This window comes from Pantoea sp. CTOTU46764, from assembly GCF_031974595.1.
Taxonomy (GTDB): domain Bacteria; phylum Pseudomonadota; class Gammaproteobacteria; order Enterobacterales; family Enterobacteriaceae; genus Pantoea; species Pantoea trifolii.
Genome location: NZ_DALYOQ010000005.1, coordinates 66,948 through 112,635 on the forward strand (window position 1 = coordinate 66,948; position 45,688 = coordinate 112,635).

The 45,688-nt window shown below is 54.3% G+C and carries 44 protein-coding genes, 1 other RNA gene and 1 pseudogene (1 of these 46 running past the window's edge); 31 read left to right on the forward strand and 15 right to left on the reverse strand.

The features are described 5' to 3' along the window. The 3 genes from RTM06_RS03480 to smpB all read right to left on the reverse strand — a co-directional run. A protein-coding gene (locus tag RTM06_RS03480) for an integrase (protein WP_312179976.1) crosses the window boundary here: on the reverse strand, positions 1 to 1,065 show its 5' portion. It extends 183 nt beyond the left edge of the window; 1,065 of the gene's 1,248 nt are visible here — the first part of the coding sequence; its start codon is at positions 1,063 to 1,065; its stop codon lies beyond the left edge, outside the window. A 204-nt stretch (positions 1,066 to 1,269) separates the two neighbouring features. Beyond that, positions 1,270 to 1,632, reverse strand: a transfer-messenger RNA (tmRNA) gene (gene ssrA, locus RTM06_RS03485). Positions 1,633 to 1,676: 44 nt separating this feature from the next. Further along, a complete protein-coding gene (smpB, locus tag RTM06_RS03490; protein WP_007886141.1) occupies positions 1,677 to 2,159 on the reverse strand; it encodes an SsrA-binding protein SmpB in 483 nt (160 codons plus the stop codon). Positions 2,160 to 2,318: 159 nt separating this feature from the next. Between smpB and RTM06_RS03495 the strand changes: the two genes are divergently transcribed. After that, positions 2,319 to 2,753: a type II toxin-antitoxin system RatA family toxin gene (locus RTM06_RS03495; protein ID WP_008101549.1), complete on the forward strand. Its 435-nt coding sequence runs from the start codon at positions 2,319 to 2,321 to the stop codon at positions 2,751 to 2,753. Beyond that, positions 2,746 to 3,036, forward strand: a complete 291-nt coding sequence (locus tag RTM06_RS03500; protein WP_061718029.1) for an RnfH family protein — start codon at positions 2,746 to 2,748, stop codon at positions 3,034 to 3,036. The genes RTM06_RS03495 and RTM06_RS03500 overlap by 8 nt, the downstream gene beginning before the upstream one ends. Before the next feature lie 54 nt (positions 3,037 to 3,090). On the opposite strand, the gene bamE is transcribed toward RTM06_RS03500, so the two are convergent. The 3 genes from bamE to nadK all read right to left on the reverse strand — a co-directional run bounded on the left by bamE (position 3,091) and on the right by nadK (position 6,251). Beyond that, entirely contained in the window at positions 3,091 to 3,438 is a 348-nt protein-coding gene (gene bamE, locus RTM06_RS03505; RefSeq protein ID WP_061718027.1) for an outer membrane protein assembly factor BamE, read from the reverse strand. A 187-nt stretch (positions 3,439 to 3,625) separates the two neighbouring features. Next, a complete protein-coding gene (gene recN, locus RTM06_RS03510; RefSeq protein ID WP_312179977.1) occupies positions 3,626 to 5,287 on the reverse strand; it encodes a DNA repair protein RecN in 1,662 nt (553 codons plus the stop codon). An 85-nt stretch (positions 5,288 to 5,372) separates the two neighbouring features. Continuing rightward, on the reverse strand, positions 5,373 to 6,251 hold the full coding sequence (gene nadK / locus RTM06_RS03515) for an NAD(+) kinase (protein ID WP_008101540.1): 879 nt from the start codon (positions 6,249 to 6,251) through the stop codon (positions 5,373 to 5,375). A gap of 122 nt (positions 6,252 to 6,373) precedes the next feature. Between nadK and grpE the strand changes: the two genes are divergently transcribed. Next, a complete protein-coding gene (gene grpE / locus RTM06_RS03520) occupies positions 6,374 to 6,952 on the forward strand; it encodes a nucleotide exchange factor GrpE (protein ID WP_154155627.1) in 579 nt (192 codons plus the stop codon). 46 nt (positions 6,953 to 6,998) lie between these two features. Here the strand turns inward: grpE and ung are convergent, their stop codons facing one another. Next, positions 6,999 to 7,676: a uracil-DNA glycosylase gene (gene ung, locus RTM06_RS03525; protein WP_008101537.1), complete on the reverse strand. Its 678-nt coding sequence runs from the start codon at positions 7,674 to 7,676 to the stop codon at positions 6,999 to 7,001. Positions 7,677 to 7,941: 265 nt separating this feature from the next. On the opposite strand from ung, the gene grcA reads away from it, so the two are divergent. Then, positions 7,942 to 8,325: an autonomous glycyl radical cofactor GrcA gene (gene grcA / locus RTM06_RS03530; RefSeq protein ID WP_256697147.1), complete on the forward strand. Its 384-nt coding sequence runs from the start codon at positions 7,942 to 7,944 to the stop codon at positions 8,323 to 8,325. Positions 8,326 to 8,511: 186 nt separating this feature from the next. On the opposite strand, the gene srmB is transcribed toward grcA, so the two are convergent. Then, on the reverse strand, positions 8,512 to 9,840 hold the full coding sequence (gene srmB / locus RTM06_RS03535) for an ATP-dependent RNA helicase SrmB (RefSeq protein WP_256697146.1): 1,329 nt from the start codon (positions 9,838 to 9,840) through the stop codon (positions 8,512 to 8,514). A gap of 141 nt (positions 9,841 to 9,981) precedes the next feature. On the opposite strand from srmB, the gene trmN reads away from it, so the two are divergent. Beyond that, positions 9,982 to 10,731: a tRNA(1)(Val) (adenine(37)-N(6))-methyltransferase TrmN gene (gene trmN, locus RTM06_RS03540; RefSeq protein WP_312179978.1), complete on the forward strand. Its 750-nt coding sequence runs from the start codon at positions 9,982 to 9,984 to the stop codon at positions 10,729 to 10,731. On the opposite strand, the gene nadB is transcribed toward trmN, so the two are convergent. Beyond that, positions 10,697 to 12,334: an L-aspartate oxidase gene (gene nadB / locus RTM06_RS03545; RefSeq protein WP_312179979.1), complete on the reverse strand. Its 1,638-nt coding sequence runs from the start codon at positions 12,332 to 12,334 to the stop codon at positions 10,697 to 10,699. The two genes, trmN and nadB, sit on opposite strands and share 35 nt — an antisense overlap. Before the next feature lie 441 nt (positions 12,335 to 12,775). On the opposite strand from nadB, the gene rpoE reads away from it, so the two are divergent. The 11 genes from rpoE (at position 12,776) to acpS (ending at position 22,122) form a co-directional block, all read left to right on the forward strand. After that, positions 12,776 to 13,354, forward strand: coding sequence for an RNA polymerase sigma factor RpoE (rpoE, locus tag RTM06_RS03550; RefSeq protein ID WP_007886161.1), 579 nt, complete (start codon positions 12,776 to 12,778; stop codon positions 13,352 to 13,354). A 27-nt stretch (positions 13,355 to 13,381) separates the two neighbouring features. Continuing rightward, positions 13,382 to 14,038, forward strand: coding sequence for an anti-sigma-E factor RseA (rseA, locus tag RTM06_RS03555; protein ID WP_008101525.1), 657 nt, complete (start codon positions 13,382 to 13,384; stop codon positions 14,036 to 14,038). Next, positions 14,038 to 14,994, forward strand: a complete 957-nt coding sequence (gene rseB, locus RTM06_RS03560; RefSeq protein WP_256697143.1) for a sigma-E factor regulatory protein RseB — start codon at positions 14,038 to 14,040, stop codon at positions 14,992 to 14,994. Before rseA ends, rseB begins: the two co-directional genes overlap by 1 nt. Continuing rightward, the gene (gene rseC / locus RTM06_RS03565; RefSeq protein WP_008101521.1) at positions 14,991 to 15,455 is read left to right on the forward strand and encodes a SoxR-reducing system protein RseC; all 465 of its coding nucleotides are present in this window, start codon (positions 14,991 to 14,993) and stop codon (positions 15,453 to 15,455) included. Before rseB ends, rseC begins: the two co-directional genes overlap by 4 nt. 218 nt (positions 15,456 to 15,673) lie before the next feature. Next, positions 15,674 to 17,473 (forward strand): translation elongation factor 4, encoded by a 1,800-nt coding sequence (lepA, locus tag RTM06_RS03570; protein WP_256697141.1) that lies wholly within the window; start codon positions 15,674 to 15,676, stop codon positions 17,471 to 17,473. 9 nt (positions 17,474 to 17,482) lie between these two features. Beyond that, a complete protein-coding gene (lepB, locus tag RTM06_RS03575; protein WP_265300116.1) occupies positions 17,483 to 18,454 on the forward strand; it encodes a signal peptidase I in 972 nt (323 codons plus the stop codon). A gap of 118 nt (positions 18,455 to 18,572) precedes the next feature. Then, positions 18,573 to 19,253 (forward strand): ribonuclease III, encoded by a 681-nt coding sequence (gene rnc / locus RTM06_RS03580; RefSeq protein ID WP_036620136.1) that lies wholly within the window; start codon positions 18,573 to 18,575, stop codon positions 19,251 to 19,253. 49 nt (positions 19,254 to 19,302) lie between these two features. Then, entirely contained in the window at positions 19,303 to 20,208 is a 906-nt protein-coding gene (era, locus tag RTM06_RS03585) for a GTPase Era (protein ID WP_008101512.1), read from the forward strand. 3 nt (positions 20,209 to 20,211) lie between these two features. Beyond that, the gene (recO, locus tag RTM06_RS03590; protein ID WP_008101510.1) at positions 20,212 to 20,940 is read left to right on the forward strand and encodes a DNA repair protein RecO; all 729 of its coding nucleotides are present in this window, start codon (positions 20,212 to 20,214) and stop codon (positions 20,938 to 20,940) included. Positions 20,941 to 21,010: 70 nt separating this feature from the next. Beyond that, positions 21,011 to 21,742: a pyridoxine 5'-phosphate synthase gene (gene pdxJ, locus RTM06_RS03595; RefSeq protein WP_312179981.1), complete on the forward strand. Its 732-nt coding sequence runs from the start codon at positions 21,011 to 21,013 to the stop codon at positions 21,740 to 21,742. Next, positions 21,742 to 22,122 (forward strand): holo-ACP synthase, encoded by a 381-nt coding sequence (gene acpS, locus RTM06_RS03600; RefSeq protein ID WP_061718003.1) that lies wholly within the window; start codon positions 21,742 to 21,744, stop codon positions 22,120 to 22,122. Before pdxJ ends, acpS begins: the two co-directional genes overlap by 1 nt. Here the strand turns inward: acpS and RTM06_RS03605 are convergent. Together RTM06_RS03605 and RTM06_RS03610 are read right to left on the reverse strand one after the other, a co-directional pair. Next, positions 22,119 to 22,367 carry a YfhL family 4Fe-4S dicluster ferredoxin gene (locus RTM06_RS03605; protein ID WP_008101505.1) on the reverse strand — a complete coding sequence of 83 codons (249 nt, stop codon included), beginning with the start codon at positions 22,365 to 22,367 and terminating at the stop codon, positions 22,119 to 22,121. The two genes, acpS and RTM06_RS03605, sit on opposite strands and share 4 nt — an antisense overlap. Before the next feature lie 55 nt (positions 22,368 to 22,422). Beyond that, the gene (locus tag RTM06_RS03610) at positions 22,423 to 23,262 is read right to left on the reverse strand and encodes a MurR/RpiR family transcriptional regulator (protein WP_256697137.1); all 840 of its coding nucleotides are present in this window, start codon (positions 23,260 to 23,262) and stop codon (positions 22,423 to 22,425) included. 167 nt (positions 23,263 to 23,429) lie between these two features. Between RTM06_RS03610 and yfhb the strand changes: the two genes are divergently transcribed. Both yfhb and tadA read left to right on the forward strand, forming a co-directional pair. Next, complete coding sequence (gene yfhb, locus RTM06_RS03615) at positions 23,430 to 24,068, forward strand: phosphatidylglycerophosphatase C (protein WP_312179983.1); 639 nt, start codon at positions 23,430 to 23,432, stop codon at positions 24,066 to 24,068. Positions 24,069 to 24,132: 64 nt separating this feature from the next. Beyond that, a complete protein-coding gene (gene tadA / locus RTM06_RS03620; RefSeq protein WP_008101500.1) occupies positions 24,133 to 24,627 on the forward strand; it encodes a tRNA adenosine(34) deaminase TadA in 495 nt (164 codons plus the stop codon). On the opposite strand, the gene mltF is transcribed toward tadA, so the two are convergent. Next, a complete protein-coding gene (gene mltF / locus RTM06_RS03625) occupies positions 24,624 to 26,081 on the reverse strand; it encodes a membrane-bound lytic murein transglycosylase MltF (RefSeq protein WP_312179986.1) in 1,458 nt (485 codons plus the stop codon). The two genes, tadA and mltF, sit on opposite strands and share 4 nt — an antisense overlap. Before the next feature lie 270 nt (positions 26,082 to 26,351). On the opposite strand from mltF, the gene purL reads away from it, so the two are divergent. The 5 genes from purL to glnB all read left to right on the forward strand — a co-directional run bounded on the left by purL (position 26,352) and on the right by glnB (position 34,707). Further along, positions 26,352 to 30,242, forward strand: a complete 3,891-nt coding sequence (gene purL / locus RTM06_RS03630) for a phosphoribosylformylglycinamidine synthase (protein ID WP_312179988.1) — start codon at positions 26,352 to 26,354, stop codon at positions 30,240 to 30,242. Positions 30,243 to 30,856: 614 nt separating this feature from the next. Continuing rightward, positions 30,857 to 32,284, forward strand: a complete 1,428-nt coding sequence (locus RTM06_RS03635) for a HAMP domain-containing sensor histidine kinase (RefSeq protein WP_312179990.1) — start codon at positions 30,857 to 30,859, stop codon at positions 32,282 to 32,284. A gap of 3 nt (positions 32,285 to 32,287) precedes the next feature. Continuing rightward, positions 32,288 to 32,959 carry a two-component system QseEF-associated lipoprotein QseG gene (qseG, locus tag RTM06_RS03640; RefSeq protein ID WP_312179992.1) on the forward strand — a complete coding sequence of 224 codons (672 nt, stop codon included), beginning with the start codon at positions 32,288 to 32,290 and terminating at the stop codon, positions 32,957 to 32,959. 2 nt (positions 32,960 to 32,961) lie between these two features. Further along, complete coding sequence (glrR, locus tag RTM06_RS03645) at positions 32,962 to 34,293, forward strand: two-component system response regulator GlrR (RefSeq protein WP_312179994.1); 1,332 nt, start codon at positions 32,962 to 32,964, stop codon at positions 34,291 to 34,293. 75 nt (positions 34,294 to 34,368) lie between these two features. After that, positions 34,369 to 34,707 (forward strand): nitrogen regulatory protein P-II, encoded by a 339-nt coding sequence (gene glnB / locus RTM06_RS03650; RefSeq protein ID WP_007886217.1) that lies wholly within the window; start codon positions 34,369 to 34,371, stop codon positions 34,705 to 34,707. A 50-nt stretch (positions 34,708 to 34,757) separates the two neighbouring features. Here the strand turns inward: glnB and hmpA are convergent, their stop codons facing one another. Then, entirely contained in the window at positions 34,758 to 35,963 is a 1,206-nt protein-coding gene (gene hmpA / locus RTM06_RS03655) for an NO-inducible flavohemoprotein (protein ID WP_409455785.1), read from the reverse strand. A gap of 318 nt (positions 35,964 to 36,281) precedes the next feature. Between hmpA and glyA the strand changes: the two genes are divergently transcribed. Then, on the forward strand, positions 36,282 to 37,535 hold the full coding sequence (gene glyA, locus RTM06_RS03660; protein WP_312179998.1) for a serine hydroxymethyltransferase: 1,254 nt from the start codon (positions 36,282 to 36,284) through the stop codon (positions 37,533 to 37,535). A gap of 130 nt (positions 37,536 to 37,665) precedes the next feature. Next, positions 37,666 to 38,805, forward strand: coding sequence for a 3-phenylpropionate MFS transporter (locus tag RTM06_RS03665; protein ID WP_312180000.1), 1,140 nt, complete (start codon positions 37,666 to 37,668; stop codon positions 38,803 to 38,805). Here the strand turns inward: RTM06_RS03665 and csiE are convergent. Beyond that, a complete protein-coding gene (csiE, locus tag RTM06_RS03670; protein WP_008101480.1) occupies positions 38,802 to 40,070 on the reverse strand; it encodes a stationary phase inducible protein CsiE in 1,269 nt (422 codons plus the stop codon). The two genes, RTM06_RS03665 and csiE, sit on opposite strands and share 4 nt — an antisense overlap. Positions 40,071 to 40,225: 155 nt before the next feature. Between csiE and RTM06_RS03675 the strand changes: the two genes are divergently transcribed. The 3 genes from RTM06_RS03675 (at position 40,226) to RTM06_RS03685 (ending at position 43,027) form a co-directional block, all read left to right on the forward strand. Further along, the gene (locus tag RTM06_RS03675) at positions 40,226 to 40,852 is read left to right on the forward strand and encodes a DUF1007 family protein (RefSeq protein ID WP_312180003.1); all 627 of its coding nucleotides are present in this window, start codon (positions 40,226 to 40,228) and stop codon (positions 40,850 to 40,852) included. Further along, positions 40,843 to 41,823, forward strand: a complete 981-nt coding sequence (locus tag RTM06_RS03680; RefSeq protein ID WP_312180005.1) for a nickel/cobalt transporter — start codon at positions 40,843 to 40,845, stop codon at positions 41,821 to 41,823. Before RTM06_RS03675 ends, RTM06_RS03680 begins: the two co-directional genes overlap by 10 nt. A 190-nt stretch (positions 41,824 to 42,013) precedes the next feature. Next, positions 42,014 to 43,027, forward strand: a complete 1,014-nt coding sequence (locus RTM06_RS03685; RefSeq protein ID WP_312180007.1) for a hypothetical protein — start codon at positions 42,014 to 42,016, stop codon at positions 43,025 to 43,027. A gap of 35 nt (positions 43,028 to 43,062) precedes the next feature. On the opposite strand, the gene suhB is transcribed toward RTM06_RS03685, so the two are convergent. Beyond that, the gene (gene suhB, locus RTM06_RS03690; protein WP_008108283.1) at positions 43,063 to 43,866 is read right to left on the reverse strand and encodes an inositol-1-monophosphatase; all 804 of its coding nucleotides are present in this window, start codon (positions 43,864 to 43,866) and stop codon (positions 43,063 to 43,065) included. A 121-nt stretch (positions 43,867 to 43,987) separates the two neighbouring features. Here suhB and trmJ point away from each other — a divergent pair, with 121 nt between their 5' ends. From trmJ to RTM06_RS03705, 3 genes and pseudogenes are all read left to right on the forward strand, one after another. Beyond that, positions 43,988 to 44,731 carry a tRNA (cytosine(32)/uridine(32)-2'-O)-methyltransferase TrmJ gene (gene trmJ / locus RTM06_RS03695; RefSeq protein WP_008108285.1) on the forward strand — a complete coding sequence of 248 codons (744 nt, stop codon included), beginning with the start codon at positions 43,988 to 43,990 and terminating at the stop codon, positions 44,729 to 44,731. Positions 44,732 to 44,866: 135 nt separating this feature from the next. Beyond that, complete coding sequence (iscR, locus tag RTM06_RS03700) at positions 44,867 to 45,364, forward strand: Fe-S cluster assembly transcriptional regulator IscR (RefSeq protein ID WP_008108287.1); 498 nt, start codon at positions 44,867 to 44,869, stop codon at positions 45,362 to 45,364. 208 nt (positions 45,365 to 45,572) lie between these two features. After that, positions 45,573 to 45,688 (forward strand): annotated as a pseudogene (locus tag RTM06_RS03705) (hypothetical protein); the annotation flags it as partial.

Sequence of the window (45,688 nt, forward strand, 5' to 3'; positions counted from 1 at the left end):
ATCAGGAGGGAAACCTTGCTCATTGAGCGCGGTGCTGGCAATTGAACGCAACCCATGTGATACAAGTACACCGCCGAATCCCGCTCTCTTAAGCGAAGCATTTACCGTTTGGCTATTCATTGACTGAGTAGGCTTCAAACGACTCGGAAAAATGAATTCCCGATTACCACTTAACGATTTCATCATTTCCAAAACAGCAACTGCTTCATCTGACAATGGGACTGTATGCTCACGGTTCATTTTCATGCGTGATGCAGGGATCTTCCATTCTCGTGCTTCTATGTCTACCTCTTCCCAACGGGCTTCAGCCGCTTCGGCAGGGCGGGTGATAGTAAGAAGCTGCCACATGAATAGGCACCGTGTAGAAAGGCTAATGCTGGCCGTGCGCATCGTCTGCATTAACTGAGGCAGCTGATCCGGACGAATACTGGGCATGTTTTTCTTCTGCGGTTTCTCGAATGCTTTGCCAATATTGACGCTGGGAACAGCATCAATCAGCCCCGTGTTCTGGGCATAGATCATGACCTCATTAATGCGCTGACAAAGGCGACGAACAGTTTCCAGTGCTCCTCTGGCCTGAACCGGTTGCACGGCCTGAACCAGGGTATGAGCTTTGATATCTGTAACGCTGACGTCACCAATCGCCGGAAAGACATCTCTTTCAAGAGATCGCCAAATATCCTCTGCATAGTCCTCGGTCACACTGGTTTTCTTCACATTCCACCAACGTTCAGCCACGAGTTGGAAAGTATTGGTTTTGGCTTCAAGCGAACTCCGCAGTAATTCTTGCTGATGTTCCTGAGGATCGATCTGCTTTGCTAAAAGAGAACGAGACTCTGCCCGATAGCTTCGAGCATCGGCAAGCGTAACTGACGGGTAGGGGCCTATGCTCTTCTTCGCACGTTTCTTGGTGACAGGGCGAATGTAGCGAAACTGCCAGATTTTACTCCCGCTGGACTTGATTAGTAGCTCAAGGCCATCGCCATCATAGAGCACATAGTCCGCTTCCTTGGGTTTGGCAGATTCGATTTCCTTAACGGAGAGAGGTTTGGTTTGTCTTGCCATTGCCGGGTTTCCATAGTTTTAGGCACCTCAAAAACAATAAAGCTTTATGAGGTGCCTAACAAGGTGCCTAAAAGGTTCGGATTTAATTAGTTGAGTTCGGACTTCGGGGGACAAATTGAGGGCACAAAAAAGCCCGCAGGGCTTGCGCCGTGCGGGCTCTTAGGACTTCATCGGATGACTCTGGTAATCACCGATGGAGAATTTTGGTGGAGCTGGCGGGAGTTGAACCCGCGTCCGAAATTCCTACATCCTCGGCACTACATGCTTAGTCAGTCTTTACATTCGCTTGCCAGCTGCGGACAGACACGCCACTAACAAACTAGCCTGATTAGTTTTAACGCTTCAACCCCAGGCAAGGCATCCGCGCGATCTCTTTTGGGTTTGACCTCTCTTTGATCCCCGTCTTAAGAGCGGAAGCTAGGGAGAGAGGGCTCAGAGCAGGTTATTAAGCTGCTAAAGCGTAGTTTTCGTCGTTTGCGACTATTTTTTTGCGGCTTTTTACGAGGCAAACCGCCCCTCGGCATGCTCCTAAGGCTTCACAATCCCGTCGAGTCCAGAATCAGCCCCAAGAAATTTCAATACTACAGATAAGTGGCGTCAAGATCCAGCGCTTAACGCTTTGAATTCTTCATAATACGCGCTTTATCCATCTTCCATTCGCGCTCTTTAACGTCGTCACGCTTGTCGTGCTCTTTCTTACCGCGTGCCACCCCGATTTTCAGTTTGGCCCAGGCATTTTTCCAGTACATCGACAGTGCAACCACGGTAAAGCCTTCACGGTTAACTCGGCCATACAGCGAATCGAGTTCGCGTTGTTTTAGCAGCAGCTTGCGGCTTCGGGTGGGGTCACACACCACATGCGTTGAAGCCACCGCTAGCGGCTGGAAAGTGGAGCCGAACAGGTAAGCTTCACCATCACGCAGCAGAATGTAGCTATCGCTGATGTTTGCCTTACCGGCACGCAGTGATTTGACTTCCCATCCTTGTAACGACATACCCGCCTCGAACTCTTCTTCAATGAAGTATTCATGACGTGCGCGTTTATTGAGGGCAATAGTGGCTGAACCGGGTTTGTTAACTTTTTTCTTTGTCATAGTGCGGCGTAGTCTACATCACTCAGTTTATGGGCGCATCCCCTGTCCTGCAGGGCGGTAAAAAACACTCCATTTTAGCACAGCAAGCAAAGCCGTGAATTTTTGTTTGGTGACCGAAAATGGTATTATTCAATGGTTTTGTGATGAACAGGAACCATTATGGCCCAGATTAGTCGTTCAGCGCTGGTCCCCTATAGCGCTGAGCAGATGTACCGTCTTGTGAATGACGTGGATGCTTATCCTCAGTTTCTGCCGGGCTGCACCGGCAGTCGCGTGCTGGATAACAGCGGAGATCAAATGACCGCGGCCGTTGATGTCTCGAAAGCCGGCATCAGTAAAACTTTCACCACGCGCAATACGCTGATCAGCAACCAAAGCATATTGATGCAGTTGGTTGATGGCCCGTTTCGTAAATTGACAGGCGGCTGGCATTTCACCTCATTGGGTGATGATGCCTGCAAAGTTGAGTTGAACCTCGATTTTGAGTTCACCAATATGCTGGTAGAAATGGCGTTCGGCCGCATCTTTAAAGAGCTGGCGAACAGCATGGTGCAGGCATTCAGCCAGCGCGCGAAAGAGGTTTATCGTGCCTGATATTAGCGTGGAAGTGGTTTACGCACTGCCGGATAAGCAGTATTTGCGAGCCGTCACGCTTGAGGAAGGCGCAACCGTTGAGCAAGCTATCAAGGCGTCGGGTTTGTTGTCACTGCGTAAAGATATTGACCTGAATTCGAACAAGGTCGGGATTTATAGCCGCCCGGTAAAATTAGCTGATGTCGTGCAGGATGGTGATCGCATTGAAATTTATCGTCCGCTGATTGCCGATCCGAAAGAGTTGCGGCGTCAACGCGCAGAGCGTTCAGCTGAAAAGAAATAGTCAGAAAGTAAAAACTAAAAAAGGCGCTTAAGCGCCTTTTTTATTGCCGTTCACTTAGCCTTCTTTGCCAGTGAGCTTCGGCTTGTTGTCGATGTTGGTCAACGTTCCATTGCTGTCAAAGGTCAGCGTCAGGGTTTGCTGTTTCACACTTTCATGACCTGGTTCCTGACGGAACACGTAATACCAAACGTTGCTTCCAAATGGATCGCGCATCATCGGCGTACCGAGCGTGTAGGCAACCTGCTGCTGCGTCATGCCGTTATGAATCTTCGACACATCGTTGGCGACCAGGTAATTCCCCTGATTGATATCCGGACGATACACAACGCGCTCAAGGGTGGAACATCCAGCGGTCATCATCAACATTACTACTGCCGCGGCAGTCAGCGTTTTACAGCGCATCTATACATTCCTTTTCTGGGGCCAAACGCCTTTCAGCAGGCTATTTTTTTGCCATCAAATTCTGAACTCTGCCTGCGGCAGGCTTTATTACTCAGACGACATAACTGCCGATGATAATAAACCTTTTCGCTATTTGAAACCTCTACAGAGCAAGCATATGACCACCAGCCAGGAAAAAAGTGCGGTATCAGGCGGCTAAAAGTTCTTTAGCGTTGGCCAGCGTGTTGCGCGTCACCTCGCTGCCGCCCAGTAAACGCGCCAACTCTTGCAGACGCGCGCGTTTATCCAGCGGCTGCATATGGGTTTCTGTCATCGCGCCATCCGTCTCTTTGCTGACGTAGAAGTGCTGATGACCGCAGCCAGCAACCTGCGGCAGATGCGTAACACACATCACCTGCGTTGACTCGCCCAGTTGACGCAGCATTTGGCCTACCACTGCGGCGGTTGGGCCGCTGATACCGACATCCACTTCATCGAAGATCATCGCTGGCGTTTCCATTTTCTGTGCGGTGATCACCTGAATCGCCAGCGCAATACGCGACAGCTCACCGCCGGATGCTACTTTACCCAGCGGCTGGAGCGGTTGGCCTGGGTTAGTCGTGACACGGAAATCGATACGCGTTGCGCCATCTGCGGTAAGTTGATCGGCATTGAACTCCAGCACAATTGCAAACTGGCCGTGCGGCATCGCCAGCGTGCGCATGCTTTGCGTAATCAGTTGGCTCAACTCTTGAGCAGAGTGTTCACGCAATTGATGCAGATTTTCAGCACTCGCTAGCGCGGCTTTGTGGTGCGCGACGACTTCAGATTGCAGGGTTTCCTGATCGCTCTCTTGCTGCGAAAGCAGTTCTGCTTCATCCAGCAGCTGCTGATAAAGCACCGGCAAGGTTTCAGGTGAGACATGATGCTTACGCGCCAGCGCGATCTGCCGTGACAGACGTTGCTCCAGCTCATGCAGGCGATTGGGATCGAGATCCAGACGTTCACAGTAGTGACGCAATTCATCGCTGGCTTCGCTGAGCTGAATTGCGGCTTCTTCCAGCAGATTGAACACGCCGCTGACTTTATTATCCAACGTCACCAGTTCACCCAGCATGTGACGGGCGCTATACAGCAGGCTCTGCAGGTTGGTGTCATCACCATCGGCGAGAATTTGCAACGCTTGCTGGCTGGTGGACAGCAACTGGCCGCTGTTCGCCAAACGTTTGTACTCTTCATCAATCTGTTCAAATTCGCCCAGCTGCGGGGCAAATTCATTGAGTTCTTTCAACTGATATTGCAGCAGCTCGCGACGGGACTCACGCTCTTGCGAGAGCTGCTGATGCTGCGCCAGCGCGCGACAACTCTGATGCCAGCGCTGATAGTGCTGGCGCATGTCAGACAGCAAATCATCATGGGCTGCATAAGCATCCAGCAGATGTTTTTGGTGATCGGATTTGAGCAACAGCTGATGGGCATGCTGGCCGTGAATCTGAATTAACAATTGACCGAGTTCACGCAGCTGCGACAGCGGCACCGACGTGCCGTTGATGAAGCCACGCGAACGACCATCCGCGCTGATCACACGACGCAGCAAACACTCATTACCTTCATCCAGCTGATTCTCCGCCAGCCAGCGCTGTGCGGAAGGCGAAGCTTTGAGTTGGAAGCGGGCGCAGATATCCGCGCGACTGGCACCCTGACGCACCATATCTGCTTCAGCGCGTCCGCCTAAACACAGGCCTAGCGCATCGATGGCGATAGATTTACCTGCGCCGGTTTCACCCGTGATCGCGGTCATACCACGATGAAAGTCGATCTCCAGTTCACGAACGATAGCAAAGTTACTGATGGTCAGTTGTGCCAACATATAATCACCTGTATGTAAAAACAGATATGGTTTTACATACAGTATATCCTGGTATTTTATACAGTAAAGTGGTCAGTGCTGATTTTCAGAACAATTTTTTAGACCAACCCAACTTTGAACTTAAGGTATTGAAATAGTTGTAATTTTTTGGATGGATTAGATTGAGGTGATTAGCGCTGCGGCGAATCAGAACGTCTTCACCTTCCTGAATCGGCAAGGCAATCTGGCTGTCACAGCTGATCTCCAGATCGCTGCGCAGGGAAGAAAAACGCAGGCGGATGGTGCTGCTGCTATTGATCACCAGCGGACGCGCTGAGAGCGTATGCGGGAACATCGGCACCAGCGTAATGGCATCCAGTGAGGGCGTTAGAATAGGGCCGCCCGCCGAGAGCGAGTAGGCGGTTGAGCCGGTTGGCGTGGAGATAATCAAACCATCGGAGCGCTGTGAAAAGGCAAACACCTCATCAATATAGACTTCGAATTCAATCATGTGCGCGACTTTGCCGGGATGCAGCACCACTTCATTGATGGCGCTACCAATACGCGGCGAGCAATCTTCTTTGCACACCTGCGCCTCGAGCAAGAAGCGACTTTCAACGAAGTAATCGCCCTGCAGCACATCGTCCAGCTGCTGCTGCGCGTTGTCCGGATCGAGATCGGTCAGAAAACCGAGATTGCCACGGTTAATGCCAATGACTTTGATGTCATAGCGCGCCAGCACGCGGGCAGCACCCAGCATGTTGCCATCGCCACCTACTACAACCGCTAAATCAGCGCGTTGACCAATATCCGCAAGGCTGCCGGTTTCGGCATTTTTCAAATCCAGTTCGCGCGCAATCTGCTGCTCGACAATCACCTCATAACCCTTTGCCGTTAGCCAGCGCCAGAGCATTTCATGGGTGGTTAACGCAGTAGGATGGCGCGGATGGCCGACAATCCCGATGCAGTTAAAGTGTTTGTTCATTTAGCGCGAGTTCCTTATAAGCCAAAACGGCCAGGCAATGTGATGGGTTTACTTGAAACCGTCAAACTGATCCCCATAATAAGCCAACCAGCGAGATGAATGTGCAAAACGCGGAGAAATTCATGAGTAGTAAAGAACAGAACACCCCAAACGAGCAAGTCTCAGACGAAATTCAACAGGATCAGCAGCACGTGGACGCAGAGACAACCGCTGAGGTGGATCCGCGTGATGAGCGTATCGCGCAACTGGAAGCCGAGTTAGCCGTGTCGCAAACCGGCGTGCGTGATGCTCAGCTGCGTGCGCAGGCGGAAATCGAGAATATCCGTCGTCGTACTGAAATGGATGTGGAAAAGGCGCATAAATTTGCGCTGGAAAAATTTGCCAACGAGCTGCTGCCAGTGATCGATAGCCTGGAGCGCGCGCTGGAAGTCGCAAACAAAGATAACGCTGAATTGGCTTCGATGATTGAAGGTATCGAGCTGACGCTGAAGTCGCTGCTGGGCGCGGTGCGTAAGTTTGGCGTGGAAGTGGTTGGCGAAACCAATGTGCCATTCAATCCAGAGATTCATCAGGCGATGTCGATGATGGAATCAGAAGAGATGGCACCCAATCACGTGCTGATGGTGATGCAGCGCGGTTACACCCTCAACGGTCGCCTGCTGCGTCCGGCGATGGTGGCAGTGACCAAAGCCAAAGGCTAATCCGTCGCTATCATAACAATGGCCGCTTAACGCGGCCGTTTGTTTTTTAAGGCAGCACCGGCATCCAGTCGATGGGTGACTGGCCTGATTGGCTCAGTAGCGCATTCGCCTGCGAGAAATGTTTACTGCCAAAAAAGCCGCGATGCGCGGAGAGCGGAGAAGGGTGCGGCGCTTTCAACACATGATGGCGTTGCGTATCAATGATGCTGCCTTTCTTCTGCGCATGCGAACCCCACAGCAAGAAAATCACCCCTTCGCGATGCTGATTGATGGCGCTAATGACGTTATCAGTGAAAGTTTCCCAGCCAAAGCGCGCGTGCGAATGCGCCTTACTGGCTTCCACCGTTAACACGGTGTTCAACAGCATCACGCCTTGTGTTGCCCAGCTTTCAAGAAAACCGTGCGTAGGGCGCACAAAGCCGGGCATATCCTGCTCCAGCTCTTTGTACATATTCAGTAATGACGGCGGGATCGCCACGCCGGGCAGCACAGAAAAGGCCAGACCATGCGCCTGATTCGGGCCGTGATAAGGATCCTGGCCCAAAATCACCACTTTGATATCGCCCAGTTCGGTCAGCCGAAAGGCATTAAACACATCCTTCTGCGGCGGATACACCGTTACGCCGGCAGCGCGTTCATTGGCCACCGCTTTCAGCGTTTCCACGAAGTAAGGTTTCTCTTTCTCTTCAGCCAGCACGTCGTGCCAGGTCAGCTTCTCAGCCATCATTGACTCCCTGCAAAATAGTGCGCCTAGCTTAACGTGTCGCACTCAACAGCAGAAGGGTAAAAATAATTTGAATATTTACGTAAAAAGTTATCGAGTGAAGTTGTTATGAATCAAGTTGTTAGGTTTTCAGCTTGCAATAGTGACTGGACGAAATTGATACAGGTCAAAACGGCGGGTTTCTTGCAGTGATATACCACAGCATTCCAAAACCTTATGAACCTCGCTGTCCGGTTGCGACAGCGTAAAGCCCTGGAGACCTACTATGATTACCGGTATTCAAATTACTCAGGCAAATAATCCACAGCTGTTGAACTCATTCTGGCTGCTGGACGATGATAAAGCCGAAGCGCGCTGCCTGTGCGCCAAAGGCGATTTCTCAGAAGATCAGGTTGTTGCTATCAGCGACCTCGGCGAAATCGCTTACCGTGAAATTCCACTTGAGCAGAAGCCGCAGGTGCGCATCGAAGGTGGTCAGCATCTCAACGTCAACGTGCTGCGTCGCGAAACGCTGGAAGATGCCGTCAATCATCCGGAAAAATATCCGCAGTTGACCATTCGCGTATCGGGCTATGCCGTGCGCTTTAACGCGCTGACGCCAGAGCAGCAGCGTGACGTGATTACACGTACATTCACCGAAAGCCTGTAATTGCAGCGCTGACGAAAAGACACACAGCAATACAAGCCGCGCCAATGCTGATTGGCGCGGCTTTTTTTATAGGCCGAGTTTAAAAGAAGGCTGCTTGAGGGCATTTGATAGTGAAAGTGCTTTTTCGCTACGCTTAAAACAAAAAAATCGCCTCAAAAGAGGCGATTAATTACAGCGAGTGCTGTTTTATTCCGCACCAGACTCGGGTGTATCACTACCGCTTGGCTTGCGGCGTTTACCCACATTTTTGGTATCGCGATGGCGTTGTTTGACGCGCGGTTTCTCTTGTTCTTTCTCTTTACGCTCTTGACGCTTCGCAAGGGCTTTTTTCGACGGTTTTCCCGTCACTTTAGCACTTGGCGCACGGCTTTCCGGACGCAGCTCATCAATCACACGCGCTTTCAACGGCTCGTTGATGTAACGGGTGATTTTGCCCAGCAGCACGTGATCGTGCGCTTCAACCAGCGAGATGGCGGTACCTTTACGGCCTGCACGCGCGGTACGGCCGATGCGGTGCAGATAGGTATCGGCGGTGCGCGGCAAATCGTAGTTAATCACGTGTGAGATATCGTCAATGTCGATACCGCGCGCAGCAACGTCAGTGGCAATCATCACCGTAACGCGGCCATCATTCATACGTTTGATCGCTTCGTTACGATTGACCTGCACCATTTCTCCTTCGAGATAGCTGGTGCGAATACCGGCTTCATGAAGCCAGGTGACCAGCTCATGTAGGCGCTCACGTTTACGCACAAATACGATGACGCGCGTGGCGTCTGGCTGTTTCAACAGGTGAATCAGCAGCTTGTTTTTATGCTGCAGATCGTCGGCGCGGTAATACCATTGCTGAATCTTTTTACGTTCGCTTTTGCTTGGGTCGGCTTCAATAAACACCGGCTCGTTGAGCAAACGCTCGGCGAAGTCTTTAATGTGATCGCCTTCCAGCGTCGCCGAGAACAGCAGCGTCTGTTTGCGCCAGCGGGTTTCTGCGGCGATGGTTTCGATGTCCTGCGCAAAGCCCATATCGAGCATGCGGTCAGCTTCATCGAGAATCAGCGTTTCTACTGCGCGGCAGTCAAAGTTCTCTTCTTTGATGTACTGCAGTAAACGGCCAGTAGTCGCGACAACGATGTCCTGGTTTTCGCTGAACACTTCGGCATGGTTCATATACGCCACACCACCGGTGATGGTGGCGATATCCAGATGCGTGTGTTTAGCCAGTTCGCGCGCGTGATCGGCAACCTGCATCGCCAGTTCGCGCGTTGGGGTGATGATCAGAATGCGTGGTGGGCCTGATTTCTTGCGCGGGAAATCGAGCAAGTGCTGTAAAGCGGGCAGCAAAAACGCTGCAGTTTTCCCCGTCCCGGTTGGAGCCGAACCCAGAACGTCACGGCCTTCCAGCGCGGCAGGAATGGTCTCGGCCTGAATAACAGTAGGGCGAGTAAAGCCTTTTTCCTGCAAAGCTTGTAGCAGGCTTTCGTCGAGTTCGAGTTCGGAGAATGTGGTTACGGTCATGGTCTACCTCAGTTTGGGGCGCTGATTATAGACAGAACGAATATAATCTTCATCTGTTTGTGTAGGTATTACAGGCGCAGGTGAATTCCCATCGCCACCACGTTACACTTCCGGCAGTAAAAAATTCAATGGTAGTGAAGTATGTCTCAGGACCAGCCGCAGGTGCGGCCGACGTTAAGAAAAGATGGTTTTACCTTTAAGCAATTTTTCGTGGCGCACGATCGCTGTGCGATGAAAGTCGGCACCGATGGCGTGTTAATCGGGGCCTGGGCGCCAGTGGCAGGTGCGCGTCGTATCCTCGATATTGGCTGCGGCAGCGGGTTGATAGCGCTAATGCTGGCGCAACGCACGCCCGATTCGGTAGAGATTGATGCGGTCGAACTGGAAGCCAGTGCGGCGCAACAGGCGCAGGAAAATATGCAGGCCTCGCCGTGGGCAAATCGCATTCATGTGCACCATCAGGATATTGTCAACTGGAGCGAGCAGTGTGAAAAACGCTTTTCGCTCATCGTCAGCAACCCGCCGTTTTTTGCCCCCGGCATGGCAACAGGCAGTGTCGCGCGTGATACCGCACGCAGCACCGCCACACTCGACCATCTTACGCTGCTGCGCTGTGCCGCCCAGCTGATTGAAGAGGAAGGGCTATTTTGTGTGGTGCTGCCGGCTGAAGCGGGCGAAGCATTGATTTCACTGGCGCTGGCGGATGGCTGGCATCTACGTTATCGCTACGATGTCGCCGCCTATGCGCAGCGCCCGCCGAATCGCGTGGTGTTGGGCTTTTCTCCCTCCGCTGGTGAAACGTTGCTGGAACGTCTCGCCATTCGTGATGAAGATAAAAGCTATTCAGCCGACTGGCTCAGCCTCGTGAAAGACTTTTACCTATTCCGCTAACTTCGGGCTGCAGGATGGTCGGTAACGCCTCATCCAGCAAATCGGGATTGTCGAGGGTAAAGTGCAGCCCTCGGCTCTCCTTACGCTCCAGCGCACAGCGCACCATCAGTTCGGCGACCTGCACCAGATTGCGCAGCTCGAGCAAATTGTTAGAGAGACGGAAGTGCGCGTAGTACTCGTCGATCTCCTGTTGCAGCAAATTAATGCGCCGCAGTGCGCGCTCCAGACGCTTAGTGGTGCGCACAATGCCCACGTAATCCCACATGAATAGCCGCAGTTCATGCCAGTTATGCTGGATCACTACGCGTTCATCGGCATCATCAACGCGGCTTTCGTCCCACGCGGGCAGATGTTCTACCGCCGCGACGTCCGGCAAGCGTGCGATCATATCTTCAGCCGCTGACCAACCGTAAACAAGGCACTCGAGCAAGGAGTTAGACGCCATACGGTTTGCGCCATGTAAGCCGGTATAGCTCACTTCACCTATCGCGTACAGCCCATCCACGTCAGTGCGGCCTTGCCGATCGACCATCACGCCGCCGCAGGTGTAATGCGCTGCTGGCACAATTGGAATCGGCTGTTTGGTGAGATCGAGGCCAAAGGTCAGCAACTTTTCGTAAATCATCGGGAAGTGCGCGCGCACAAAGCTTTCCGGCTGGTGGCTGATGTCAAGATACATACAATCGACGCCCAACCGTTTCATCTCATGATCGATGGCGCGCGCCACAATATCGCGCGGCGCCAGCTCGGCACGCTCATCAAAGTCAGGCATAAAGCGCGTGCCGTCAGGACGCAACAGCCAGGCGCCTTCTCCGCGCAGTGCTTCCGTCAGCAGAAAGTTTTGCGCCTGCGGATGGAATAAACAGGTGGGATGGAATTGATTGAATTCGAGGTTCGCCACGCGGCAACCGGCGCGCCATGCCATGGCAATGCCATCGCCAGACGCTACGTCCGGATTAGTGGTGTACTGATAGACTTTTGCTGCGCCGCCAGTGGCTAGCACCACGGCGCGCGCGCGACAGGTTTCCACCTGCTCACGCTTACGGTTCCAAATCCACGCGCCAACCACGCGACGCTTGCCGGGCAGGCCAAGCTTATCGGAGAGAATCAAATCCACCGCATTGGTGCGTTCGATAATGCGGATGTTGGGATGGCTCAACGCCTGGCTTACCAACGTGGTTTCTACCGCGCGGCCGGTGGCATCGGCGCTGTGCAGAATGCGGCGATGACTGTGTCCACCTTCGCGCGTAAGGTGATAACGCGCTTCGCCATCAGCCTGCGGCTCTTTGTCGAAGGCGACGCCGTTATCAATCAGCCACTGTACGCAGTGACGCGCGTTGCTGGCGATAAAGCTCACCGTATCGCGGTCGCACAAACCTGCGCCGGCAACCAGCGTGTCTTCAACGTGTGATTCGATGCTGTCTGTTTCGTCAAACACCGCCGCAATCCCGCCCTGCGCATACAGCGTTGAGCCCTCATTCACCTGCGCTTTACTCAGCACGGTAACCTGATAATGCGGCGCTAAGCGCAGCGCTAACGATAAACCTGCCGCACCGCTGCCGACGATGAGGACATCACACTGATATTCCGGGAGAGGAGTCATGGTGTTTAATTTACTAAACAAAAGGTGGCTTGAGCATAAGCCCGGATGGGGATGCTGTGAAGTATTTTGAACAAATTGCGCGGAAAAATTATTCAGCAAAGGAAGATAATAACGTGAATTCAGTAAGTTAACTCTGAAATTGCGCACAACGTGTTTTTTATATCAAACACTCTGAAAATTCAGGTAATAAAGGTGAAAATGACGGCGTCATAAGGTACTCTGCCAGCGATTATCGGTGCCGCAAAAGACACCACCAGCGTGGCAAGTCGCTACACTGAAAGACAATCAACAACAATGATGTCGTGGTTCCGATACGGAAAAATTCTGGTCGTAGTGAACTTCAGACCATTTGGTCACTCTAAGCGCATGCTTGCTCAGAACAATGAGATGTGCTGGCAGTTCACTTACGCATAAAAAAGTTTTGGGGAGATATTACCTCGGATGAGCGAGCAGTTAACGGATCAGGTTCTCGTTGAGCGGGTTCAGAAGGGAGATCAAAAGTCCTTTAATTTACTGGTGATTCGATACCAGCATAAAGTGGCGAGCCTGGTTTCACGCTATGTTCCGTCAGGCGATGTGCCTGATGTGGTTCAGGAATCTTTTATTAAAGCGTATCGCGCACTGGAATCGTTCCGTGGCGACAGCGCCTTTTATACATGGCTGTACCGCATCGCGGTCAATACAGCAAAAAATTATCTGGTTGCTCAGGGGCGACGTCCGCCATCCAGTGATGTGGATGCGATTGATGCGGAAAATTTCGAAAGTGCAGGTGCATTGAAAGAAATTTCGAACCCTGAGAACTTAATGTTGTCAGAGGAACTGAAACAAATCGTCTTTCGTACCATTGAGGCGCTTCCCGAAGATCTTCGTATGGCCATTACCCTCAGGGAATTGGATGGCCTGAGTTACGAAGAGATTGCCGTCATCATGGATTGTCCGGTCGGTACCGTACGTTCGCGTATCTTCCGTGCACGAGAGGCTATTGATAATAAAGTTCAACCGCTTATCCAACGTCAGTGATAACGGCTACTGGAAGGGTACCAAGGCATGCAGAAAGAAAAACTTTCCGCTTTAATGGATGGTGAAACATTAGATAACGAGCTGTTGGCGTCGTTATCTAAGGATGCGGATCTTCAGCAAAGCTGGGAAAGCTACCATCTCATCCGCGACACCTTACGAGGTGATATCGGAGAAGTGCTGCATTTTGATATCTCCGCACGTGTGGCTGCGGCCATCGAAAACGAGCCGGCACGCAAAGTCACTCCGCTGATCCCTGAAGCGCAGCCTGAGCCGTCACGTTACGAGAAGATGCCGTTCTGGCGTCGCGGTGGCAGTTGGGCGGCACAGCTGACGCAAGTCGGTGTTGCTGCTTGTGTTTCACTGGCGGTGATTGTCGGTGTTCAGCACTACAACAGTTCACCCACCGGCAGCGCGACTGAAGCGTCCGATTCACCGGCATTCAATACCTTGCCGATGATGGGTAAAGCTTCTCCGGTTAGCTTAGGCGTGCCTTCTGAAGCCTTTGACACCAACAGCTCTAATCAGCAGGTGCAGGAGCAGCGTCGTCGCGTCAATGCCATGCTACAGGATTATGAACTGCAACGTCGTCTGCATGCCGATCAGGTTCAGTTTGAGAAAAACGATCCGCAACAGGCTCAGGCTAATGTTCCCGGAAATCAGTCGTTAGGAACTCAGCAGCAGTAATGAAGCAGCTTTGGTGTGCCGTTAGCCTGCTGGCAGGCAGCCTGTTTTGCTCATCTATCGCCTCGGCGCAGACCTCTGCGTCCGGGGTGTTGTTACAACAGATGGAGCAGGCAAGCCAGAACCTCAACTACGAATTTGCCTACATCAATGTCTCGCGTCTCGGCATTGAATCCCTGCGTTATCGCCACGCGGTTATCGACAATCGTATCTTCGCCCAACTGTTGCAGATGGACGGGCCGCGCCGTGAAGTGATCCAGCGTGGAAACGACATCAGCTATTTCGAGCCGGGATTAGATCCCTTCTCGCTGCCGGGCAATCACATCATCGATGCGTTACCTGGTTTGATGTTTGCCGACTTCTCCCGTTTGGGTGAAGCCTATGATTTCATTCCTGTTGGTCGCTCGCGCATGGCCGATCAAATGTGCGAAGTGGTGCGCATCGTGTCACGTGATGGCACGCGCTACAGCTATGTCGTGTGGCTGGATGTGGATACCAAATTGCCGCTGCGCATCGATCTGCTCGATCGTGATGGTGAAACGCTGGAGCAGTTCCGCGTCATCAGCTTTGCCGTCGATGAAGGCGTGCGCAACTTGATGCAAGGGCTGGAGAAGGCCAACTTGCCGCCATCGCTGTCTTTACCGGCGGGTGATAAAGTTGAACTCAGCTGGCAGCCAGGCTGGCTCCCGGCGGGCATGAAACTAATCTCACAAAGTCGCCGTGATATCCCGTCGATGAACAAAACGGTCGAATCGCGCCTGTACAGCGATGGTCTGTTTAGCTTCGCCATCAACGTTACGCCAGCCGATAAAAGCAGCAGCGTGCAGGCATTGCGCACTGGGCGTCGTACGGTGCAGACAGAAGTACGCAATAATAACGAAATCACGGTGGTGGGCGAGTTACCGCCAGCCACTGCTAAACGTATTGCGGACAGCATAGATTCGGGTTCACCAAAATGATGAGAGAATGGGCCACCGTGGTGGCGTGGAAAGAAGGCATTGCCACCCTGCACACGGAAGCGAAAACGTCTTGTAACAGCTGCTCAGCGCGTAAAGGCTGCGGCAGCCACGCGCTTAATCAGCTGGGGCCGAAAAATGCCCACGTGATGACTATCGCCAGTGCGGAGCCGTTGCAACCCGGCCAGCGCATCGAGTTAGGCATCCGCGAAAGCAGCTTGTTGGGTTCCGCTTTGCTGGTTTACATGACGCCGCTGTTTGGCCTGTTTTTAGTGGCGGGCATCTTTCAGATGCTGTTTGCCAGCGATCTGGCTGCGGCCTGTGGCGCGCTCTTGGGCGGCATTGGCGGCTTTATCGTAGCAAAAGGTGTATCCAAACTCTTCGGCGATCGCGAGGCTTTCCAGCCGGTGATTCTTAGCGTTGCGTTACCGCCTGATGCGTTGCGCGTGGAAAGCGAAGCGTGATCCCCGTCCAGGCCGCATTTGATGCGGCCTTTCTCAATCGGCTTAACCGCTGAAATCTGTTGCGATTCCCCACAGTTCCATTCTTTAACGCGCGGCGTTAACAGTGTAATATGCGTCGTCATTAATGAGGCCGACAGGGTTCCGGGTAAAGCTCACTTTCCTGAATGTGTCCGTGCTCAAGTTTCCCACTGATTTTCTACGTGAAGATATTCATATAAATGAAGCACATACGAAATTTCTCCATCATCGCTCACATTGACCACGGCAAATCAACGCTCTCTGACCGTTTGATTCAAATTTGTGGTGGCCTGAGCGATCGTGAGATGGCGGCGCAGGTTCTGGACTCCATGGATCTGGAACGTGAGCGCGGCATTACCATTAAAGCGCAGAGCGTGACGCTCGATTACAAAGCGCTGAACGGTGAAACTTACCAGCTCAATTTTATCGATACTCCCGGTCACGTTGACTTCTCCTATGAAGTTTCCCGCTCGCTGGCGGCGTGTGAAGGAGCATTGCTGGTGGTCGATGCAGGGCAGGGCGTTGAAGCGCAGACGCTGGCAAACTGCTACACCGCAATGGAAATGGATCTGGAAGTGGTACCGGTACTGAACAAAATCGACCTGCCTGCCGCCGATCCAGAGCGTGTAGCAGAAGAGATTGAAGATATCGTCGGCATTGACGCGACCGATGCGGTGCGTTGCTCGGCGAAAACCGGCGTTGGTGTGCCCGACGTGCTGGAACGTCTGGTGCGTGACATCCCGCCGCCAGAAGGTGATCCGGAAGGTCCGCTGCAGGCGCTAATCATCGATTCCTGGTTCGATAACTACCTGGGTGTGGTATCGCTGATTCGTATTAAGAACGGCACGCTGCGCAAAGGCGACAAAGTTAAAGTCATGAGCTCCGGTCAAAGCTACAACGCTGACCGTCTCGGCATCTTCACGCCGAAGCGTGTTGATCGCAATGAACTGAACTGCGGTGAAGTAGGCTGGCTGGTGTGTGCGATTAAAGACATCCTCGGCGCGCCAGTGGGCGATACTCTGACCTTGCAGCGCAATCCGGCGGAGAACGTGTTGCCAGGCTTCAAGAAAGTGAAGCCACAGGTTTACGCCGGTCTGTTCCCGATCAGCTCTGACGACTATGAAGCGTTCCGTGATGCGCTGGGCAAATTGAGCCTGAACGATGCGTCACTGTTCTACGAACCAGAGAGCTCAACGGCGCTGGGCTTCGGTTTCCGCATCGGCTTCCTCGGTCTGCTGCACATGGAGATCATTCAGGAGCGACTGGAGCGTGAATACGATCTGGATCTGATCACCACCGCGCCAACCGTCGTGTATGAAGTGGAAACCACCGACGGCGAAACTATCTACGTTGATAGCCCGTCGAAGCTGCCACCGCTGAACAATATTGCTGAGCTGCGTGAGCCGATTGCGGAGTGTCACATGCTGCTGCCGCAGGAGTTCCTCGGCAACGTCATTACGCTGTGTATCGAAAAACGTGGCGTGCAGACCAACATGGTTTACCACGGCAAGCAGGTTGCGCTGACGTATGAGATTCCGATGGCGGAAGTGGTTCTCGACTTCTTCGACCGTCTGAAATCAACCTCGCGCGGTTATGCCTCGCTGGATTATAACTTCAAACGTTTCCAGACCTCTGACATGGTGCGTGTCGACGTGATGATTAACTCAGAACGTGTTGATGCGCTGGCGCTGATTACTCACCGTGATAACTCACAATATCGTGGCCGCGATCTGGTGGAGAAGATGAAAGATCTGATCCCACGTCAGCAGTTTGATATTGCGATTCAGGCGGCAATCGGCAACCACATTATCGCTCGCTCAACGGTAAAACAGCTGCGTAAAAACGTCCTGGCGAAATGCTACGGCGGTGACGTGAGCCGTAAGAAGAAACTGTTGCAGAAGCAGAAAGATGGTAAGAAGCGAATGAAGCAGGTCGGCAACGTTGAGCTGCCGCAGGAAGCATTCCTTGCCATTCTGCATGTCGGTAAAGACAGCAAATAAGGATTTTTAATGGCTAACATGTTTGCCCTGGTTTTAGTGATCGCCACACTGGTCACTGGCATTATCTGGTGTATCGATCGCTTTAAATGGGCACCGGCGCGTCGTGCGAAGCAGGCTGCTGCGCAAGCGCAGGCTGGCAACGCACTCGACAGTAAAACGCTGGCGAAAGTAGCCGCGCAGCCGGGTTGGGTAGAAACCACCGCATCGGTGTTCCCGGTGCTGGCGGTGGTATTGATCGTACGTTCGTTTATTTTTGAGCCGTTCCAGATTCCATCGGGCTCAATGATGCCAACGCTGCTGATTGGAGACTTCATCCTCGTGGAGAAGTTTGCTTACGGCATTAAAGATCCGATTACTCAAACCACGCTGATCCCAACCGGCCATCCGCAGCGCGGTGATGTCGCGGTATTCAAATACCCGAAAGACCCAAGCGTGGATTACATCAAGCGCGTGATTGGCTTGCCAGGCGACAAAGTGGTGTTTGATCCTTACAGCAAGACCCTGACCATCAATCCGGGTTGCAGCAGCGGCAATTGCGACACGGCGCTGCCGGTGACTTACACTAACGTTGAGCCAAGCAACTTCATTCAGACCTTCAGCGGCTTTGATGGCAATGAAACCGGCAACGGCTTCTTCCAGGCGCCGCAGGGCGAAACCATGAAGGGCGGCCTGCGTCTCGGCACCCGTAAAGAGACATTGGGCAACGTAACGCACGATATCTTGCTGGTAAACGAAGCGCAAAGTCAGGCAAGCATGTATTATCAGCAGCCGGGCCAGCCGCAATCGACCTGGATTGTGCCGCAAGGGCAGTATTTCATGATGGGCGATAACCGCGATAACAGCGCCGACAGCCGCTACTGGGGCTTTGTGCCCGAGAAGAATCTGGTCGGCAAAGCGGTGGCTATCTGGATGAGCTTCGAAAAACAAGAAGGACAGTGGCCGACCGGCGTGCGCTTTAGCCGCATTGGTGGGATTCACTAATTAGCTTCAAAAAAGGTTGGCCTCTCTTTCGGGAGGCCAGTGCACACCAAACAGAACAGGTTGGAACCTCAGCCCTGTTTCGTATGCAGTGATAGACGCACAGAACAACTGGAATAGCATGAACCCCATCGTCATTAACAAGCTGCAGCGCAAACTGGGCTACACTTTTACTCATCCGGATTTATTGCAGCAGGCACTGACGCACCGTAGCGCCAGCAGCAAACACAATGAACGTCTTGAATTTCTTGGCGATTCTATTCTCAGCTACGTGATCGCCAATGCGCTCTATCACCGCTTCCCCCGCGTGGACGAAGGCGACATGAGCCGCATGCGTGCCACCTTGGTGCGCGGCAATACGCTGGCGGAGATGGCGCGCGAGTTCGACCTTGGCGAATGTTTACGCCTCGGTCCGGGCGAGCTGAAAAGCGGCGGTTTCCGTCGCGAATCGATCCTCGCGGATACCGTTGAAGCCTTGATCGGCGGCATTTTCCTCGACAGCAGCATTCAAACCGTCGAAAAGTTAATTCTCGACTGGTATCACTCGCGACTGGAACAGATCAGTCCGGGCGATAAACAAAAAGATCCGAAAACGCGCCTGCAGGAGTATTTGCAGGGACGTCATCTGCCACTGCCATCGTATTTGGTGGTGCAGGTGCGTGGCGAAGCCCACGATCAGGAATTCACCATTCACTGTCAGGTGAGTGGCATGGCAGAACCGGTGGTGGGCATTGGCTCCAGCCGCCGTAAAGCCGAGCAAGCAGCCGCCGAACAGGCGTTAATTAAGCTTGGCCTCGAATAAATAGTCACATCGCAGCGTCGACGGCGACGCTGCCCAAGTCAGGACTCGAATGAGCGAACTCGAAACATATAGCGGCTTTGTCGCGATTGTAGGCCGACCAAACGTCGGTAAATCCACTTTGCTAAACCAGTTGCTGGGGCAGAAAGTGTCGATCACGTCACGCAAGCCGCAAACCACGCGTCACCGCATCATGGGCATCCACACCGAAGGCGCTTATCAGGCGATCTACGTGGATACGCCAGGGCTGCACATGGAAGAGAAGCGGGCGATCAACCGCCTGATGAACCGTGCCGCCAGTAGCTCCATCGGTGACGTTGAGCTGGTGATTTTTGTAGTTGAAGGCACGCGCTGGACGCCAGACGACGAGATGGTGCTCAACAAGCTGCGTGATAACAAAGTTCCTGTGGTATTGGCGATCAATAAAGTCGACAACATCCAGGACAAGAGCATTCTGTTGCCGCATCTTCAGTTCCTCAGCCAGCAGATGAACTTCCTCGAAATCGTACCGATCTCTGCGGAAAGCGGCAAAAACGTTGATGCTATTGCAGCAATTGCGCGCAAATGCCTGCCAAAATCTGAGCACCATTTCCCGGAAGATTATGTCACTGACCGCTCACAGCGCTTTATGGCGTCTGAGATCATCCGTGAAAAATTGATGCGCTTCCTTGGTGCTGAGCTACCTTACTCCGTTACCGTAGAAATTGAGCAGTTTGTGTCTAACGATCGCGGCGGTTACGACATCAATGGCTTGATCCTCGTTGAGCGCGAAGGCCAGAAGAAGATGGTCATCGGCAATAAAGGCGCCAAGATCAAAACCATCGGCATTGAATCGCGTAAAGACATGGAAGAGATGTTTGAAGCGAAAGTGCATCTCGAACTGTGGGTTAAAGTGAAATCTGGCTGGGCGGACGATGAACGTGCGCTGCGCAGCTTAGGTTACTCTGACGAAGGTTAATTGATGGAAGGCTGGCAACGCGCCTTTGTGCTGCACAGTCGCCCTTACAGCGAAACCAGCCTGCTCCTAGATCTCTTCAGCGAAAGTGAAGGGCGCGTCCGCGTCCTTGCCAAAGGCGCCCGCTCGCGCCGCTCTCAATTGAAAGGTGCACTGCAACCCTTTACGCCACTGCTGGTGCGCTGGGGCGGACGCGGTGACGTCAAAACGCTGCGCAATGCCGAAGCCGTTTCGCTGGCATTGCCGCTCAGCGGCATCACGCTCTATTGCGGACTCTACGTCAACGAGCTGCTATCGCGCGTGCTGGAGCAGCAAATTCCCTTCTCTGACATGTTCTTCGATTACCTGAATTGCATCCAAACGCTGGCGGCAGGCAACGGCTCGCCTGAACCGGCACTACGTCGCTTTGAGCTGGCGCTGCTTGGGCATCTCGGCTACGGCGTGGATTTTCTGCATTGCGCTGGCAGTGGGGAAGAGGTGGCTGACGGCATGACCTACAGCTACCGCGAGGAGAAGGGCTTTATCGCCAGTTTGGTGGTCAATCAGCGCAGCTTTACCGGCCGCCAGCTGCGTGCGTTGTGGGAACGCGAATTCCCCGATGCCGATACATTGCGCGCCGCCAAACGCTTTACGCGTATGGCGCTGAAGCCCTATCTTGGCGGTAAGCCGCTGAAGAGTCAGGAACTGTTTCGCCAGTTTGTGCCAAAAAAGAAACCCGATGTGGCAAACGACTAGCGCTGGTCGTACCGCCTTATATATTTAGCGCGGTACACTGCAAACACACTGAACACATTTAAGGATTGTCATGGCTGAGTTGCTGTTAGGCGTCAACATTGACCACATTGCCACCGTACGTAATGCACGTGGCACAAACTATCCCGATCCGGTGCAGGCCGCGTTTGTAGCTGAGCAGGCCGGCGCCGACGGCATTACCGTGCATCTGCGTGAAGATCGCCGCCACATCACCGATCGCGATGTGCGCATTCTGCGTGACACCATCCAGACGCGCATGAATCTGGAGATGGCGGTCACTGACGAGATGATCGACATTGCCTGCGAAATCAAGCCGCAATTTGTTTGTCTGGTGCCGGAAAAACGTCAGGAAGTGACGACCGAAGGCGGGCTGGATGTGGCGGGCCAGCAGGATAAAATCAATGCTGCGGTGCGCCTGTTGAGCGATGCCGGCATTCTGGTTTCGTTATTTATTGATGCCGATCACCGCCAGATTGAAGCAGCGGTTGCCAGCGGCGCGCCTTACATCGAAATTCATACCGGCGCCTATGCCGAAGCGCCCGAAGGTCTCGCGCGCCAGGCAGAGCTGTCACGCATTCGTAAAGCCGCGACTTTCGCCGCCAGCCTTGGCCTGAAAGTGAATGCCGGCCACGGTTTGACCTACCACAACGTGCAGCCGATTGCTGAACTGCCGGAAATGCACGAGCTGAATATCGGCCATGCGATTATTGGTCGTGCGCTGTTCAGCGGTCTGGCAGATGCGGTCAGCGAAATGAAGCAGCTGATGCGGGAAGCGCGTCGCTAATGGCCATTCTCGGACTCGGTAGCGATATCGTAGAGATCGAGCGCATTGCGGGCGTCATTGAGCGCTCCGGCGACCGTCTGGCACGCCGCGTATTAAGCGAAGCCGAGTGGCAACAATATCAGGCGCACCAGCAACCGGTGCGCTTTCTTGCCAAACGGTTTGCGGTGAAAGAGGCGGCAGCAAAAGCCTTCGGCACCGGCATTCGCGGTGGGCTGGCGTTCAATCAGTTCGAAGTCTACAACGATGCGCTGGGCAAGCCGGGATTACGTTTCTTTGAGCAGGCCAAAGTGATTGCCAGCCAGCTCGGCGTGAAGCACGTGCATGTGACGTTAGCGGATGAACGCCATTACGCCTGCGCAACGGTGATTATCGAGAACTAAGGGTGCAACACCACGAACTTCTCCCACAGCGCCTCGCGGCTTTCCGGGTGCTGTGGATCGAGAATAATGGTGTTATCAATCGGGCAGACGCTTTGGCAGGTCGGCACATCATAATGGCCCACGCACTCGGTGCAGCGGTCGACATCAATCTCATAGATCGCATCGCCTAAGCTGATTGCCTGGTTTGGGCATTCAGGTTCGCACATATCGCAATTGATGCATTTAGTGGTGATGAGCAGGGCCATAGCGGAAGTCCAATAACAGCAGAAAAGGCGCGGGTATTATACGCGCCTGATCTCATCAGACCAGCTTTTTCACCAACTCTTCGCTGTGGCGAATGTGGCTGGAGGCGCGTTCGGGATCGTTTTGTACCAGCGCCATAAACAGCAAATCGGTCAGCGCCAGCTGCGCGCTGGTCGACGAGATCGCCGCGCTACGCGTGCTTTGCTCTTCCGCCACGGTGTAGAGGCAAACCGTGGCGCATTGCTGCAGGGCATTCGGCGTAAAACCGGTAAAGGCCAGCACATCGGCACCAACTTGCGCCGCTTCCTGCGCCGCCAGATTGATTTCGCGGCGTTCGCCCGTATAGGAAATCGCCAGCAGCACATCGCCTGGCGCCATTGCTTGCACGCTGGCGAGCAAGGCGTGCATATCCTGTTCCGCCACCGCATTGATGCCGATCTTCATCAGCTTCCACGAAAAATCTTTCGCCACTAAACCGGATGCACCGATGCCGACTAGCAAAATACGATTAGCGTTTTTCAGCAGCTGTAAGGTTAGCAGCAGCTTCTCTTCGCTGTTGATATCCAGCGTGGCGCGGATCGCCGAGATCTTCTCGGTCAGCAACTTTTCGCCAACCACTTTCAGCGGATCGTCGCTGAGAATATGGTTATGCACGGTAATCGCATCGCGATCGGCCATCGACTCGCTCAGCGCCAGCTTTAGCGCCGGAAAGCCTTTATAGCCGAGCTTCTGGGCGAACTTCACCACGCTGGATTGGCTAACGCCCGATTCCTCGGCAAGTTTTTGTGAACTGAGATGCCGTGCACGATCCGGCTGCGACAGCAAAAAATCCGCCAGCCGACGCTCATTTAGCGCCAGTCGCGGGTAGAGCTGACGAATGCGCAGCAATGAACTCATGGTTCGATCCTTAATTCCTTTATCCGCAAACAGCGCGTAAACGCGAAGAATAAACTATTCAAATGGCATTGTAGTCATTGGAATTAAAAATAGCAGCTTTCGCCTCGAACGCCGAAGCTGGCTACACTGTAGTGCAGAAACCGCGAAGGATAGAGAAGGAGTGCTGTTTGACAAAGGGTACACAACGACGCGTGGTGTTTTTCGATCTCGATGGCACGCTACATCAGCAAGACATGTTTGGCACCTTTATGCGCTATCTGCTGCGACGTCAGCCGATCAATCTGCTGCTGGTGGTGCCGCTGTTGCCGGTGATCGGTCTCGGCATGCTGTTCAAAGGCCGTGCCGCACGCTGGCCGATGAGTTTGTTACTGTGGGCGATCACCTTCGGCCACAGCGAAAAACGTCTGCGCCAGCGTGAGGCGGAATTCGCCGAGTGGTTCCGCCAGCGTGTTACCGCGTTTCCGGTGGTGCAGCAGCGGCTTACCGACTATCTCAGCAGTAATGATGCCGATGTCTGGCTGATTACCGGTTCGCCGCAGTCGCTGGTGGAGCAAGTCTATTTCGACTCGGCCTTCTTACCGCGCGTGCAGCTGATCGCTAGCCAGATGAAACCGGGCCGTGGCGGACGTTTGCTGTCAATGCGCTGTCTCGGCCATGAAAAGGTGGCGCAGCTGGAGGAGAAAATCGGCACGCCGCTGCAACTGTATAGCGGCTACAGCGACAGCAAACAGGACAACCCGCTGCTGTTCTTCTGTCAGCACCGCTGGCGCGTCACGCCAAGCGGTGAGCTGCAACAGCTGGAATAACGCTTCGATTCCGGCAGCAGCATCGCTATAATGCGCCGCCTTAAATGTCCGCAGGAGTTGCCCGGTGAACCCACAAACTGATGAATATTGGATGCGTTATGCGCTGGAACTGGCGAAGCGCGCGTGGGAGCAGGGCGAAGTGCCGGTTGGTGCGGTGCTGGTGCAGGGCGACAAAGTGATTGGCGAAGGCTGGAATCGGCCGATTGGTCAGCACGATCCTACCGCACATGCCGAGATCATGGCGCTGCGCCAGGGCGGCAAAGTACTGGAAAACTATCGTCTGCTGGATACCACGCTGTACGTCACGCTGGAACCCTGCGTGATGTGCGCCGGTGCGATGGTGCACAGCCGCATCACGCGGCTGGTGTATGGCGCGAAAGATGAGAAAACCGGCGCGGCCGGTTCACTGCTGGATGTGATTGGTCATCCCGGCATGAATCATCAAATTCAGATTGATTGCGGCGTGCTGGCGGAAGAGTGTGCCGGGATGCTGAGTGACTTCTTCCGCATGCGTCGCGAGCAGAAGAAGGCGCTGCGTCAGGCGCAGCGCACCGGTTAATTCATCGCAATTTTCGGTTCGACCGCCGGGTAACCGGCGCCTAATTCCGCTTCCAGCGCAGACTGCTGCGCTAAACGCTTCTCCTGCTCCTGCAAATATCCCACCAAACTGATCTGATACTTACGGATGTTCTCAACGTAGTTATAGGCTTCGTGGCCGCGCGCATAGCCGTAAGTGGTTTGCGTGTAGTAGCGCTTCTGGCTGAGCATTGGCAGACGCAGCTTCACATCGGCCCAGCTGTCCGGATTGCCGCCCTGTTTTGCCGTCAGCTTGCGCACGTCCAGCATGTGCGCGTAGCCCATGTTATATGCCGCCAGCGCGAACCAGATACGTTCCTCTTCCGGAATGGTCTCCGGCACTTTCTCCATCATGCGCTTGAGATATTCGCTGCCGCCGCGAATGCTCTGTTCGGGATCGAGGCGATCGTCAACGTCGAGGCTATCGGCGGTATTGCGCGTCAACATCATCATGCCGCGCACGCCGGTTGGCGACGTAGCCTGCGGATTCCAGTGCGATTCCTGATAAGAGATCGCCGCCAGTAAACGCCAATCCATGCTGGCAGAATATTTCTCAAACAGCGGTTTGATATCCGGCAGCGTGTGATCAATGGCGCGCAGGAAGGTGCGGGTATCAACGTAGTCAAAGGTGCCAACGTGGCCGAGATACTTCTCTTCCAGCCGCGCCATGGTGCCTTCCTCGCCCATCTGGCTGTAGAAGTCGAGCATCGCAGCGCTCAGACTGTCGTCATCGTTACGCGGCAAGTACCAGGTTACCGGCTCTTCATCGGTCACATCAAACGCCACCGCCAGCTGCGGATGAATGCGCTGTAGCAGGCCGATGGTGACCGAATCGCCCACCGTATAATCGAGTTTGCCGTCGGCAACCGCTTCAAGCAGCGCTTTCTGGCCCTGATCGGTGGAGATAGCCCAGTCGAGATCGGGATAGCTGTCAGCTTTGGCGGAACGTAAAGTTGACAGATATGCCGAACCGGACTGCACAATCAGGCGGCCTTTGAGATCGCCCAGATTCTTCGGCCGGGGCTTATCAATGCGGTACACCAGCTGCTGCGACACCGAATAGTAGCTCGGGCCACTTTGGTAGTGTGCGAGGCGCTCGCTGTTGTAGATCAAGCCGGCAGCCAGCAAATCCGCTTTTCCGTCATCGAGGTCGTCAAACAGATCGCCGAGGTTAGGACGCACCTCAACTTCCAGTTTCACGCCCAGGTAATCGGCGAAGCGCTTCGCCAGCTCGTAGTCCATACCGGCTGGTGCATTGTTAATGGTGTAGTAAGTCAGCGGAGAGTTAACGGTACTGATGCGCAGCACTCCGCGTGATTTGATCTGTGATAGCGCGTCTGTTCCGCCCCCGTACCACGGGATGGAAGGCCACAATGCTAGCGCAAGCAGCACGGTGATCAGACCGATAAACAGATAGTTTATTTTTAGGCGTTTCAAATAGTTGTCTCGTAATGGCTCACAGGCCTCTGTCTTTTAAAGGCAGTATTTATGTTGTTTTAACTCCCAGAGCGAGGGGCATTTTGCGCAACAAAAAGGGGCAGGGCAACTTTTATAGCAAGAATTGTGCAAAATTCAGCCAAACGCCAGGTGCCAGAATTTATGCGCAAACGGTTTCGTAACCCGTGCTGTTTCTCTATAATACCGCCCGTTTTCCCCTGTTGCGCCCAATGAAGCGTCGCCCGGCACTTCAAAGACGAGAGATCTTTAATGATGGAAATTCTGCGTGGTTCGCCCGCTCTGTCGGCATTTCGTGTAAACAAACTGCTGACCCGCTTTCAGGACGCTCACCTTCCGGTGAGTGATATTTACGCCGAGTACGTCCATTTTGCCGATGTTAGTGCACCGCTCAGCGCGGATGAGCAAGCCCGCCTGCAACGCCTGCTGAAATACGGTCCTTCTCTCGCCGAACACGCGCCACAAGGGCGTCTGTTGCTGGTAACGCCGCGTCCCGGCACCATCTCTCCATGGTCATCGAAAGCCACTGACATCGCTCACAACTGCGATTTGCCACAAGTATTGCGTCTCGAGCGCGGTATGGCCTTCTATGTGCAGGCGCCTGAGCTGACGGAAGCACAATGGCAGCAGCTGGCGAGCCTGCTGCATGACCGCATGATGGAAACGGTGTTCGCTGACCTCAACGATGCGCAGCAGCTGTTTGCTCATCATCAGCCGCAGCCGCTGAAGAGCGTTGACGTGCTGGGCGCCGGTCGCAGCGCGCTGGAGCAAGCCAACACCACGCTGGGCCTGGCGCTGGCCGATGATGAGATCGATTACCTGCTTGATGCCTTTACTAAGCTGGGCCGCAATCCGAACGACATCGAGCTCTACATGTTTGCGCAGGCAAACTCCGAGCACTGTCGTCACAAGATCTTCAACGCCGACTGGATTATCGACGGCGAAAAACAGCCGAAGTCGCTGTTTAAAATGATCAAAAACACCTTTGAACATAATCCAGAGCACGTGCTGTCTGCTTATAAAGACAACGCTGCAGTAATGGAAGGTTCTGAAGTTGGCCGCTTCTACGCCGATGCGCAGAAGGGCGAATACGAATTCCATCAGGAAGATGCGCATATCCTGATGAAGGTCGAAACTCATAACCACCCAACCGCCATTTCACCGTGGCCGGGTGCCGCGACCGGTTCTGGTGGCGAGATTCGTGACGAAGGCGCAACCGGACGTGGCGCGAAGCCAAAAGCCGGTCTGGTCGGTTTCTCGGTATCGAACCTGCGTATTCCAGGCTTTGAACAGCCGTGGGAAGAGGATTTCGGTAAGCCGGATCGCATTGTCACCGCGCTGGATATCATGACCGAAGGCCCATTGGGCGGCGCGGCGTTCAATAACGAATTTGGTCGTCCTGCCCTGAACGGCTACTTCCGTACCTATGAAGAGCGCGTCAACAGCCACAATGGCGTTGAGCTGCGCGGCTACCACAAGCCAATCATGCTGGCGGGCGGCATCGGTAACATCCGTGCCGATCACGTGCAGAAAGGCGAAATCGTGGTGGGCGCCAAACTGATCGTGCTGGGTGGACCGGCGATGAACATCGGTTTGGGCGGCGGCGCGGCATCTTCGATGGCATCTGGCCAATCGGATGCCGATCTCGACTTTGCGTCAGTACAGCGCGACAACCCAGAAATGGAACGTCGTTGCCAGGAAGTGATCGACCGCTGCTGGCAGCTGGGCGAAGCCAACCCGATTCTGTTTATCCATGACGTCGGCGCGGGCGGTCTGTCGAACGCCATGCCTGAACTGGTGAGCGACGGTAATCGTGGCGGTAACTTCAACCTGCGCGACATCCTCAGCGATGAGCCAGGCATGAGCCCGCTGGAAGTGTGGTGTAACGAGTCGCAGGAACGTTATGTGCTGGCGGTTGCCCCTGCACAACTGGCGCTGTTTGACGAGCTGTGTAAGCGTGAACGCGCGCCTTATGCCGTTATCGGTGAAGCCACCGAAGAGCTGCATCTGAACCTCGCCGACAGCCATTTCGACAACAAGCCAATCGACATGCCGCTCGACGTGCTGCTGGGCAAAACGCCGAAGATGACGCGTGATGTTGCGAGCCAGCAGGCTAAAGGTGATGCGCTGCAGCGTGACGGCATTAGCGTGGCGGATGCGGTAAATCGCGTGCTGCACTTGCCGACCGTGGCAGAAAAAACCTTCCTGATCACCATCGGTGACCGTAGCGTAACCGGCATGGTCGCGCGCGATCAGATGGTGGGGCCGTGGCAGATTCCGGTTGCGAACTGCGCCGTCACCACCGCCAGCCTCGATAGCTATCACGGTGAAGCCTTCTCCCTCGGCGAGCGCGCGCCAGTGGCGTTGCTCGACTTCGCCGCTTCAGGTCGTCTGGCCGTCGGTGAAGCGCTGACCAACATCGCAGCAACCTCAATTGGTTCGCTGCAACGCGTTAAGCTGTCCGCAAACTGGATGGCCGCTGCTGGTCACCCGGGCGAAGACGCCGGCTTGTACGCTGCGGTGAAAGCGGTCGGCGAAGAGCTGTGTCCGGCGCTGGGTATCACCATTCCGGTAGGCAAAGACTCGATGTCGATGAAAACCCGCTGGCAGAATGGCAACGAACAGCGCGAAATGACCTCGCCGCTGTCGCTGGTAATCACCGCCTTTGCGCGCGTTGAAGATGTGCGTCGCACCGTGACGCCACAGCTGCAAGCGGATCAAGACAACCTGCTGTTGCTGGTGGATCTCGGCAACGGCGCGAACACGCTTGGCGCGACCGCGCTGTCGCAGGTTTATCGTCAGCTGGGCGACAAGCCTGCCGACGTGCGCGACGCCACGCAGCTGGCGGGCTTCTTCAACGCCATTCAGGCGCTGGTGGCTGAGCAGAAACTGCTGGCTTACCACGACCGTTCTGACGGCGGCCTGTTGGTCACGCTGGCGGAGATGGCCTTCACCGGTCACTGCGGTATCGAAGCCGATATCGCCGCGCTGGGCAGCGATGCGTTAGCCGCCTTGTTCACCGAAGAGCTGGGCGCAGTGTTGCAGATCAATGCAGCGGATCGTGCAGCAGTCGAGAAGGTGTTTGCTGAGCATGGCCTGAGCGCTAACCTGCATGTGATTGGCAAAGCGTTGCCGGGCGATCGCTTCGTAATCCGTTCTGGCGACAGCGCGGTGTACAGCGAAAGCCGTACCACGCTGCGTACCTGGTGGGCAGAAACCACCTGGCAGATGCAGCGTCTGCGTGACAACCCAGCCTGCGCCGATCAGGAGCATGAAGCGAAGAAAGACGATAACGACCCAGGTCTGAACGTTCATCTGACCTTCAAGCCAGAAGAAGATGTTGCGGCACCGATGATTGCGACGGGCACACGTCCGCGTGTGGCAGTGCTGCGTGAGCAGGGCGTTAACTCACACGTGGAAATGGCTGCCGCCTTCCATCGTGCAGGCTTTACTGCGGTTGATGTGCACATGAGCGATCTGCTGGCTGGTCGTCGCGGTCTGGAAGAGTTCCAGGCGCTGGTCGCCTGCGGCGGCTTCTCATACGGTGATGTGCTGGGCGCGGGCGAAGGCTGGGCGAAATCTATTCTGTTCAATGGCCGCGTGCGTGATGAGTTCGAGAACTTCTTCCATCGCCCACAAACGCTGGCACTTGGCGTGTGTAACGGTTGCCAGATGATCTCGAACCTGCGTGAACTGATTCCAGGAAGCGAGCTGTGGCCACGCTTTGTGCGCAACCAGTCCGAGCGTTTTGAAGCGCGTTTCAGCCTAGTTGAAGTGGCGGCGAGTCCATCGCTGCTGCTGGATGGCATGGTCGGATCGCATATGCCAATCGCGGTATCGCACGGTGAAGGTTTTGTTGAAGTGCGTGACGGCGCGCATCTGGCACAGTTGGAGAGCAAAGGTTTAGTGGCGCTGCGCTTCGTCGATAACTTCGGTAAAGTGACAGAAAGCTATCCGGCTAACCCGAACGGCTCACCAAACGGCATCACTGCGGTAACCAACGAAAGCGGTCGCGTGACCATCATGATGCCGCACCCAGAGCGTGTGTTCCGTACCGTGAGCAACTCCTGGCATCCGGCGGAGTGGGGCGAAGACAGCCCGTGGATGCGTATCTTCCGCAACGCGCGCAAGCAGTTGGGATAAGCAAAAAAAAGGCCGCTAAACAGCGGCCTTTTTTATTGAACTGCGCGTTTTGTAGGGTCGCCATTCATGGCGACCTTGCTGAAATCCGCATGATTCTGAGACTGTCGGAAAACAACGACAATCCCGCCTTTATGTTGTCGCCAAAAGGTGACACTTAACTTATTGATTTACATGGCGAGTAAATTGGCGCACTAAACCCGTTGCTAATTAGCGACACTTTTCACTGACCGTCCGGTCCGCTTTTCGCCCGGAACCCGCTTTTTGTCTGGCATTCCTCTGATAATAAACGCTATTTATTTATTGGCACGATACTTGCTATACTCCTTACGTGGCTCATTCACCCGTTTATGATTGCCCCGCTTTAGCGGCTGAGCTCATAAAAACCGAATGACGCACCAAACGGAGCCTGTCGTCCACCTCACCGATAATCGTTTGCTTTGCATCGTTATCAAACATCGGACGCAACGTTGAGTTAGGCTCCACCTAATTTGCAAGCGATGCTGCGGCGTCGCTCCCACGGCAGGCCAAAAGGCCTGCCGTTTTCATTTCTGACCTTTCTTCCCTTTTGATACTTCGTTAGCATGCCTGCAGCTCACATTTAAGGAAGCGCGGTTGTGATGAAATGGCGTCTGTTTCCCCGATCCCTGCGGCAGTTGGTGTTAATGGCTTTCCTGCTGGTTCTGCTGCCGTTGCTAGTTCTGGCGTGGCAAGCGTGGGAAAGTCTTTCGGCATTAAGCAACCAGGCAGCCGATACCAACCGCAACACCTTTACCGATGTGCGTCGCAGCGAAGCGATGGCGCGAACCGCGCTGGAGCTGGAGCGCAGCTATCGTCAATATTGTGTGCTCGGCGATGCCTCGCTGGCGAAGCTGTATCAAACGCAATGGACGCGCTACGGCCAAATGCTCAGCAGCCACGCCGCCAGTTTGCCCAATCTGCCCTCTTTTAAAGTGCTGCAAACCACCTTGCCGCAGCTGCAGCAGTTGCAGTGCGACAACGGCAATCCTGAGGCACAAGCCGCCAGCGCGCTGGAGCGCTTTTCAGATAACAATACGCAAATGGTGCAGGCAACGCGCGAAGTGGTGTTTTCACGCGGCTTACAGCTGCAGCGTGAAATCGCCGATCGCGGCCAGTTTTTTGGCTGGCAGGCGCTGATTCTGTTCCTGATCAGCCTGGTGCTGGTTTTGCTGTTTACGGGGATGATCATCGGTCCGGTGAAACGGGTCGAACGTATGATCAATCGCCTGGGCGAAGGTAAAGCGCTGGGTGATAACGGCAGCTTCCGGGGGCCGCGTGAGATCCGGTCGCTGGGCCAGCGCATCGTCTGGCTGAGTGAGCGTTTAAGCTGGCTGGAAGAGCAGCGCCACGAATTTTTGCGTCACCTGTCGCACGAGCTTAAGACGCCGCTCGCCAGCCTGCGTGAAGGCACTGAACTGCTGGCCGATCAGGTCGCCGGTCCATTGAATGCCGAGCAGCAGGAAGTGGTGGCGATTCTCGATACCAGCAGCCGCCATTTACAGCGGCTGATCGAGCAGCTGCTCGATTACAACCGCAAGTTGGCCGATGGCCCAATGGCGCTTAAACCCGTGGCGCTAAATGAAATCATTGATTCAGTAGTAAAAGTGCACTCGTTGCCCGCCAATGCGCGTGAAATGACCACCCATGTTGATCTGCAGGTGCATCATTGTCTGGCGGAAGCGACGCTGCTGCAGCGAGTGATTGATAACCTCTATTCGAACGCCGTGAACTACGGCAGCGAATCCGGTAACATCTGGCTGCAGAGCCAGCAGAAGGGCAACCAGGTGTGGATTGAGGTAGCAAACACCGGCACACCGATTCCGGCTGAAGAGCAGGCGATGATTTTTGAGCCCTTTTATCAGGGCAGCCAACAGCGTAAAGGGCCGGTTAAAGGCAGCGGGCTGGGTTTGAGCATCGCCAAAGATTGTCTGCGCAGGATGCACGGCGATCTGCAGTTGGTAACGCGCAAGGATGCGGATGTCTGTTTTCGTATCATTCTGACGACCAGCGCCGGGAATGCCTGATTAATGAAATTAACCCTATTTAAACTTGTGGCCAGTGCAGTGCTGGTTTTGGGCCTCAGCGCCTGCCAGGCACCGTCACAAGATCGTACGCAGCATAATGGCGTCAGCGTGCCAGAACCGGACGTGCGCTTGCCGGATTATCTGGCGACCGATTGCCAAAACGTCTGGCAAATCGAAACGCCAGCCTCCGCCGGCAATCCGCTCTATTGGCAGCGCGCCATGGATTGCGCCGAGCGCTTATCGCCGGCCGAAGCGCGGGCTGAAGCACGTCGTTGGCCGGTGCAAGGCTGGGCGCGCGCCTTCAAGCAGGGCATCTTACTCGCTAACGGTAACGTCACGCCGGTTGAGCGCCGTGATTTTGTCACGACCTTAGACGGTTACAGCGCGGCGTATCCGGCGTCGGTGCGTCCGCTGCTGCAACTATGGCGCAGCAATCAGGCGGCGCAACTGGAGCTGAGCGAAGCGCGTGGACGCTACGCCGCTTTACAGCAGAGTAATGACGCCGAGATGGATATCCTGCGCCAGCAGCAAACCAAAATGCGTCAGTCGCTGGCCGATACCCAACGCAAGTTAGAGCGTTTAACCGATATTGAACGCCAGCTGTCGTCGCGCAAAGCGCCCGACAGCAGCGACACATCGCACGGCGGCAGCGATGTGCAAAGTGAGGATCAGTAACCATGAAACAAGCCGCACGTTTATTGCTGGTGGATGACGATCCGGGCTTATTGAAACTGCTCGGCATGCGCCTGAGCAGTGAAGGCTATCAGGTTGCGACAGCCGCCAGCGGGCCGGAAGCCCTGCGCCATCTGCAGAAAGAGAAAGTCGATCTGGTGATTAGCGACCTGCGCATGGATGAAATGGATGGTCTGGCGCTGTTCGGCGAAGTGCAGAAACGTCATGCGGGCTTGCCGGTGATCATTCTCACCGCGCACGGATCGATCCCGGAAGCGGTATCCGCCACGCAACAAGGCGTGTTCAGTTTTCTGACCAAACCGGTTGATCGTGACGCCTTGTACAAAGCGATAGATGAAGCGCTGGCCCAGCGCGCGCCGATCAGCGATGACGGCTGGCGTGAAGCGATTGTGACGCGCAATCCGCAGATGCTGCGTTTGCTGGACCAGTCGCACATGGTGGCGCAATCTGACGTCAGCGTGTTGATCAATGGGCAAAGTGGCACCGGTAAAGAGGTACTGGCGCAGGCAATTCACGCCGCCAGCCCGCGCGCCACTAAGCCGTTCATCGCCATCAACTGCGGTGCGCTGCCGGAACAGCTTTTAGAGTCCGAGCTGTTTGGCCACGCTAAAGGCGCCTTTACCGGCGCGGTTAGCGCACGTGAAGGCCTGTTCCAGGCGGCCGAGGGCGGCACGCTGTTTCTCGATGAGATTGGCGACATGCCGCAGGCGCTGCAGGTGAAACTGCTGCGTGTGCTGCAGGAGCGCAAAGTGCGGCCGTTAGGCAGCAACCGCGATTTGGATATCAACGTGCGGATTATTTCCGCGACGCACCGCGACTTGCCCAAAGCGATGGAGAAGAAGAGTTTCCGCGAAGATCTCTACTATCGCCTAAACGTGGTGAACCTGAAGATTCCCGCGCTGCACGAGCGCGCTGAAGATATTCCGCTGCTGGCAAATCATCTGCTACGCCAGTCGGCCGATCGCCATAAACCTTTTGTGCGTAGCTTCTCGGTGGATGCAATGAAGCGGTTGGTCAGCGCGGCATGGCCGGGCAATGTGCGCCAACTGGTCAACGTGATTGAGCAGTGCGTCGCCTTGAGTACCGCGCCGGTGATCGGTGATGCTTTGGTTGAACAGGCGCTGGCGGGCGAAAATACCGCGTTGCCCACTTTCGTCGAAGCGCGTAATCAGTTTGAGCTCAACTATTTGCGTAAATTGCTACAGATGACCAAAGGAAATGTCACCAACGCTGCGCGTCTGGCTGGACGTAACCGCACTGAATTCTATAAGCTGCTGTCGCGCCATGAATTGGACGCCAGCGAATTTAAAGAGTAGCTTGCTGCGGCGGCGGCAGGAACACGTATACTATATTTATCCGTCCATCATGGAGGGAGTTAAAAAGGATCTGTCATGAAAAAGATCGATGCAATTATCAAACCATTCAAACTCGATGATGTACGTGAAGCGTTAGCTGAAGTGGGCATCACCGGGATGACGGTCAGTGAAGTGAAAGGCTTTGGTCGTCAGAAAGGTCACACTGAGCTGTATCGCGGCGCTGAGTACATGGTTGATTTTCTGCCAAAAGTGAAAATCGAAATGGTGGTAGGTGACGATATCGTCGATACCTGCGTAGAAACCATTATGAAAACCGCGCAGACCGGCAAAATCGGTGACGGCAAAATCTTTGTCTTTGACGTGGCGCGCGTGGTGCGTATCCGTACCGGTGAAGAGGACGAAGAGGCGATTTAAGCCCCTTCGCGCATTGCCTGAAAAGCCTGCCTTGTGCAGGCTTTTTTGTTTTACAGCACTTTGTGCGGACCAAACACTTCGTAGTGGATGCGATCGGCATTGATGCCGGCGTCAACCAGTTGACGCGCGACAAACTGCATAAACGGCAGTGGACCACAGATCCAGAACTGACGATCGGCCTGGTTGAGCGCGGCGGATACGCTTGCTAAATCCATCAAGCCTTGCGCGTCGTAACGTCCGGCATCGGCACCTTCCGGCTGACGATACCAAACGTGGCTGGTGAAGTTTGGCAGGCGTGCGCCAAGGGATTTCACCTCCTCAGCAAATGCATGCTGCGAACCGGCTTCTGCGGCGTGCAGCCAGTTAACCGCCGCCGCATGTTGCTGCTGCGCCAGGTTAGCCAGCATCGCCAGCATGGGGGTTTGGCCGACGCCAGCCGAGATCAGCGTAATCGGCGTGGCTGCTTCAGCCTGCAGGAAGAAATCACCGGCTGGCGCAGCACACTGCACGATATCGCCCACCTGCGCGTTATCGTGCAGCCAGCCCGACACGCTGCCCAGCGCTTCGCGTTTAACCGCGATGCGATAAAACTGCCCATTGGGCTGGTGCGTCAGCGAATACTGGCGATGCTGGATATTTTCAAAACCTGCCGGTTGTAAGCTGATCGCCAGATACTGTCCCGGCAGGAAGGTTGCCACCGGCTGACCGTCGTTTGGCACCAGTTCAAAACTCTTGATTACCGAACTTTCCTGATTGATGGCGCGAATACGGAAATCACGCGCTCCGCGCCAGCCGCCGGTTTTCTCTTCGGAGGCTGAATAGATGGCTTCTTCACGCTGGATAAACACATCGGCCAGCACACCATACGCTTTGCCCCACGCGGTCAACACCTCTTCACCCGGATGCAGCAGCTCATCAATCGTCGCCAGCAGATTTTCACCGACAATGGCGTACTGCTCAGGCTGAATGTTCAGGCTGGCATGCTTCTGCGCAATTTTCTCCACTGCCGGCAACAGCACGGCCAAATTTTCCAGGTTGCTGCCATACGCCACAATGGCGTTGAACAATGCTTCCCGCTGATTGCCGCTGCGCTGATTGTTCATGTTGAACACGTTTTTCAGTTCAGGATGTTGCGTCAGTAAACGCTGGTAGAAATGGCCGGTAAGTTGCGGACCGATCTGGGCAATGGCGGGCAAGGTCGATTTGATAGTGGCGATGGTTTGCGCGTCGAGCATGGTGAAATCCTCAAGGTGAATTTAAACATGTATTTTAAATGCATCTTATGAGTAATCGCAGCGCCTGTAAATCCCCTGTTGTGATTAAGGGTTAAGCAAAAGAGGTGCGAGCTGGCCCGCAAAGCTGAAATTCTTTCGCGATGAAAGTGAGCAAATTTCGTGATTTTCCGGTTTGCAAAAAAGCGTAAAAAACCCGTTCCAGCGCCATGCCAATCGTTTGCGCAAAAAGAGGGGATTGACGCTACCGTCACCTGTCAAAACCGTTTACACTGTTCGCCTTCGCCCCCTAGCCGGGGCCTAAACTGCCGTTAAAAAGTTAGCTGAGTCAGGAGAGTCCGGATGTTAAAGCGTGATATGAACATTGCCGATTATGATGCCGCGTTGTGGCAGGCTATGGAGCAAGAGAAAGTGCGTCAGGAAGAGCACATTGAACTGATTGCTTCTGAAAACTACACCAGCCCACGCGTAATGCAGGCCCAAGGTTCACAGCTCACCAACAAATATGCCGAAGGCTATCCGGGCAAACGTTATTACGGCGGATGTGAATATGTCGATATCGTTGAGCAGCTGGCGATCGATCGCGCTAAAGAGCTGTTCGGCGCAGATTTCGCTAACGTGCAGCCGCACTCGGGTTCTCAGGCCAACTTCGCGGTATATACTGCGCTGCTGCAGCCGGGCGACACCATTCTGGGTATGAACCTGGCGCACGGTGGTCACCTGACGCACGGTTCTCCGGTGAATCTGTCTGGTAAGCTGTACAACGTTATCCCTTACGGCATCGATGAAACCGGCAAAATCAACTACGAAGAGCTGGCTGAACTGGCGCAAACCCACAAGCCAAAAATGATCGTCGGCGGCTTCTCTGCTTATTCTGGCGTGTGCGACTGGGCCAAAATGCGTGAAATCGCAGACAGCGTCGGCGCGTACCTGTTCGTTGATATGGCACACGTTGCGGGCCTGATCGCCGCAGACGTTTATCCGAACCCGGTTCCTCATGCACATATCGTGACCTCAACCACCCATAAAACCCTGGCGGGTCCGCGCGGCGGCCTGATCCTGGCGAAAAACGGTGACGAAGATCTGTATAAAAAACTGAACTCCGCGGTGTTCCCGGGTGGTCAGGGCGGTCCTCTGATGCATGTGATTGCTGGTAAAGCGGTGGCGTTCAAAGAAGCGATGGAGCCAGAGTTTAAAACCTATCAGCAGCAGGTTGCTAAGAATGCGAAAGCGATGGTGGAAGTTCTGCTGGAGCGCGGTTACAACATCGTTTCCGGTTGCACTCACAACCACTTGTTCCTGATCGATCTGGTCAGCAAAAACCTGACCGGTAAAGAAGCCGATGCCGCTCTGGGCCGCGCCAACATTACCGTGAACAAAAACAGCGTACCTAACGATCCGAAAAGCCCGTTTGTGACCTCTGGCGTGCGTATCGGTACTCCAGCGGTGACGCGTCGTGGCTTCAAAGAACCTGACGTTCGCGAGCTGGCTGGCTGGATCGCTGACGTGCTGGACAACATCAACGACGAAGCGACCATCGAACGTACCAAACAGAAAGTGCTGGAAATCTGCAGCCGTCTGCCGGTGTACGCGTAAGCTTTACGCTGGTCGATGCAGTTCCAAAAAGGATGGCGCAAGCCATCCTTTTTTTTATTGCCGTCGCGGCAGCGCTCTGACAAAGTAGCGGCCACTCGTGCTGCTCAGCAGCATTTTTGCTGGAGGGAATATGGCAATCGGCTCCGCCAAATGGCTCGGTTTGGGCTACTTCACTTACTTCTTCTGTTACGGCATTTACCTACCTTTCTGGAGCGTCTGGCTAAAAGGCACCGGACTCGATGCGGAAAAAATCGGCCTGCTGCTGGGTTGTGGCATGGTGGCGCGTTTTGTCGGCAGTTTGCTGATTGCCTCGCAGGTAAAAAATCCCTCACAGCTGATCACCGCGCTGCGCCTGCTGGCGCTAATGACCTGCCTGGTCGCCACCGGTTATTGGCTGGGGCAACAGTGGATGTGGCTGCTGTTCGTGATGATCGGCTTTAATCTGTTTTTCTCACCACTGGTGCCGTTAAGTGATGCGCTGGCTGCCACCTGGACGCAGCAAATCGGTCTGACTTATGGTCCGGTTCGTTTGTGGGGGTCGCTGGCGTTTGTCATCAGTTCTGCCTTAACCGGTATGCTAGTTACTGCGTTCTCGTCTCAGGCGATTCTGGTACTGCTGTCACTGGGCGCGATCAGCATGTTGGGTGGGATGATGTTAACGCCTGCGACGAAGCCGCAGGGCAGTGAACGTCAGACATCCACCGATGGTGGCTGGCAGGCATGGCGTGATTTGCTGCGCGAAAATGCGGTGTGGCGCTTTATGTTATGCGTGACATTGTTGCAGGGCGCACATGCGGCTTACTACAGCTTCAGCGCGATTTGGTGGCAGGAGAGCGGTTATGCTGCATCGATTATCGGCTATTTATGGTCGCTGGGCGTAGTGGCTGAAATCATCATCTTTGCCCTTAGCAGCCGACTGTTCCGCCGCTGGAGCGCACGCGATTTGCTGCTGTTATCAGGCGTGTGCGCCATCATCCGCTGGACGATGCTCGGCTCCAGCACCGCCTTACCGTTGCTGATCGTGGCGCAGACTCTGCACTGCGGCAGCTTTACCGTCTGCCATTTAGCGGCGATGCGATTTATTGCCGCGCGCAAAGGTGCGGAAGTGATTCGTCTGCAATCGCTCTACTCGGCGCTGGCCATGGGCGGCGGAATTGCGGTGATGACCATGATTTGTGGTGTGCTGTTTGCTCATCTGCAAGGACATCTGTTCTGGGTGATGGCGTTAGTGGCGCTGCCGGCGCTGTTCCTGCGTCCACGCGCCGCTTAACTCTCCAGCAACTGGCGAATGCGCTGCTGCTGATGGCTACTCAGCGGCAGCTCAGCCTGAATCAGCGGCGGTGAAAACAGCGGCAACGAAATGGCATACGGCGTGATCACCAGCGCGATATCGCGCGGCGCGCCTTCACGCTGAAAATGCACAACGTCCTGATAGCTGATGTTAATCGGTAGCAGCGTCATTTCCCGTAGCTGCTGCTCCAGCAACTGCTCCAGCGCGGCATCCGCGCCTGTCAGCAGCAGCACCTGCTTTTCCTGCAATGCACTCTCCTGCATCAGCCAGGCACCAAACAATACCGCCACCAAACTCACCTCTTCAGCACTAAAGCGCGTGGCAAAATTACGGCTGAAATGCTCAAGTGCGCGTTCCGTGGTGCGCAGCAGGCGTGGATAGAGCCGTGCAACATCCAGCGCCACGCTGTTATCAATGCCGATGGCGAAATGACTGCGATCCAGCGCCTGCGCCAGATGCGTAAAGAGTTGCTGAGTAAGTTCGGAGCGATTTTTGAAGGTGGTTTGTGCCAGTTGCTCAAAGCGCGTAATCAGCGCTTCCACTGACTGCATCAGCTTTACCGCTTGTGGATGTTCCAGTTGCGTAGCGGTTGGCGCGTGAATCAAGCTAAACAACAACGTCCAGAAGTCGGTTTCGCTCACATCCGGCGCTATGTGGCAGCGTTTCTGCCAGTGATGAATCACGTCGTCGGCGGCAGCACGTTCGGCTTTTTCCGCCAGCCATGCGCGTTGCCCGTCATTGAACAGCGCGTTTTGTCGCTGACACAGCGAATACTTCATGAAGATTTGCAGAAACAGGCGGTCGCGTGCACTGAAGTCGCGCGCCAGGCGCAGGCTGCAGTGCTGAATCAGCGCCTGCAGGTTGGTTTCATCCCACAGCGCTTTCTCGATTTTCAGTACTTTCAGGCGCTGACGCAGCACTGGGGCAAAATGCTCGCAGACAAAATCCTGCGACAAACGCAGCGCGCGTCGCAGCCAGTGGATCAGGCACAGCCGCCTGTCCAGTTCCGTCCCATGAATGCGGAAGCTGCCATCGACCATCTGGTGTAACTCCAGTTGATGGTAACGCTGTATCTCCTCTCCCACATCCGCGATATCCTGTCGGGCGACAACAGGCGCCACGCCATTTAACTGGCAGAGCTTTTCAAGCGTCAACGCGGGAGCGGGCAGAAATAGCAGCAGTAACAGATGACAACGACGCTGGGAGCGGCTGAAGAGTGGTGCAGAGGAAGGTGCAGAACTCATCAATGGTTTATCCGCAGGTCACTTTTGAGCTAAGAATAGCTAACTCCACGCGGTAACCTTGCACTTTGTCGTGACTTTTGTTCAGAGCTTTAGGGCGGGTCACAATTTTTCTGGACCACTCTACACTTCACTTTAAAATTGTTACTTTATAACACATGAAAATTGCACTCATTACGTTTACGCTGTTGTTCAGCACCGCAGCCTGGTCACATCCGCACAGCTTTATTGACATGAAAACCGAGTTCATCAGTGACAACCAACATCTTAGCGGCATGAAAATGGTGTGGACCATGGATGAGATTACCTCCGCCGATCTGCTGTACGACGCAGGTAAGGCCAAACCTGGCGATGTGGTATGGAAAAAGCTGGCGGCGCAGGTGATGGCCAACGTGCTCGGTCAGCACTATTTCACTGAAGTGTGGCAGGACAAGAATCGGGTCAAGTTCCTCAATCTGCCGAAAGAGTACAACTTATCGCGTAACGGCAACAAAGCGGTGCTGGAGTTCATCGTGCCGTTTGGCGAGCCACAGTTATTAAGTGCGAAGCAGTATCGCATTCAGACCTTTGATCCCAGTTATTTCGTTGATATGTATTACGATAATCCACAGGCATTAACCATGGACGACACCGTTAAATCCCATTGCCAAATCGATCTGCACTCGCCGAAACCGGATGACTCGCTGAAACAATATGCGCTGTCGCTGGATAAAGCCGATGCGCCGCCGGAGGATATGGACCTTGGCCAGCAATTCGCCCAAACGGTAACGCTGACATGTCACTGATTTCACTGCCTTCCCGCTCACGTCGGTTATGGCTGCTGTGGCTGATGGCGGCGTTATTACTGCTAGCGGGCGTGCTGCTGTGGCAGCACTGGTCGCAGATTTTGCTGCAAAGCGTGCTGTGGCAAAAAGTTCTGAATCGTGAGATGACGCAGCTGTTGCAGCAGGTTGCTGAACAACCGCAGCAGGCGGGCGTGACGCTGATGCTGTTCAGCCTTGCATATGGCGTGTTGCATGCGCTGGGTCCGGGACACGGCAAAGTGGTGATCACCACCTTCCTCGCCACTCATCCGGCAAAGTTGAAAACCAGCATGAAACTGACGCTATTGGCGGCATTGCTGCAGGGCGGCGTGGCGATTGGTTTGGTGACGCTGATGCTGGTGGTGCTGCAAACCTCGTCGCGCCAGATGCATCTCGGCAGTTACTGGCTGGAGAAGGGCAGTTATCTGCTCGTTGTCGCGCTGGGGGTTTGGGTCGGTTGGCGTGCATTACGATCGCTGCGCCAGCAATTGCGCCCTCAGCCAAAGCTGCAGATCCACTCTATTCGTCCTACACATCAGCATGATGAACACTGCGGCTGCGGTCATGCACATCTGCCCAGCGCTGCGCAAATGGATCAGGCGGTTAGCGCTAAAACGCAGGCGCTGGTGGTGTTTTCCATGGGGCTGCGGCCCTGTTCCGGTGCCATCATGATGCTGCTGTTTGCCAAAGTGATCGGCGTTTATGCGTGGGGCGTTGCCTCTGCCGTGGCGATGGCGGTGGGTACAGCGTTGACGGTTTCGGCGCTCGGCTTGTTAGTGCAGCGTTCCCGTGTGCTGGCGCAACGTTTAGGACAGGCTGGCGGCAGCCATCCTGCGGCCAGGCTGCTGGTTCCGCTGCTCGCCTTATTGGGCAGCGTGCTGTTAATCGTTGCGGGCGTTGCATTATGGCAAAGTGCTTCACCGGGCATTGGCGGCGGAATTCGTCCTTTTTGAAATTAGGATGTTTGGGTAGTGTAAATAACTCACTTCTGCAAGTGTTCCCCCTTCAATAGTTAATTAAATATCTCCTCCTGGTGTGCTGGTGAAAATAGATTTCTCTGTCTAAGATAAATTACACCAGTCAATGCTCTGGTGAATTGAGAAATTATAATATTTCAGAAAAACATTCTGCGAGGAGAAAACGATGCCTGAAACTCGGATTAATAATGGCAGCGTGGATACGGTGCATGAAGTGCATGGCGGCCTACCATTAAAGCGTATTTCCTGGAGCGCAGTATTTGCCGGCGTTATCGCTGCGCTAATCATTCATCTTTTATTGGGGATATTAGGTACCGCGATCGGTGCAACATCCATCGATCCACAACAGGAACAAAATCCGCTGCAGCATCTGGGAACCGGTGCATTAATCTGGACGGGCGTGAGTATGCTGATTGCCATGGCCGTCGGTAGCTATGTGGCGGGACGTTTGGCACAGCGCGAAGGGGCGATGCACGGATTATTAATGTTTGGTGTCAGTACCATTTTGACATTATGGCTTGCCATTACCCTTGCGACTGGCGTTATTGGCGGTGCCTTTAATATTTTAGGTGCTGGCGTAAATGCCGTGGGCAATGGAATTTCCGCAGCTGCGCCATCACTGACCAATATGGCAAAAGAGAAGCTGCAGGAAAGTAATATCAATTTAGATGATTTAAAAAACGAATTACAAACCACGCTGCGTCAAACGGGTAAGTCAGAATTACAACCTGAGAATCTGCAAAAGGATGTAAATAACGAAGCCAATAATGCGCAAAATCAAGCGGAACAAACTGCACAAAATCCACAGAATGCTGATAATGATCTGGCTAATTGGTTGAAAGGCGTTATGAATCGTCATTCTGATACATTGCAGGCTGCCGATCGTGATGCGCTGAAAAATATTATTAAAGCGCGTACCGGTAAAAGCGATCAGGAAGTTGAGCAGATTGTGACGCAGACTGAGGAGAGCTACAAAAAAGCCGTACAGCAATATCAGCAATTGAAACAGCAAGCGGAGCAGAAAGCGCGTGAAGTGGCTGAGCAAGCCGCTGCCGCGACGGCAAAAGCAAGCTGGTTCACCTTCTTTATGCTGGTGATTGAAGCGGTACTGGCGGCCTTGATGGGACGCGTGGGGCGTAAGACGCAGCCGCGTCAGGTATTTAGTCACGAACGTCGGTAATAAAAAAGGCGGCTGATTCAGCCGCCTTTTCTCACTTAGCGCTTCAGCGCTTCACTCAATTCTTCTCGCATCGATGCCAGCATCGCTTTCACTACGCGTGGGTTACCCGCAACGATGTTACCTGACATCACGTAACCGTGGTTGCCGGTAAAGTCAGTCACCAGGCCGCCCGCTTCACGCACCAGCAGTTCGCCCGCGGCAAAATCCCACGGCTTCAGGCCAATTTCGAAGAAACCATCAACGCGACCCGCAGCGGTGTAAGCCAGATCCAGCGCCGCTGAACCGGTGCGACGGAAATCGGCACACTGAGTAAACAGTTTGCCAACGATGTTGATGTAAGGCGTTGCGTGCTGCTTCAACTTGAACGGGAAGCCGGTAGCCAGAATGGTGCCATCCAGATCGCGAGCCGTGCTGCCGCGCAGGCGATAGCCGTTCAGCTGGGCGCCCTGACCGCGTACGGCGGTGAAGAGTTCGTTACGCATTGGATCGTAAACCACAGCGACTTCGGTGCGGCCTTTAATGCGCACAGCGATAGATACTGAGAAGTGTGGAAGACGCTTGATGAAGTTGGTGGTGCCATCCAGCGGATCGATTACCCATTGAATGTCCTGATCTTCGCCCGCCAGTTCACCGCTTTCTTCGGTGATGATGGTGTGTTTCGGGTACGATTTACGAATTACTTCGATAATCAGACGTTCTGCGTCACGGTCAACATTGGTAACGAAGTCGTTGCTGCCTTTCTGGCTAGCTTCAACTGCGTCCGGGGTTTCATAATTCTTGGCAATTAAATTTCCGGCCTTGCGCGCTGCGCGCACGGCGATGTTGAGCATCGGATGCATCGGTATCTCTCGCTGGATGTTAAAGAACGGGGAAAACGGCGCGGAGTATATCAGTGTGTTCAGCAAATGTCCTCTTTTTATGTTAGGATGCGCGCCATCATTTCCCTGACCGCTTCTAATTATGCTGCAGAATATCCGAATCGTACTGGTAGAAACCTCGCACACGGGCAACATGGGCTCGGTCGCACGCGCGATGAAAACCATGGGCTTAACCAACCTTTATCTGGTCAATCCGCTGGTGAAACCGGATTCACAGGCCATTTCCCTCGCCGCCGGTGCCAGCGATGTCATTGGTAATGCGCGCATTGTCGATACCATGGATGAAGCCATTGCCGGCTGTAGTTTGGTGGTTGGCACCAGCGCACGTTCACGTTCACTGCCGTGGCCAATGTTGGATTCACGTGAGTGCGGCATTAAGAGCGTGGAAGAGGGCCAGCAGGCGCCGGTTGCGTTGGTGTTTGGCCGCGAGCGCGTCGGCCTGACCAACGAAGAGTTGCAGAAGTGTCACTATCACGTCGCGATTCAGGCCAATCCGGAATACAGCTCACTGAACCTGGCGATGGCGGTGCAGATCATCGCTTACGAAGTGCGCATGGCCTGGCTGGACGCGCAGGAAAAAGCCGCGCCGACGGAGCAAGCTGTCGAGTCGCCGTATCCGCTGGTTGACGATCTCGAGCGCTTCTATCAGCACATCGAGCAGATGATGCTAAACAGCGGCTTTATCCGTGAAGGTACGCCAAGCCAGGTGATGAGCAAGCTGCGTCGTTTATATACGCGTGCGCGTCCGGAACGCGACGAGCTGAACATCCTGCGCGGCATGATGGCATCGTTCGAAAAGCGCAAAGGTAATGTGGATAATAGTTGAGTAAAACACTTGGTTAAATAGTTGAGCAAATTACTAGGTTAAATAGTTGACCGTTTTACTCAGGAATGTCAGACTGCATCCAATTCATCAGATAACCCGCCGATAACCGGACGGACGCTTACGAGGTTGTATGCTATGAGACTGACATCCAAAGGACGTTATGCCGTAACCGCTATGCTGGACGTTGCACTGCACTCCAATGAGGGCCCGGTGCCGCTAGCTGATATTTCTGAGCGTCAGGGCATTTCGCTGTCGTATTTGGAGCAGTTATTCTCGCGTCTGCGTAAGCACGGCTTGGTGGCCAGCGTTCGTGGTCCAGGTGGCGGTTATCTGTTAGGTAAAGATTCAAGCGCGATTGCTGTGGGCGCGGTAATTACCGCCGTTGACGAATCTGTCGACGCCACCAAATGCCAGGGCAAAGAAGGCTGCCAGGGCGGCGAGCGTTGCCTGACCCACGTTTTGTGGCGTGATCTGAGTGAGCGCATTAGCGACTTCCTCAACAACATCACGCTGGCGGAACTGGTGAACAATCAGGAAATCCTCGAAGTGGCCGATCGTCAGAATACGGTCGACAATCGCCGCTTCCAGCAGCATCGTGTGCAAGAAACCATCAACGTTAATCTGCGCGCGTAATCTAACTTAGCGTGGTTTTCCCAACCCTAAATGATTCGAGTTAGAGGAAGGCGGCAAGCGAGCGCATCCCCAGGAGCATACATAAGTATGTGACTGGGGTGAGTGAGTGCAGCCAACGCACCTATAACTTGAAGCATGACGGGTTCATACTGGAAAGGCCGATTCGTGCTATAAAGACGTATGATTTTTTATACGGAGTTTTAGCGCAATGAAATTACCGATTTACCTGGATTACGCAGCCACTACGCCTGCGGATCCGCGTGTCGCCACCAAAATGATGCAGTTCCTCACGATGGATGGCACTTTCGGTAACCCCGCGTCCCG

Coding starts and splice junctions, on each gene's coding strand:
- nadB (WP_312179979.1), bottom strand. CDS start 12,334: ATGACTCCTCTCCCGGAATATCAGTGTGATGTCCTCATCGTCGGCAGC.
- ung (WP_008101537.1), bottom strand. CDS start 7,676: ATGGCTGAGAAGCTGACCTGGCACGACGTGCTGGCTGAAGAGAAAGAG.
- RTM06_RS03605 (WP_008101505.1), bottom strand. CDS start 22,367: ATGGCCCTGCTCATCACCACTAAATGCATCAATTGCGATATGTGCGAA.
- grcA (WP_256697147.1), top strand. CDS start 7,942: ATGATTACCGGTATTCAAATTACTCAGGCAAATAATCCACAGCTGTTG.
- trmN (WP_312179978.1), top strand. CDS start 9,982: ATGTCTCAGGACCAGCCGCAGGTGCGGCCGACGTTAAGAAAAGATGGT.
- RTM06_RS03665 (WP_312180000.1), top strand. CDS start 37,666: ATGGCAATCGGCTCCGCCAAATGGCTCGGTTTGGGCTACTTCACTTAC.
- suhB (WP_008108283.1), bottom strand. CDS start 43,866: ATGCATCCGATGCTCAACATCGCCGTGCGCGCAGCGCGCAAGGCCGGA.
- smpB (WP_007886141.1), bottom strand. CDS start 2,159: ATGACAAAGAAAAAAGTTAACAAACCCGGTTCAGCCACTATTGCCCTC.
- rnc (WP_036620136.1), top strand. CDS start 18,573: ATGAACCCCATCGTCATTAACAAGCTGCAGCGCAAACTGGGCTACACT.
- RTM06_RS03495 (WP_008101549.1), top strand. CDS start 2,319: ATGGCCCAGATTAGTCGTTCAGCGCTGGTCCCCTATAGCGCTGAGCAG.
- rpoE (WP_007886161.1), top strand. CDS start 12,776: ATGAGCGAGCAGTTAACGGATCAGGTTCTCGTTGAGCGGGTTCAGAAG.
- qseG (WP_312179992.1), top strand. CDS start 32,288: ATGAAATTAACCCTATTTAAACTTGTGGCCAGTGCAGTGCTGGTTTTG.
- rseB (WP_256697143.1), top strand. CDS start 14,038: ATGAAGCAGCTTTGGTGTGCCGTTAGCCTGCTGGCAGGCAGCCTGTTT.
- lepB (WP_265300116.1), top strand. CDS start 17,483: ATGGCTAACATGTTTGCCCTGGTTTTAGTGATCGCCACACTGGTCACT.
- bamE (WP_061718027.1), bottom strand. CDS start 3,438: ATGCGCTGTAAAACGCTGACTGCCGCGGCAGTAGTAATGTTGATGATG.
- lepA (WP_256697141.1), top strand. CDS start 15,674: ATGAAGCACATACGAAATTTCTCCATCATCGCTCACATTGACCACGGC.
- recO (WP_008101510.1), top strand. CDS start 20,212: ATGGAAGGCTGGCAACGCGCCTTTGTGCTGCACAGTCGCCCTTACAGC.
- RTM06_RS03675 (WP_312180003.1), top strand. CDS start 40,226: ATGAAAATTGCACTCATTACGTTTACGCTGTTGTTCAGCACCGCAGCC.
- glnB (WP_007886217.1), top strand. CDS start 34,369: ATGAAAAAGATCGATGCAATTATCAAACCATTCAAACTCGATGATGTA.
- iscR (WP_008108287.1), top strand. CDS start 44,867: ATGAGACTGACATCCAAAGGACGTTATGCCGTAACCGCTATGCTGGAC.
- rseA (WP_008101525.1), top strand. CDS start 13,382: ATGCAGAAAGAAAAACTTTCCGCTTTAATGGATGGTGAAACATTAGAT.
- recN (WP_312179977.1), bottom strand. CDS start 5,287: ATGTTGGCACAACTGACCATCAGTAACTTTGCTATCGTTCGTGAACTG.
- grpE (WP_154155627.1), top strand. CDS start 6,374: ATGAGTAGTAAAGAACAGAACACCCCAAACGAGCAAGTCTCAGACGAA.
- glyA (WP_312179998.1), top strand. CDS start 36,282: ATGTTAAAGCGTGATATGAACATTGCCGATTATGATGCCGCGTTGTGG.
- RTM06_RS03685 (WP_312180007.1), top strand. CDS start 42,014: ATGCCTGAAACTCGGATTAATAATGGCAGCGTGGATACGGTGCATGAA.
- pdxJ (WP_312179981.1), top strand. CDS start 21,011: ATGGCTGAGTTGCTGTTAGGCGTCAACATTGACCACATTGCCACCGTA.
- glrR (WP_312179994.1), top strand. CDS start 32,962: ATGAAACAAGCCGCACGTTTATTGCTGGTGGATGACGATCCGGGCTTA.
- srmB (WP_256697146.1), bottom strand. CDS start 9,840: ATGACCGTAACCACATTCTCCGAACTCGAACTCGACGAAAGCCTGCTA.
- nadK (WP_008101540.1), bottom strand. CDS start 6,251: ATGAACAAACACTTTAACTGCATCGGGATTGTCGGCCATCCGCGCCAT.
- rseC (WP_008101521.1), top strand. CDS start 14,991: ATGATGAGAGAATGGGCCACCGTGGTGGCGTGGAAAGAAGGCATTGCC.
- trmJ (WP_008108285.1), top strand. CDS start 43,988: ATGCTGCAGAATATCCGAATCGTACTGGTAGAAACCTCGCACACGGGC.
- csiE (WP_008101480.1), bottom strand. CDS start 40,070: ATGAGTTCTGCACCTTCCTCTGCACCACTCTTCAGCCGCTCCCAGCGT.
- era (WP_008101512.1), top strand. CDS start 19,303: ATGAGCGAACTCGAAACATATAGCGGCTTTGTCGCGATTGTAGGCCGA.
- RTM06_RS03610 (WP_256697137.1), bottom strand. CDS start 23,262: ATGAGTTCATTGCTGCGCATTCGTCAGCTCTACCCGCGACTGGCGCTA.
- purL (WP_312179988.1), top strand. CDS start 26,352: ATGATGGAAATTCTGCGTGGTTCGCCCGCTCTGTCGGCATTTCGTGTA.
- RTM06_RS03680 (WP_312180005.1), top strand. CDS start 40,843: ATGTCACTGATTTCACTGCCTTCCCGCTCACGTCGGTTATGGCTGCTG.
- acpS (WP_061718003.1), top strand. CDS start 21,742: ATGGCCATTCTCGGACTCGGTAGCGATATCGTAGAGATCGAGCGCATT.